Source organism: Amycolatopsis sp. NPDC043887, from assembly GCF_056435665.1.
This window is the reverse complement of sequence record NZ_JBWKEB010000001.1, coordinates 1-56475: the sequence shown is the minus strand read 5'-3', so window position 1 is coordinate 56475 and position 56475 is coordinate 1. Positions and strand designations below refer to the sequence as shown.

Sequence of the window (56475 nt, the reverse complement as noted above, 5' to 3'; positions counted from 1 at the left end):
TCGTCCTCGACGCCCGGAGCGATCTCGCCTCCGCGAAGAGCCTCTGCCGCCTGCTCAAGGGCGCCGGTGAGGACGAAACCTCCACGCCGGTCATCGCCGTCGTCGGCGAAGGCGGGCTGGTCGCGGTCAGCGCTGAATGGCGCACCGACGACATCCTTCTCCCGACGGCAGGTCCCGCCGAGGTCGACGCCCGGCTGCGGCTGGTCACCACCCGCGACGGCGGTGCCGCGCAGGTCGACGCCGAACTCCGGGTCGGCGAGCTGGTCATCGACGAGGCGACGTACACCGCGAAGCTCCGCAAGCGCACCCTCGAACTGACCTACAAGGAGTTCGAGCTCCTCAAGTACCTCGCCCAGCACGCCGGCCGGGTGTTCACCCGTGCTCAGCTGCTGCAGGAGGTCTGGGGTTACGACTTCTTCGGCGGCACGCGCACGGTCGACGTCCACGTCCGGCGCCTGCGCGCGAAGCTGGGGCCGGAGCACGAGCAGATGATCGGGACCGTGCGCAACGTCGGCTACAAGTTCGAGCGGCCTTCGAAGGGGGCCGCCAAGCAGGCCATCGCCCCGGACGCGAGCGTCTACGAGCCGAGCGAGCTTTCCGCGCACTGAGTCCCCTTTCCTGTCTGACAAGACGTCCAGGCGGGTGCCGGGTTCCCGGGTAGGGTCGATTTCATGCTCGATCTGGCTTGGACCGGTGAACCGGACACGGAAGAGATCCACGACTTCCTCCTCGCCGTGCGCGAGGCCGACGGCGATCCGCTGGACTCCGGTTTCCCCGGTGGACAGCACCTGCTGGGGCACGTCGACGGTGAGCTGGTCGTGTACGCGCACCTGGACACCGAAGGCGACTCGCACGGCAACCAGGTCGCCGAACTGTTCGTCCATCCCGCGCACCGCCGGTCCGGTCACGGCCGGGCGGCCACCAGGGCGCTCGTCGACCACGTCGACGGGAAGCCGCTGCGCGTCTGGGCGCACGGCGACCACCCCGCCGCCGTCCACATAGCCGGGACCGAGGGCTTCGAGCGCGCGCGGGAACTGCTGATCCTGCACGCGGACGTCGAGACGGCCGATTGGCCGGAACCCGTGACGCGCGAAGGCGTCACGCTGCGGACGTTCGTCCCCGGTCAGGACGAGGAAGCGATGGTCCGCGTCAACGCGCGCGCCTTCGACTGGCACCCCGAGCAGGGCGCCTTGACCGTCGACGAGGTCCGGGCGACCGAGAAGGAAGCCTGGTTCGACCCCGAGGGCTTCTTCCTCGCGGAAGAGGACGGGAAGGTCATCGGCTTCCACTGGACGAAGGTCCACGACGCCGTCCCCGGCCGGTTCGGCGGCGAGCCCGCGGGCGAGGTCTATGTCGTCGGCATCGATCCGGACGCCCAGGGCGGCGGTCTCGGGAAGGCACTCACGCTCGCCGGGCTGCGGTACCTCCGTGATCGCGGGCTGGGCCAAGTGATCTTGTACGTCGAAGGTGACAACGCGCCGGCGCTCGCGGTCTATTCGAAGCTCGGCTTCACCCGATACGAGGTCGACGTCCAATACGCTCGGTAACCGCCTTCACACGTGCGGCACTTGACCGGTCACGGAGAGCAGACGCGCAGGTCACGGCTGGGACACGGGCCACTTTCGGAGTAGTCGCGCTGCTCACATCGGCCGCCTTGTTCACCTGTCGTTCACCCTTAGACGGCCGCCTGTCCACTGTCGGTGCTTAGTGTCCGGGTCCGGAAGGAACGCTCCCGTTCCACCGATCCGGCGAAAGTCTCCCAGTGGAGGAAATGCAGTGAAGATCATGCGGCCCGCGGGCGCGATCGGCATCGTGGCCACCGCCGCCCTCGTGCTCGGCGCCTGTGGATCCGACCCGGCGGCGACCAAGCCCGACAGCACGGGCGCCGCCGCCGCTCCGAGTGGCGCGGCCAATGTCGAATGCGGCGGCAAGAGCCCGCTTTCGGCCGAGGGCTCGTCCGCGCAGAAGAACGCGATCGACATCTTCGTGCAGGCTTACGCCGCCAAGTGCTCCGGCCAGAAGGTGAACTACAACCCCAGCGGTTCGGGCGCCGGCATCAAGCAGTTCAACGCGAACCAGGTGGACTTCGCCGGTTCGGACTCGCCGCTCAAGGCCGAAGAGGCCGAGAAGGCCAAGGCCCGGTGCGCCTCCGACGCGTGGAACCTTCCGCTCGTCGTCGGCCCGGTCGCGGTCGCCTACAAGCTTTCCGGGGTCGACAAGCTGACCCTGACCCCCGAGGTCACCGCCAAGATCTTCAACGGTGGCATCACCAAGTGGAACGACCCGGCCATCAAGGCGGTCAAGGGCAACGAGAGCCTCAACCTGCCGGACAAGGCCATCCAGGTCATCTCGCGCACCGACGAGTCGGGCACCACCGACAACTTCCAGAAGTACCTGAAGGTCGCGTCCAAGGGCGCCTGGACCCAGGGTGACGGCAAGAAGTTCAACGGCGGTGTCGGCAACGGCGCGGAGAAGTCCAACGGTGTCGCCAACGCCGTGAAGTCCGCCGACGGCGCCATCACCTACGTCGAGTCCGCGTTCGCGAAGGACGGCATCAGCACCGCCCTCATCGACAGCGGCTCCGGCGGTGTCGAGCTCAACGCGGCGAACGTCGCCAAGTCCCTCGACGCGGCGAAGTTCAAGAAGGAGGGCTCGAACGACCTGGCCCTCGACCTGGACGCGATCTACTCCAGCAACGTGCCCGGCGCCTACCCGGTCATCCTCGCGACCTACGAGATCGTCTGCTCCAAGTACGCGGACGCCGAGGTCGCCAAGGCCGTCAAGGCGTTCCTGAACGTCGCCGCCACCGACGGTCAGAAGCCGCTCTCGGAGAAGGGCTACGTGCCGATCCCGCAGAGCCTGCAGGACAAGGTCCTGACCGCCGTCAAGGCCATCGCCTGACCTGTCGACGACCTCTAGGTTGATCAGTAAACGAAGTAGTCGATGAGCGATTCGTCTTCGCCCAGAACGCCCACCGGCGACCCCGGTGGGCGTTCTGGCGTCCGCGAGACCTTCACGGAGGACCCGATTTCGGAGCAATCTGCCGCGTCACCGCCCGAGAAGTCCTCGGTGCGACTCGCGAGCCCCAATTCCAGGACGGTGCGACCCGGTGACCGCATCTTCCAGATCCTGACCACCGGAGCCGGCGTCTTCGTCGTCTCGCTGATCGGCCTGATCGGGTTGTTCCTGCTGGTGCAGGCCATTCCGGCGCTGCAGGCCGACAACGTGAACTTCCTGACCAGCCAGGTCTGGCAGACCACCCCGGACGACATGCGCTTCGGGATCATGGGCCTGCTGCTGGTCACGGTGTACTCGTCCCTGCTGGCGCTGATCATCGCGATGCCGATCTCGCTCGGGATCGCCCTCTTCCTCACCCAGTACGCGCCGAAGCGGCTGGCGCGGCCGTTCGCGTACGTGATCGACCTGCTCGCCGCGGTCCCCTCGATCATCTACGGCCTGTGGGGCCTGATGGTCTTCGCGCCCGCGATCGAGCCCTTCTCCCAGTGGGTCAACGACACCTTCTCGTGGATCCCGCTCTTCGCGGCGGGCAACGTCTCGCCGGACCTGCGCGGCACCATCTTCACCGCGGGCATCGTGCTGGCCGTGATGATCCTGCCGATCATCACCTCGCTGTCCCGTGAGGTGTTCGAGCGGACCCCGACCCCGCATATCGAGGGCGCGCTGGCGCTGGGCGCCACCCGCTGGGAGGTCATCCGCACCACGGTGCTCCCGTTCGGCAAGGCGGGCTACATCGGCGCTTCGATGCTCGGCCTCGGCCGCGCGCTCGGCGAGACGATCGCGCTCGCGATCATCCTGACCGGCGCGGTCGGCCGCGAGTTCACCTGGAGCCTCTTCGACGGCGGCGCCACGTTCGCCTCGAAGATCGCGGCGGACTACGCGGAACTCAACAACGAGATCTCGGCGGGCGCGTACATCGCGGCGGGTCTCGTACTGTTCCTGCTGACGCTCGTCGTCAACTTCATCGCGCGATCCGTCATCGCCAAGAAGGGGGACTGAGCATGTCCACCACGCTCGAGAAGACCCCCGCCACCACCCCCGCCTTCCAGCAGGTCAGCATGGCCAGGAAGGTCAAGAACGGCTTCGCCACGGCGCTGATCTGGCTGTCGTTCCTGATCGCCGTCGTGCCGCTGGTGTGGCTGCTCGCCACCGTGGTCATCAACGGTGTCAAGCGGATCCCCTACAGCAACTGGTGGACCGAGGACTTCGGCTCGGTTTTGTCGGACGAGGTCGGCGGCGGCGTGGCCCACGCCGTCATCGGCTCGGTGCTGCAGGGCCTGGTCTGCGCGATCATCGCGGTGCCGATCGGCATGCTGGTCGCGATCTACCTGGTCGAATACGGCCGCGGCAAACTCGCGAAGATCACCACGTTCATGGTGGACATCCTCTCCGGTGTCCCCTCGATCGTCGCGGCGCTGTTCGTCTACGCCCTGTGGATCACCACCTTCGGCCTCCCGCGCAGCGGTTTCGCCGTGTCGCTGGCCCTGGTGCTGCTGATGATCCCGGTGGTCGTGCGCTCCTCGGAGGAGATGCTGCGGATCGTCCCGGACGACCTGCGCGAAGCCTCCTACGCGCTCGGCGTGCCGAAGTGGAAGACGATCATGAAGATCGTCCTGCCGACCGCGCTGTCCGGCATCATCGGCGGCATCATGATGGCGCTCGCCCGGGTCATGGGCGAGACCGCGCCGCTGCTGGTCCTCGTGGGCTACTCGGCCTACGTGAACTGGGACATCTTCGGTGGCGAGCAGGCCGCTTTGCCGCTTCTGATGAACAACGAACGGGTCAGCAACCCGTTCGACGAAGGTACCGTCGCGTTCGACAGGATCTGGGGTGCGGCGCTCACCCTGGTACTGATCATCGCGATCGTGAATCTCCTCGCCATGCTCTTTGCCCGTCTTGTCGCCCCGAAGAAGAAGTGAGCTGTTTGAGATGGCCAAACGAATCGACGTCAAGGACGTGGACATCTACTACGGCAAATTCCACGCCGTGGACGGCGTCACCCTCTCGGTGCCGCCGCGGAACGTCACCGCGTTCATCGGCCCGTCGGGCTGCGGCAAGTCGACCGTCCTGCGCACGCTGAACCGCATGCACGAGGTCATCCCCGGCGCCCGCGTCGAGGGTGAGGTGCTGCTCGACGGCGAGGACATCTACGGCGCCGGGGTCGACCCGGTGCAGGTCCGCCGCACGATCGGCATGGTGTTCCAGCGGCCCAACCCGTTCCCGACGATGTCCATCCGCGACAACGTCGTGGCCGGGCTGCGCCTGGGCGGCACCAAGGGCAAGAAGGAGCTCGACGAGGTCGCCGAGCGCGCCCTGCGCGGCGCGAACCTGTGGAACGAGGTCAAGGACCGGCTGAACAAGCCGGGCGGCGGCCTCTCCGGTGGTCAGCAGCAGCGGCTCTGCATCGCGCGGGCGATCGCCGTGCGGCCCGACGTGCTGCTGATGGACGAGCCGTGCTCCGCGCTCGACCCGATCTCGACGCTCGCCATCGAGGACCTGATCGGTGAGCTCAAGAAGGAGTACACGATCGTCATCGTGACGCACAACATGCAGCAGGCGGCGCGGGTGTCGGACCAGACCGCGTTCTTCAACCTGGCGGGCGTCGGCCAGCCGGGGCGCCTGGTGGAGCTGAACGACACCGAGAAGATCTTCTCGAACCCGGACGAGAAGGCGACCGAGGACTACATCTCGGGCCGCTTCGGCTGAGTCTCCTTTCACGCGCTTGGGGGTCTGGAGCGGGTAGGCCACCTGGGCCAGCTGACGGCCGGTGCGGGTGGTCGTGAGTGGCGATTCGGGTTAGAACCAAGGGTGTCTTAGGTACCTACCGGATGTGGTGGCGGTTGGTCGCAGGTCCGTGAAGGCCTCCTTGCCTACTCTGAAGGTAGGGAAGGAGGCCTTCACACCTTTCCCAGTACGGGAAGAACCCCTTCATGTACTGCAGGGGCGAGCAAGGGCGGCGGTGGCAGGAAGGGGCACGTCTCGTGAGTGGCGATTCGGGTTAGAACCCGAATCGCCACTCACGACCCACGTGAGGCCCGGCGCTGACGTGACGAAGGGGCCCTTCACCGCGTGAGATGCGGTGAAGGGCCCCTAGGCTCCAGAGCGAAGTGCCTACAGCTCGTCGGGTCCGTAGCCGGGCATCTTGCCGGTCACCACGAAGATCATCCGGCGCGCGACCGAGACGGCGTGGTCGGCGAAGCGCTCGTAGAAGCGGCCCAGCAGGGTGACGTCCACCGCCGCGGCGACGCCGTGGTCCCAGTTCCGGTCCATGATGACCGTGAACAGGTGCTTGTGGATTTCGTCGACCTCGTCGTCGTCCGACTCGATCGTGCGGGCGGCCTCGACGTCCTTGGACTTGATGACCTGCTCGACCTGGCGGGCCAGGTTCACCCCGACCTCGCCCATCTTGGCGAAGTCGGCCTTCACCTCGTCGGGCAGCACGGGATCCGGGTGACGGCGGCGCGCGGCCTTGGCCACGTGCAGGGCCAGATCGCCCATCCGCTCCAGGCTCTCCGCCGCGTGGATCGCGGCGAGGACGGTCCGCAGGTCGGTCGCGACGGGTGCCTGCAGGGCCAGCAGCGCGTACGCCTGCTCCTCGCATTCGGCGCGCGCGTCGTCGACCTTCGCGTCGTCGCTGATCACCTGCTCGGCGAGTCCGAGATCGACCTCGAGCAACGCCCGGGTCGCCCGCTCCATCGCGTCGGCGACCTGGAGTGACATGCTCGCTAGGTTCTCGGCGAGCTGTTCGAGTTCGACATGGTAAGCCTCACGCATGGCCCAACCCTACGCCGGAACTGGGGCCAAAAGCCGCATCCCAGAGTGAACCCGACGTGAACCCGGACTAACGAATGATCCTCAGCCTGAGCTGCTGCTCTTCTTGGCGCCGCCGGACTTGGCGGAGCTGGTCGGAGTGGACGCCGTTTCGCCGGCGGGAGGCGCCGGCGCCTTCTCTTCCAGCGGGGTGTTGTTGATCAGCGCGTCGAAGACGGCCTTCGCCTTGCTCTGGACCAGCACCTCGTTGCCGCGTTTGTTCGCCTCTTCGGTGGTGGGCACGGTCAGGAACTTGACCTTGTCCGATCCCATCCCGCGCATCGACTTCGCCAACGTCATCATCTGCTTGATGCCGAGGTTCTCGCCGAAGGTGGCCTTGGCGAACGCGTCGATGAACCCGCTGAGCTTGCCGGTGTCCAGGATGACTTCCTTCGACATCACGGTCTTCAGCAACGCGCCGAGGAAGGCCTGCTGCCGTTTGATCCGGCCGTAGTCCGACGTCGGGTCGCCCTTGACGTGCCGCGCCCGGACGTAGTTCAGCGCCTGGTCGCCGGAGATCCGCACCTCGCCCGCCTGCGGGATGATCATGCCGAGCGTGGTGTCGTCGACCGGCTTCTCGTTGTACACGGTGACGCCCTGCACGGCGTCGACCATGGATTTGAAGCCGTTGAAGTCGATCCCGACGAAGTGGTTCATCTTCATGCCGGTGATCTGCTGGATGACCTTCGTGACGCACTGCGGGCCGCCGACCGCGTAGGCGGTGTTCAGCTTCGCGATCTTCTGCGCCGGCGCGGACTCTTCCGAGTACGACGACGTCGCCGGGTCCCAGCGCTTGCATTCGGGACGGCTGATCTCGAGGTCGCGCGGGAAGGACACCATGACGACCCGCTGCCGGTCGGCGGGGACGTGCGCGATCATGACCGTGTCCGAACGGGCGCCCGGGGTGCCGTCGGCGTCGCCGACGCCGTCTTCGGCGGCCGCGCCGTCACGACTGTCGGAACCGACCATCAGGAAGTTCTCGTCGCCGGTCTGGCCGGCGGCGTCCTGGATGTCGGCCGAGTCTTCGTCGAGCGAAGCGACGGTGTTGAACTTCGCGTCGAACCAGGTCTGGGCGCCCCACGCCGAACCGATGGAGAGGAACACGAGCGCGGCGACCACGGCGGCGGCGATCCGGCCCGCCTTGGCCGTCTGCCTGGTCTTGCGTTCCTTCTTCTCCTGCAGACGGGTCTGCGGCGCCGATTCCTCGGCGGCTTCCGCGGGTGCGGAATCGGTGGTCGTGACCACCCGCTGCAGTGCCGTGCGGGTCTGCTCCAGCAGCGCGGCGGGGCGGGCGGCGAGCCGTTCGCGGCGCTCGCGTTTCTTGGCCTCTTCGGCCTCGAGTTCGTCATGCGCGGCGGAGAACCGGGCCAGCGTGTGGTCGATCTTGCGCTTGGTGATCGTCGCGTCGTCGATCGCCTCGAGCTCGTCGGTCATCGTGAGCCGGTCCATCTCGGACCTCGGCGGGACCGGCACCTGCTGCACCGGCCGCTGCACCGGGCGGCGGGGACGACGCGGGGACGGCGGTGCCGCGGGCTGCTGCTGCGCGCCCGGGTTCACCAACGGCGGACGGCGCTGAGTCGGCGCTTCGGGGCTGGGCGCGGCCTGTGAAGTGCGGCGCGGCTGGCGCGCACGAGGCGGACGCGGGGTCTCGGCCGGTTGCGGGTTCCGCGGTGGCATCTGTGCCCGCGGCGTGGCGGGTTTGGCCGCGCGAGGCGCGGGCGCCGGGTTTTCGACGGGAGCAGCCGGACGACGCGGCGCGGGCGGCTCCGTCCGGGCGGCGCGAGCACCGGGTCTCGGAGGCTCGGACGCCGGTTCGCTCTGCCGGAGTCGGCGTGGAGCGGGCGCCTCGGCGGTGGGATCGAAGACCGGGCGTTCACCGGTGTGACGTGCGACGACGTCGGAAACGCTGATCCCGCCGTGGGTGTCCATCGAGCGTCGCCGTGCCCTGCGGCCGCGCTCACCGGCGCTTCTGTCGGTGTGACTGTGGCGACCGGTCCCCGGGTTGTGGTGCTCGTCGGGCACTCGGTCTCCTTTCACGACTCGTCGAAGCTCTTTCGTTATCGTACGGACACCTCGGGTTCGTGACGACAACCATCCCGGAATTTTCTTCACTCAAGGTACCGAGAAGCGCCGAACGGTCCATGCGATCGGGTGAGCGGTCGTGGTTAAAGCTGCGTTAAAAGGTGCGAAACCACTACGCAGAGTGCGACGCTTACTGTGTGAGTGGCGGCGAGTGGCCAGTGAGTGGCTAGGCGCCGGCGGACTCGGCCGCGTTCAGCGGCTGCGGAATCGTCCGTGATGATTCTTCGTCCTGATAGGCCACTTTGTTTCGCCCGGCCCGTTTCGCCATATACAACAAAGCGTCGGCGCTGCGCAACTGCCGTTCCGGTTCCGCCGCGATATCCGGTTCCGCGCGGCTTTCGTGCGCGAGTCCCACGCTGATCGTCACGGCGAGGCCGGGACGGATCCGGCGCCACGGATGGCGGGCCACCCGGATACGGGCGGTGTCGGCGATGCGCACGGCGCGGGCGGCGTCGACGTCGGGGATGACGAGCGCGAACTCCTCGCCGCCGTAGCGGGCGCAGAACGCCTCCGGCGGGAGCCCCTGCTGCAGGAGGTCGGCCACCTCGCGGAGCACGCGGTCGCCGACCAGATGCCCGAAAGTGTCGTTGACGTCCTTGAACAGGTCGAGGTCGACCAAGGCGATGGCGACGCCGGGCGGGCCGCGGTGGTCGACGGCTGGGCCGTGGAGCCACTGATCGAGGTAGCGGCGGTTGTAACTGGACGTCAGGGTGTCCCGCAGGCTGCCTGCCCTGGCGAGGTCCAAAGCGGATTTGAGGTGGTGGTACGCGCGGCGCCAATCACCCTGTGTAGCGAGGACTCGCGCGATCGACTCATGCAAAGTGAGCAGATCGGTGGTCGGCGCGCCCGATGGGAACGCGGCCTCGTCGTCGGCTGCCACGCTCACCTCCGCCACGAATTGGTTTTCGTCGTATAGGAGGGATCTCTTGAGGTATGAGTACGGGCCAAAGTGAATATCGCTCAAGAGGACGACGGCTCGGCGTCATTGTCACGCACCGGAGTGCCGTTCTGTAAGGACGAAAACGGCTCCGCGTCTTTGAGCTGCGAAAACTGATCTTTCGCCCAGTAACTCACGTCAGTCACATCGTCATTCAGCAACAGTGCGTAATCATTCCAGCTCAGCCAGCGCCAGTCGCCGACCTCGTCCGGATGCGGTTCCGGATCTTCGTCGACCCAGGCGACGAAGACCGGGCAGAACTCGTTCTCGACCACGCCTTCGAACGGTGGCGTCGAGTAGCGATAGGAAGGGAGGACACACCTGAGCCCGTTCAGCCGGGACAAGCCGAGTTCGAAGGCGGCCCGGCGCCGGACGGCCTCCTCGATCGGTTCACCCGGTGCGGGATGCCCGCAGACACTGTTGGTCCACACCCTCGGCCACACCTTCTTGGTGGCGGCGCGGCTGGTGATCAGCAGGGCCTGGTCGCTGCTGCGCAACAGATAGCAGGAGAAGGCCAGATGCAGCCGGGTGTTCTCGTGGTGGGCGGCCAGTTTGGGCGCTGTTTCGCCGGTCGGCTCACCGTCCTCGGTGACGTAGACGATGCGTTCGGTGTCCACTTCGGTCATGTTGTTCACCGGCCCCACTGAACCAGCAGGCTCGCTGTAACCGGTACCGCGACCAGAGTTACCCCTGTTAGTGGGACGAAAGGTGCTCCACGAGCAACGAAGTGACGGCCTCGGGCGCCTCTTCCACCACCCAATGCGAGACGTCCTCGATCATCTCGAAGCGGTACGGGCCGGTGACCCGGTTCGCGGTGTCGAGCGCGGCCGTCGAGCCGAAGGCGGCGTCCTCGGTGCTCCAGATGTAGAGCGTCGGCACCTCGATCGGGCCGATCTTCCCGCCGGGGCGGCCGGCGCGGTACCAGTTGAGCGCGGCGGTCAGCGCGCCCGGTTCGGACAGACGCCGGACGTACTCGTCGACCTTGCTCGGCGACACCTTCCAGTCGAACATGCGGCGCAGCGCGTCGGCGTTGTTCTCGAGCATCCGCCGTTCGGTGACCCGGGTCTGCCGCCATTCGGTCATGTACGCCGACCGGAGATGCTGGTCCTCGTCGGTCTTCATGGCCTCCGCCAGCGCCGCCGGATGCGGCGTCGAAATCACGGCGAGACTCCGGAGCCTGCCCGGATGCGCGTCGGCCGTCCACCACGCGACAGCGCCGCCCCAGTCGTGTCCGACAAGATCGAATTCTTTCCACCCCAAGCGATCCGCGATCGCGATGACGTCGCCGACGAGGTCGTCGATCCCGTACTCGGACGCCTGTTCCGGCCGGACGTCCGGGGAGTAGCCGCGCTGATCCGGGGCCACCGCGCGATAGCCGAGCACGCCGAGCGTCGCGACCTGGTGCTCCCATTCCACCGCGGCCTCGGGAAACCCGTGCAGCAGCAGGACAGGGCGGCCGTCTTCGGGGCCCGCCGCGATGGCGTCGAAGGAACCGGCCGCGGTGGGGATGCTCAGCTGCTCGATCACGACGCCGACTTTACGGGCCTCCGGTTTCCGGCAGGCGGCAAGGGATTGACGAGGAGGGTTCCTTGATCGTCTAATAACGCGGCGGTCGATGCCCGGCCGCACTGGGGAAACTGGGGTAACACATGTCGAACAATTGGAGGCGCCGGCTCGCCGTCGGCGCCGCTTCAGTCGCGCTCGCGGGCGGAATCGCCGTCACGGCGGCGAATGTCGCGGTGGCCGAAGAGGCACCGGTCTCGGTCGCCGGGGTCTGTGACGGGAATCCTGGCTGTCAGCTCGGGCCGTATTCCAGCCTGAGCAGTTGCCAGATCGAGCAGAGCAACATGGCCCGGTACTACACGATCACCATGCGGTGTTTCGAGGTCGACACCGGCCAGTGGAAGTTCGCCTACAAGACCAGGGGCACCTGAGTCGTGAAAGAAAACGCTCCCGCCGGTCCGACCGGCGGGAGCGTTTTTTCGTTTCAGCCCCCCGAGTGCATGTCCTCGGCCTCGGGGACGCAGTCGTCGTCCGGGTCGTCGAGCCAGCCGTGCGGCAGCGTGACCTTGCCCGGCGAACCCTGCCGCCCGCGCGGCCCGGTGGCCGCGCTGGGGAAGGGCGCGTCGTGGTCGAGCTTGGCGATGAGATCGTCGAGCTGGTCCATGCTGGACAACATCGCGAAGCCGCGGCGAAGCTCGGAGCCGACCGGGAAACCCATGAAGTACCAAGCCATGTGCTTGCGGATGTCGCGCATGGCCTTGTCGTGGCCGTCGTGCTCGACGAGCAGTTCCGTGTGGCGGCGCAGCACCTTCGCGACCTCACCGAGGTTCGGCGGCGTCGGCTGCGGGCGCCCGGCGAAGGCGGCTTCCAGTTCGCCGAACAGCCACGGCCTGCCCAGGCAACCGCGGCCGACCACGACACCGTCGCAGCCGGTCTCGTCGACCATGCGCAACGCGTCCTCGGCGGAGAAGATGTCGCCGTTGCCGAGCACCGGAATGCCGGTGACCGCTTCCTTGAGGGCCGCGATCTTCGTCCAGTCGGCCTGTCCGGAGTAACGCTGCGCGGCGGTGCGCGCGTGCAGGCTGACCGCCGCCGCGCCCTCCGCCTCGGCGATCCGCCCGGCGTCGAGGTAAGTGAGGTGGTCGTCGTCGATGCCCACCCGGAACTTGACCGTGAACGGCACCCCCGCCTCGGCCGCGGCCTTCGCCGACTCACGCACGATGTCCGCGAACAGCTTGCGCTTGAACGGCAACGCCGCGCCGCCGCCCTTGCGCGTCACCTTCGCCACCGGGCAGCCGAAGTTGCTGTCGATGTGGTCGGCGAGCCCCTCGCCGGTGATGATGCGGACGGCCTCGGCCATGGTCTTGGGGTCGACCCCGTAAAGCTGCATGGACCTGGGCTTTTCGTTCTCGCCGAAGGTCATCATGTGCATCGTGCCGGGGTGGCGCTCGACCACCGCGCGGGCGGTGATCATCTCGCAGACGTAGATGCCGGCGCCGTACTCCTGGCACAGCTGCCGGAACGCGACGTTCGTGATGCCCGCCATGGGAGCGAGCACGACCGGCGGATCGACCTCGTAGGGGCCGATCTTCAGGCTGGGCTTGCGCAGGGTGGCTGTCACGTCTCCATTGTCGCCTGTGGTGTCTGTCACTCGCAGGTGGGCTGGTCACCGTGGCCGATCTCCTCGCCGCGAGGGGCGATAACGGTCCACTTCATCTGCCCGTCGGGGTAGGTCCCGTCGATATAGGTCAAGCGGCCGGCGACGACCACGCCCGTGTGTTTCGGCGATCTCAGCTCGATGCGCAGACGGTGGAAACGGTACTTCTCGTTCTCGACTGCCACGTCTTCGTCTCTCCACACGGTCAGCCCGGGAAAGTGGAGGTCGTCGAAGTGCACTGTGCGAACGCCTTCGGAGTAGAGCTCGACAGGCCGTCGGTGAGCCCGTGCCGTGACCGTGTGGATTTTGGGACGTCAGATGTCCCAAAATCCACACGGTGGCCCAGTGTTCACACGATCCGCGCGGTCTTGCGGCAACGCGAATCCGGGCGCCGGACCGTACCTATCGAGCCGGGCGGGAATCCCTAGGCGCGGCGGATGTCCGTGCTGCAGGCCTTCGCCGACGAATCGTTCAGGGAAGACGACGACGGTGGTTTCTACGTACTCGCGGCCGCGGTCCTGCCCGTCGAACGGCATGCCGAACTGCGCAAGGCCATGCTGGACATGAGGGCCGAACGCACGGGGAAGCTGCACTGGAACGCCTTGGCCGATGCTCAGAAGCGAGGGGTCGTCAAACAGGTCGCCGACTTCGAGGAACTGCACCTGGTGGCGGTGGGTACTCCGGTGCCGGTGCGACGCCAGGAACGTGGCCGTTCCCTGTGTATGCAGCGACTGGTGATGGAGTTGCACCTACTCGACGTCGGCCTTTTGGTCGCTGAAGGCCGCACAGCCCAACTTGACGCCCGGGTCGGCACGTTCGTGGCGCGGACGAGCCGCTGTTGTGGATTCCGGACATCGTCGCCGGGGCTGTCCGCGCTCGAAGACAAGGATTCCCCGACTACGCCGACCAACTGGCCACGTGTGCGATCGAGCTGGAGGTCGACACACGTGCCTGATCCCGGATATGCGTAAGGCCAGGGTCCCGGTATTCCCCGGGTGCACCTGGCCCTGCGACTCGTGTGATGCCCACGGCGTCACACTCCGCGTCCAGCGTAGCTCATGAGCGTTCAGCGCGCCGACCCCCGATTTCGGTAGCTTCGCCTCCATGAGCGTCCGGACCAGACTCGACGACCTCTACGCCCGACGGCTCCGCGCCCGCCTCCGCCGAGGCCCGCTGCCGCGGCACGTCGGCGTGATCATCGACGGCAATCGTCGCTGGGCCCGTGCGATGGGGTTCGAGGACGTCCGTGAGGGGCATCGGCACGGCGCCCGTCACATCGCCCGGTTGATGACCTGGTGCGAAGGCCTCGACATCGGGCACGTGACGGTGTACCTCGCTTCGGTCGACAACCTGACGAAGCGCGCGTCGCCGGAGATGGCCTTCTTGATGCAGGTGATCGAGGACGTCGTCCGTGACCGGCTCACCGCGCCGGGTGCGAACTGGCGTGTCGTTCCCGTGGGGCGTCTCGACATGCTGCCGTCGTCCACGGCCGAAGTGCTGAAGCAGGCCGAAGAGGACACTCGCGGTGCGACGGGGCCTGAGCTGACTCTCGCCATCGGGTACGGAAGCCGCGAGGAGATCGTCGACGCCGTACGCGATCTCGTGCTCGAAGGGGCCGCGGACGGCAAGCCCCTTGTGGAGATCGCGGAGTCCGTTTCCGTGGACGCCCTTTCCGCGCATCTGTACACAGTGGGCAGTCCCGATCCGGACCTGATCATCCGGACCAGCGGCGAGGTCCGGCTGTCCGGATTCCTGCTTTGGCAGGCGAAGGATTCCCAGCTGTACTTCTGCGACGCCAACTGGCCGGGCTTCCGGTACATCGACCTTCTGCGAGCGCTCCGGGTGTGGGCCCGATCGCGATGATCTCGCAGGTCGCGACCACATCGTCATCACGATTGAGTAGTGCTACGGATCCCTCGGGGGTCCTCAGGCCGCATGCTGATCGCCATGACCACCGATGGGGATGTGCTCCTCAGGCTCGCCGGGGAGATCGACGACCTTGGGGCCCGCCTCGCGCGGGTCGGCACGGAGCTGCGGACCGTCCAGTCCGCGGCGGGGCCGCAGCACGAAGAGGCGCCTGAGCAGGCGTCCCAAAAGCAGGCCGAAGAGGCGCACCAGCCGCAAGCCGAGCAGCCCGAGGCCCAGCAGAAACCGCAGCCGCAAGCCGAGCAGCCCCAGGCCCAGCAGGCCCCGCAGCAGCCGTACCCTCGCCCTCCGTACCAGCAGCACCCGCAGTACGCCCACTACCAGCAGCAATACCAGCAGGCTCAGTACCAGCAGGCCCAGTACGCGCAATGGCAGCAGCAGTACCGCCAGCAGTATCAGCAGCCCTACCGCCCGTACCAGCCTGCCCCGAAGGTGTCGCTCGCCGAGAAGCTGGGCAAGGAAGGCGCCGGCAGCAGACTGCTGGCCTGGATCGGCGGCGCGGTCACGTTGCTCGGCATCGTGCTGTTCCTCGTGCTCGCGATCCAGCGTGGCTGGTTCGGCCCGTTGCCGCGGGTGATCGGCGGTGCCGTGCTCGGCGCGGCGCTGGTCGGGATCGGGCTTCGCCTGCACCGCACGCCGGCCGGCCGCACGGGCGCGTTCGCGCTCGCCGCGACCGGGATCGGCGCGCTGTACCTCGACGCCATCGCCGCGACGACGATGTACGAGTACCTGCCGTCCTACGCCGGTCTCGCGATCGGGCTCCTGATCGCGGTCGGCGGGTTGCTGCTGGCCGTGCGGTGGAAGTCGTCGCTGCTCGCGACGGCCGTCGTGCTCGGCTGCGTGGTCTGCGCGCCGATCATCACGCAGGGTTTCACCCCGCAGCTGGTCGCGTTCCTGCTCGTGGTCCAGGTCGCTTCGACGCCGGTGCAGCTGCGCCAGTCGTGGCCGTCGGTCGCGGTCGCGGCCGGGATCCCGCCGCTGGTCGCGTCGGTCTTCAGCACGGCGTTCGCCGGTCTCGGCGGCAGCACGGCCAACACCGCCGCCGCGCTGGCCGCGGGAGGCGTGGGACTCGCGCTGGCCCTGATCGTCACCGCCAAGCGGCCGGGGGACGCCGCCGCGCTCGCCCTGCTCGCCGTCGCCCCCGCGCCTTCGCTGCTCGCCGCGTTGTTCCTGCCGAAGACCCCGGCCGTGCTCGTCACGGCTTCGGTCGCGCTGGTGCTGCTCGCGGTGTGGGCGGCCGGACAGTGGCTCGACGGCTGGACGGGTGACCTCGCGGGCGCCGCCGGGCTGGTCGCGGCTCTCCAGACGACGATGACGCTGTTCGACGGCAGTGCCCGTTCGGCGATCCTCATCGGCGAAGGGGTCTTGCTGGCACTGGTCGCGCTGTGGACGAAGAAGCACGTGGCGCTCTTCGGCGGGCTGGGCTTCACTGTCATCGGCGGCATGATCGCGCTGGTCTTCGACGTCCCGCCGACGCTCTTCTTCCTGATCCGGAACCGTCCGGACGCCGACCTCGCCGCCGCCTTCCTGGTGGCCCTCGCCATCCTGGCCGTCTCGATCACGCTTCCGTGGGTCGCGCACCGGCTCGGGCTGTTCAAGGCCGCGGCGGAGAACGTGGTGCCGTGGCTCTTCGCCGGGGTCTGCGGGCTCTACGGCGCGGGCGCGATGGTGCTGTGCGGCGCGATGCTGGCCGTTCCCGGCCGCTCGGGGTTCCTGGTCGGCCACGTGGTGATCACGGTGTCCTGGACGGTCGCCGCGCTCGTGCTGCTCGTCCGCGGCATCTCCGCGGTCAACCTGCGGGTGATCGGCTTCGTACTGGTCGGCGCGGCGGTGCTGAAGCTGGTGCTGTTCGACCTCGCCGCGCTGGACGGCCTGGCCAGAGTCGCCGCCTTCCTCATCGCCGGCCTGGTGCTGCTCGGCGCCGGGACTCGGTACGCGAAACTCGTCGCGTCCCGCTGAGCGGACGAGGAAGAAATGCCGCCGGGTCGTGGTTGGTCGGTTCATGAGCTACCGACCCGACCCACGGCTCGCCGAGCGGGCGAAGGAGAACGTCGCCTGGCTGACCACGATCAGCCCGAAGGGACGCCCTTCGCCCCGCCCGGTGTGGTTCGTGCTCGACGGTGACGACTTCATCGTCTTCAGCCAGCCGGACACGGCGAAGACCCGGCACATCGAGGCCAACCCCGAGGTGAGCCTCCACTTCAACAGCGACGAGCACGGGGGCTCGATCCTGGTGATCGGCGGCAAGGCCGAGATCCTGCCGGACGGTCTCGCGTCGGAGCAGCCGGGCTTCCTCGAAAAGTACGAGAAGCACTATCCGGCGATCGACTACGACGTCCCGAAATTCGACCGGGAGTACCACGTCCGGATCAGGATCCGGCCCGAACGGACCTGGGGGTTCTAGAAGCCGACGGTCACGCAGGCCAGCCGGGCCCCCGCGGTCCCGGCGTGGCCCGGGTGGGTGTGCGTATGCGTTTCGTGGATCACGATGGAGTTCGCGCGCCGGTCGGTGAACGTCCAGTCCACTTTGGACACGGCGGCGCCGCGGCCGGTGGCGTCGGTGGTGAGGTCGAGCCAGATCTCGTTGCGGGGGTTGGCGTAGGCCGGGTCCACCGACGGCTTCACCGGGTCTTCGACGTTCTGGTAGTGCGGTCCGGCGAGGTCGCCGGTGGCGCCGCACGGCTTCGTGTGGGCGTGGGCACCGTATTCACGGTTCGGCAGCAGGCCGGTCACGAGGATCGCGGTCGAGGTGCCGAGATGCTTGGACGTCAACCCGAAGACGTGCGCGCGGGCGCCGGGCGGCACCAGTTCGGGTTTGTAGCTCGTGAGACCGCTCTTGGCGGTGATCACGTGGACGCGGGAGCCGGGGACGGCGGTGGCCGGTCCGGCGCCGGCGGTCAGGGCCAGTGCGGCCGCGGACAGGACAAGCGAGAGTGCGGGGACGGGGCGCATGCCCCTTGCCTAGTCCGCATGAATCGGACACGCCAGAGTGGTCACTCGGTCGGGCGATCATTCTCGAACTATGGGCAGGGTAAGTGAGTACAAATCCTCCGGATCGCACCTGGCTGGTCGCGGTCGCCGCCGCTCTTTGGGGTACCGACGGGCTTTTGCGCCTCCCGCTCGCCGAGGCGCTTCCGGCGGCCACGGTCGTCTTCTGGGAGCACTTGCTGGTGGTGCTCGTGCTGAGCCCCTTCATTCCCGGCGCCGTCCGGGCGCTGCGCCGGACCGGCCCGCGGGAATGGCTGGCCGTGCTCGCCATCGGCGGCGGGTCTTCCGCGCTCGCGACGGCGATGTTCACCGCGGCCTTCAAACTGGGCGACCCCGTGACGCCGTTGGTGCTGCAGAAGCTCCAGCCGGTGTTCGCCGTGCTGGCGGCGTATTTCGTGCTCCGTGAGCGGGTCCGTCCGGGGTACGCCTTGTTCGCGATCCCGGCGCTGCTCGGTGCCTGGCTGCTGGCCTTCAAGGATCCGCTGAACATCCAGGTCGCCGCGGCGAAGGCGGCGCTGCTGGCGATCGGCGCGGCCGCGTTGTGGGCGGCGGGCACGGTGCTCGGACGGCTGCTCTCCACCGAACTGGCGCCGAAGGAGGTCACCACGCTGCGCTTCACGGTCGGGCTCCCGGTCGCGGCGGGGATCGTGGCGTACCAGGGCGGTCAGTTCGCGGTCGGCTGGGACAACGCGCTCGGACTCGCTCTGCTCGCGCTGGTCCCCGGCCTGCTGGCGCTGAGCCTGTATTACGTGGGCCTGCGGTCGACGCCCGCGGCCAGGGCGACGCTGGCCGAGCTGGCGTTCCCCGTCACGGCCGCGGTCATCGGCGTATTGTGCTTGAACGCCGATTTGTCGGGTACTCAGTGGCTGGGCCTCGCCATTGTGGTCGTGTCAGTGACGTCGCTCGGCTGGCACGAAAAGGTCAGGCGTCAACCGATGGTCCTGGAGCCGCTGAATGGTCGAGCACACCGGCGAGACGAAGAACGAACGCCTGACCCGCAACGTCAGTGAGCTCCTGCAGGAGCTGCGGGTCGCGCAGGCCGGTGTCCAGATCCTCTTCGGTTTCCTGCTCACGGTGGTGTTCACCGACGAGTTCCACGGTGCGAGCGGGTTCGAGAAATCCGTCCACCTGACGGCGGTCCTGCTCACGGTCTGTTCGACGGTGCTGCTGACGGCGCCCGCCGCGTGGCACCGGCTGCTGTTCCGCACCGGGAACCGTGAGCGGATCCTCACCGTCGGCAACCGGTCCGTCCTGGTCGGGCTCGGCTGCCTCGCGGCCGCCATCACCACGACCGTCGCGCTCATCGCCAAGGTCGTCTTCGGCCCGATCGCGATGACGGTCTTCGGCGTGGTGTCGGCGGTGCTGTTCGTCGTCATGTGGTTCGTGGTGCCGAGGAGGATCGACCGCAACGGCGACTGATCACCGGCCCGTGCGCACCTGGGTGCTTTCGGGCAGGCCGAACGCGGCGGCGGACACTGACTTCGGGTCGTCCGGGCTCGCGCCGCCGAGCACCCGGCGGGCGCCGACCCACGAGAACATCTCCTTGACCGAACGTGAGTAGCCGGCGCCGTCCTCCGCGAACTTCCGGTCGAGCACGCGGTACCCGCCGGGGGTCCGTTCCACGCGGTAGACCATCGGCTGCCGCCGGAATCCGCCGCGCGTGACGAGTCCGTCGCCCTCTTTCGCGACCTCGTCGCAGCTCGCGACCAGGCCGATCTTGACGAGGTCGCCGTCCGGCCGGGTCTCGATCACCTTCTGCGTGCACACCCAGCGGACGCCCGGGTCGCCGGAGCCGGCGAGCGCGCGCAGATGCTCGTCGATTCCGGGCAGCGCCTCCCTCGCGACGGCGTCGTCCACCGACGGCATCTCGTCCACGATCCACCAGCCTGCCGCGGCCACCACCACACCGACCCCGGCGAGCACGGGCCAGCGTTTGACGTTCCCCATGGGACGAAGCTACCGAGCGGGGCAAGTGTTCATCCGCGGTTGGCGGACGCGTTGCCTCCGCGACCGTAGGTTGCGGCCGTGAACGACTCATCCAGACGGACCTTCCTGCGCGGCGCGGGCCTGCTCGGCGCCGGTGCGGCGGTCTCCGCGTTACCCGCGCTAGGTGCTCCCGCGGCTTCGGCGACCTTCGGCCATCACGGCCCGGACTTCGAAGACGGCCGCTTCACCCTCGCGGTGCTGCCCGACACCCAGTACCTCTTCGACACCGACCGCGGTGACCCCGCGCCGTTGGACGCCACCCTGCGGTACGTCACCGGCGGCGACGAGAACATCGTCTTCCTGGCGCATCTCGGCGACCTCACCGAGAACGGGCAGCCCGGCGAGTTCGAGCAGATCAGCCGCTCGTTCCAGCACCTGGACCGGCGCCGCTTCCCGTACAGCACGCTGGCGGGCAACCACGACATCAAGTCCTCCACCGACGACCAGCGCGGCCGCACGCCGTACCTGGACGCGTTCGGGCCGCACCGGCAGCGGGGTTCGCGGACCTTCCGCGGCGCGAGCCCGGACGGCTACAACAGCCACCACGTCTTCCGTGCGGGCGGACGTGAGTGGCTGCTGCTCGCGCTCGACTGGCGGCCGTCGGCGGGCGGGCTGGACTGGGCACGCTCGGTGCTCGCGCGGAATCCGCGGCTTCCGGCGATCCTGACCATCCATGAATTGGTATGGGCCGACGAGGCCGGACAGGCGCGGTTCTCGGAGTTCGGGCAGAAGGTGTGGGACGAGCTGATCGCCGGGAACGACCAGATCTTCCTGACACTCAACGGGCACTTCTGGCCGCCGGGACGCGCGGTCAGGCGGAACCACGCGGGCCACGACGTCCATCTGCACATCACGAACTACCAGGACCGCTACTACGGCGGCAGCGCGATGATCCGGCTCTATCGGTTCGACCTGGCGCGGAACGTGATCGACGTCCGCACCGTCTCGCCGTGGCTGGCGGACCAGGCGCCGCGGCTGAACGAGCTGCAACGGCGGGAGATCGAACGCACCGGTCCGGCGGACTACTTCAGCCTGGAGATCGACTTCGAGACGAGGTTCGCCGGGTTCGCGCCGGTTCCGGTGCCGCCCGCGCGGCCGGCCGAACGGCAACTGATCCGCGGGACCGTGGCCTATTGGCGGTTCGAAGGCCGGGACGGCGCGCCCGTAGACGGTATTCGTGACCTTTCGGGCCGGGGCAACGACCTGGTCCGGGTGACCCTGCCCGGCAGCGCGCCCGAGGCGTTGCGATTCTCCGGCGAGTTCTCCGGACGGCAGCCGTCGAGGTCGAGCCTGCGGTTCGAGGGCGGCAAGAAACCGGCTCGCGGCGGGTATCTGCGCACGGCGGACTCCGCGCCGATGAACGCGGAGACGTTCGCGCGCGGCTACACCGTCGAGGCGTTCGTCAAGCTGCCCGCGGATTTCAAGGACGGGAAGCACGCCTGGGCCGCGATCTTCGGCAGGCAGGGCGCCGGCGGTAAGGCAGGCAAGACCGGCGACGATCCCGGCGAGCCTTCGGCCACACTGTCCCTTTCGGACGGTGCGGCGTTCCAGTGGGCGGTGTTCCCGTTGAACCAGAACGGGATCTCGACCTGCTGGGGGCACGAACTGACGCTGGAGGAGTGGATCCACGTCGCGGCGGTCAACGACGGCAGGCGGACGACGCTCTACGTCGACGGCTGCCCGGTGCTGCGGAACCCGAAGACGCCGGCCGCGGGGATCGCGAACCCCGGTGGCTCGTGGCTGATCGGCGCCTACGCCTACGACTCGATCGTCGAGCAGGCGTTCCACGGCTGGCTCGGCGACGTCCGGGTGGTCGGGCGGGCGCTGGACCCCCGCGAGTTCATGCTCGGCTGAGCGGATCGTGCGCGGTAATGGCGGATGTTCGTCCCCATTATCGCGCACGATCGTTTCCCGGGGAATACCGGGTCCCTCTTGACAAGCGGTGGACAATAAAAAATCGGCGCCCGAATCAGAATTACTGATCGACGCGCCGAATGTGTTGTCAGTCTAACCGCTGTGAGGGGAACTTGTCAAATCAGGGGTACGACGAGGAATTGCGATCCGAACAGCAGTACGTCGCGTCGCTCTACCGGCGGCTGGACGCCGAACGCGCGCGGGTGAAGGAGGCGTATGCCGGTGCGCTGCGGGGAGAAGGCTTCGCGCTTTCCGACCGTGAGGTCTCGGCCGGCGCCAAGGCGCGCGAGATGGCCAGGCTGAAGATCGCCGACGAGGGTCTTTGTTTCGGCCGGTTGGACGCCCTTTCGGGAGAACGTTCGTACGTCGGCCGGATCGGTCTTTTCGACGAAGAGAACGACTACGAACCCTTGGTGCTCGATTGGCGGGCGCCGGCGTCCCGCGCGTTTTACTGCGCGACGGGGGCGTCCCCGGAAGGAATGGCTCGGCGCCGTCAATTCCGCACCCTCGGCCGTGACGTCCTCGACTTCACCGACGAGGTCTTCGGCCGTCCGGAATCGACGGGGGAACGCGGCGACGCCGCGCTGCTGGCCGCGGTCAACGCGCCGCGCGGCGAAGGGATGCGGGACATCGTCGCGACGATCCAGGCCGAGCAGGACGAGATCATCCGGCTGGAGCACGCGGGTGTCGTCGTCGTGGAAGGCGGTCCGGGCACGGGGAAGACGGCGGTGGCGCTGCATCGGGTGGCGTACCTGCTGTACACGAAACGGGAGCGCATGGAACGGCGCGGCGTGCTCGTGGTCGGGCCCAGCAGCGGTTTCCTCGACCACATCGGCCATGTCCTGCCGTCGCTCGGCGAGACCAGCGCCGTCTTCGCGACGCCCGGTGACCTCGTCGCCGGCCTGCGCACCGAACGCGAGGATCCGCCGCCGGTGCAGCGGCTCAAGGGCTCACTGGCGATCCTGGACGTGCTCGCGGCGGCGGTGGCGGACCGGCAGGAACTCCCCGTCGAGGCGGAGTCCATCGAACTCGACGACGTCACCGTGCCGCTGGACGCCGAGGTCGCGGCCGCCGCGCGCGAGGTCGCCAGGGAAAGCGGCCTGCTGCACAACGAGGCGAAGGCCGTCTTCGAACGGGAGGTGATCGCCGCGCTCGCCACGCGCGCGGTCGACCGGCTCGGCGCGGGCTGGTTGCCGTCCGACGACGAGCACACGCGTCCGGAGCTGCTGCGTAACGCCCGGCGCGACCTGGAGGCCAGCGAGGGGCTCCGCGCGGTGCTCGATCGACTCTGGCCGTCACTGACGCCGCAGCGGCTGCTCGCCGACCTCTACGCCTCACCGGAGCGGTTGCGGGCGGCCGGGGCCGGCCTGGCGCTGTTCCGCGAGGACGCGGACGCGTGGACGGTGTCCGACGTGCCGTTGCTGGACGAAGCCGTCGAACTCCTCGGCGTCGACCGCACCGCCGAACGCCGGGCGGCGGAACGGCAGCGTCTGGCGCGGAAGGAATACGCCGAGCGGGTGCTGGAAATCGTCGAGGTGGAAGAGGACCACGACGACTACGAGTTCGCGCTCCGGCCGGCGGACGTGCTGATGGCGGAGGAGCTGGCGGACCGGTTCGCCGAACGAGACGAGCGGGAGCTGGCCGAACGCGCCGCCGCCGACCGGGAATGGACCTACGGCCACGTCGTGGTCGACGAAGCACAGGAACTGTCCGAAATGGACTGGCGGGTGCTGATGCGGCGTTGTCCCAGCCGTTCGTTCACCGTCGTCGGCGATCTCGCGCAACGGCGGTCGCCGTCGGGCGCGCGGTCGTGGGACTCGATGCTCTCCCGGTACGTCGCCGATCGCTGGGTGTACCGGAAGCTGACCGTCAACTACCGGACGCCCTCGGAGATCATGGCGGTGGCGGCTTCACTGCTGGCGAGTTTCGCGGGAGGCGCCGTTCCCCCGGACTCGGTGCGTTCGTGCGGTGTTCGGCCGTGGGCGCGTCGGCTGTCCGGAATGGACATCGAAGACGCCGTCGCCGAGTTCACCCGCGTGGAATCGGGTCGCGAGGGGACGTCGGTCGTCATCGGGCCGCCGGGAGTGCCCGGTGCGATCGCGCCCTCCGCGACCAAAGGGCTGGAGTACGACGCCGTCCTGGTGGTCGAGCCGGAGCGGATCCTCGCCGAAGGCCCGAGCGGTGAGGCGGAACTGTACGTCGCGCTGACGCGGGCGACGCAGCGGCTCGGGGTCCTGTACAGCGGGACGCTGCCGAAAGTCCTCCGCGGTCTTGATTCCAGGCGGCGGACTCCCGACGCGTTCCTGCACTGCGTCTAGCGGGTTTCGAAGTGTCGTGAGTGTTTTGGGGCGTTCCGGCGACCCAAAACACTCACGACCGGACAAGGTCTACCGCGTGAGGTTGCCCCAGGCGTAGGTCTGTTTCGCGAGTTTCAGGTAGACCAGTGTCTCCGTGCTGACGACACCCGGGATGGGCCGGATGTCGTCGTTCAGCACACTCAAGAGGTGTTCGTCGTCCCGGCAGGCGACCTCGGCGAGCAGGTCGTAACCTCCCGCGGTGAGGACGACGTAGTGGATGTCCGGCATTCCGGAGAGCTGGTCGGAGACCGCCCGCGGATCGCCTTGGACCTTGATCCCGACCATCGCCTGACGGCCGAGCCCGACGTTCGCCGGATCCGTGACCGCGACGATCTGCATCGTCTCGTCCCGCAGCAGCCGCTGTACCCGCTGCCGCACGGCGCCCTCCGACAGCCCGACGGCCTTGGCCAAGGCCGTGAACGAGGCCCGCCCGTCGACTTGCAGCAGTGCGATCAGAGTGCGATCGGTATTGTCCAGACCTCTTGGCGTGCGCTGCTCCATCTGCGCGCGTGGTTCGTCACCCATGCCGTCCCTCCCTTTGTTTCGGCATGCGATTCTTGTCGCGCAGCGTATCGATAAGTGTCCAGAATGCTACCGCCGTTAAGTTGTTTGTCGTGATTCTCTTTCGCCGCCCCTTCGGGCAAAGGATTCTGTCGCGTGACAGGCTGGGCGGTGAGGATTTCGGACGGCACGTCAGCCAAGGTCGCGTTTGAGCAGGTCTTCCTCGGTTTCACGGCGGACGAGCAGCGTCGCCGTACCGCGGGAGACCCCGACCACCGGCGGCCTGCCGACGAGGTTGTAATTCGACGCGAGCGAGTGGTGGTACGCCCCGGTGCACGGGACGGCGAGCAGATCGCCGGGGTGGACGTCGTCGGGGAGCGAGAGCCCGTCCGCGAGGACGTCACCCGATTCGCAGTGCCGTCCGACCACCGTCATCGGCCGCCTGGCCGCGCGGCTGCGCCTGCCGATCAGGCGAGCGGTGTACGCCGCCCCGTAGAGCGCGGGCCGCGCGTTGTCGCTCATCCCGCCGTCGACGGCGACGAAAGTGCGCGAGCCGCGTTTCACCGCGCAGACCCGGTACACCGTGATACCCGCCGGTCCGACGATGGCGCGACCGGGTTCGATCGTCAGTTTCGGCAGGGGGAAGCCGTGCGACGCGCATTCGTAGGCGAGCGCGACACGCAGACGGCGCACATAGCCGTCGATGTCGAAACCCGTGTCCCCGGGCAGATAGCGCACGGCGTGCCCGCCGCCGAGATCCAGTTCGCGCAGGGTGACACCGTGCGTCTCGCGGAGCGCGACGAGCACCCCGATCATCTTGCGGGCGGCCAGTTCGTAGAAGTCCACCCGCGACACCTGCGAGCCGATGTGGCAGTGCAGCCCGGCCAGGCGCAGCCCGGGTTGCGCGAGCACCGCGGAGACGGCCTGGCCGAGGTTGTCGCGGACGCCCTCACGCAACGAGAAGCCGAACTTCTGTCCTTCGGTGCCGGTGGTGATCGCCGCGTGCGTGCCCGCCGCGACGTCGGGTGTCACGCGGATCAGCACCTGCTGCGCGCCGGTGGCCAGCGCGCCGAGCTGCTCGATCTCGTCGAGCGAATCCACCACGATCCGGCGGACGCCGTAGGACAGCGCCGCCTTGAGGTCTTCGGGGGTTTTCGCGTTGCCGTGCAGCAGGATCCGCTCGGCGGGGAAGCCGACCGACCGGGCCACCGCGATCTCGCCCGCCGAGCAGGTGTCGAGGGAAAGCCCTTCTTCGGCGACCCAGCGCAGGACCGCGCGGGTGCACAGCGCCTTGCTCGCGTACGCCACCTCTGCGTCCGGCAGCGCCTTCCGGTACGCGCGGGCGTTCTGGCGGACTTCGTCCTCGTCGAGCAGGTACGCCGGTGTCCCGAACCTCGCGGCGAGGTGGGACACCGGCGCGCCGGCGAACAGCAGTTCGCCGCCGGGGCCGAGCCGGGTGCTCCGCGGCCAGACCCCGGGTTCGAGGTGGTCGGCGGCCTCGCAACCGAGGCTGGGCAGGAGCTCGCTGAGCGTCACGGTTACCTCCGCGTCGATCGGTCAGTGCCTTGTCAGCACAACTCCGATCGACCCGGCCCGGCCGTTCCGGCAACGTCTCCCTGACGCTTCGCGAGGCCTCGCTGACGCCTTGTTAACGCGTGAGTAACCCCGGCCACACCTAGGCGGTGCCCTGCAAGTCCTGTTCGCGGTCTCCGCGCTCAGGCGGTCCCTGACGGCACGGGCGGACGCGGCCGAGTACGACCCGGTACGAGGCCGATCCGTCCGCACCGCCAGAAACCACCTGGGTCACGAAGCCCATCGAACAGACTTACAGGACACCGTCTAGCGCACGGGCTCCGGCACGGTGTCGAGCGCCCGCACCATGTGCACGGCCAGCGCGAACGCCGCCTTGTTGTCGAGGTCGGTGTGTTCGTTGACGATCTTCTTCACGGTGTCGACCCGGATTTCGTACCGGGAGACGGGGACGGTGTCGGCGTTCATGGCGATCCTCTATTCGGTTGTTTCGGGCTTCGTGGCGCAGGTGCAGCCGCGGCTGAAGCCGCCGGCCGCGGTCGCGGTGCAGAACCGGCGGGCGATCGCGTCGTGCGCGGACAACGGATGCGGGCAGCTCGGGCACCGGTCGTCGGCGGCGGGCTCGGCGACGTCGCCGAGGGAGCAAGCGGAGGTCATCGCGCACCCGCCGGTTGAGCACGGAGGGGTGCCCCGACTTCGTGCAGATGCCGGAGCACGTAGCCGTACGACGCCGCCCAGCCGCACTGCGCGTAGTCGATGCCGTGCTTCGCGCAGAACTCGCGCACGATCACCTGCGCGTGCTTCAGGTTCGGCCGCGCCATGCTCGGGAAGAGGTGGTGCTCGATCTGGTAGTTGAGGCCGCCGAGCGCGAAGTCCGCGACCGGGCCGCCGCGCACGTTGCGCGAGGTGAGCACCTGCTTGCGCAGGAAGTCGAGTTTGTGTCCGGCCGACAGTGTCGGCATGCCCTTGTGGTTCGGGGCGAACGAGCAGCCCATGTACACGCCCCAGAGGCACTGGTGCACGGCGATGAAGACGAAGCCGACACCGGGCGAGAGGACCACGAACACCGCGGTCAGGTACGCGGCGACGTGGGCCAGCATCAGCGCCGACTCGAGCTTCCGCCGTTTGAAGCCGCGCTGGAAGATCGCCGTCACACTCGACGCGTGCAGGTTCAGGCCTTCCAGCAACAGCAGCGGGAAGAACAGGAACGCCTGGTATTTCGCCATCCAGCGCAGGAAACCACGCCGTTCGGTGCCCTGCGCCTTGGTGAAGATGAGTGCGGCGAGGTTGACGTCCGGATCCTCGTCTTCGTGGTTGGGGTTGGCGTGGTGGCGGGTGTGCGTGCCGATCCACCAGCCGTAGCTCAGCCCGGTCAGTCCACCGTGGACGAAACCGGTTACGTCGTTCGCCTTGCGGCCGCGGAAGATCTGCTTGTGTCCCGCGTCGTGGCCGATGAAGGACAGCTGTGTGAACATCATCGCGAAGAACGCGGCGAGGAACAGCTGCCACCAAGAGTCCCCGAGGTGCGCGAAGGCGACCCAGCCGCCCGCGAAAGCGAGCAGGTTCAAGGAGATCTTCACCGCGTAGTATTTCCGCCGCCGGTCGAGGAGGCCGGCGTCTTTGACCAATTTGGACAGTTCGGCGAAGTCGCTGCCCTGCCTCGTCTGTGTGGAGGTCATGGGGGATCACATCGTTCTGGTTCGTGAAAGTGGACAATCCAGCAACGGGTTCACAAACACCGAAAGGGGTCTGGTTCGGCCGAGAAAAGGCACTGGTACCACAACACGCCACGGTCGCTCCGTGGCCTGCTTCCAGTGTTCCACGGCGACGGAGCGGAAGCAATTCACCAAAGCGGCACGATCTGGCGTACAGTCGAAGACATCGAGGGAAATTTCCCCCGGTTCCGTCCGGTCGCGAGCTTCGACCGGAGACAGGAGCACCGGCCAGACATCGTTCTTCGCGCTCATGGTCCCGCCGGCTTCGCCGGTGAGCAGCCGCCCGCCGCGCCGTACGCGCGCCCCGAGGCGCCCATCAGGGCCACGCCGCGATCGTCGATGGCCACGACCTCTGACCTGTCACCGTGTCCGCGCCCGCCCCAGTGGGTGCGGACACGGTCAGAAAAGGCCCCAGCCGGCCAGTGCCGCGGAGACCTGCTCCCGTTCCGCGCCGGTCAGCGCGCGGCTCGGCGGCCGGACGTCGGCGCGGCACAAACCCAGCTGTGCCAACGCTTCCTTCACCACGCTCACGTTGTTGGCGTTGCCGTCCGCGGCCCGTAGCTCCTCGAACGGCCGGACGCGTTCCCAGCAGGCCATCGCGCCGCGGAAGTCGCCGTCGCGCAGCGCGCGGAACATCTCCAGCGAGAGCGACGGCGCGACGTTCACCAAACCCGACGTGAACCCGGTCGCGCCGACGGCGAAGTAACCCGGTGCCGACAGCTCCGCCAGCCCGGCGATCCACGTGAAGCGATCGATCCCCGCGTCCCGTGCCACCGCCGCGAATCGCACCGGATCCGGCACCGCGTACTTCACCCCGATGACGTTCTCCGCGGCGTCGGCGAGCCTGGCCAGCCGCTCGCCTTCGATCCGCGCGTCGCGCACGTACGGCACGACACCCAGCTCCGGGACCGCCGCCGCGATGGCGCGGTGGTACTCGACCCAGCCCTCCGCCGAGACATACGGGTGCACCGGCTGATGGATCATGATCAGATCCGCGCCCGCTTCACGGGCGTGCCGCGCCGCGCCGATCGCCGTCCGGACGTCGTGCCCGACCCCGGCGACCACGCTCGCCCGGCCCGCCGCGGCCTTGACCGTCAGTTCGAGGCAGTGCCGGGTCTCGGCCGCGTCCAGCGCGTAGAACTCGCCGGTGTTCCCGTTCGGTGTCACGACGCCGACCCCGCCGTCGATCACCCTGTCCACCAGTTTCGCGTAGGCGTCCGGATCCACGGCGCCGTCGGCGTCGAACGGCGTCACCGGGATGGCCACGACCCCGGACAGCCGCCGCTTCCGCTCGCCGAAGCGGGAAGAGGAGGTCACTGGCATGCCCTATCTGATATATGATGTGACGCCTTACGGTAGCACGGCGGAGAAATGGACCGGTTGTCCTGAAACTTGGGACGAGTGGTCGGAGCGGGCAGGGGTGGGTGGATATAGAGACACTCGACGTCCCTATATCCACCCACCCTGTACTGCGCGTAGCAGTGCTGACCGACCGTGTGGATTTGGCGCGTTCGATGACCCGAAAACCACACGGTCGCCTCGGCTGTGCTGCGCGCGGAGAGCAAGGGACCTTTGCTACCGCGCTCCCCAGCGGGAGGTGGTAGCAAAGGTCCCTTGCTCTCTTTCGGCAGGTCAGAGGCGGGTCGGAGTCCGCTCAGGACCGCGTGGCGAGGAAGAGTTCCAGCTGCTCGACGACGAACGCGTGATCGTCGGCCTGCGGCAATCCCGAGACGCCGACGGTGCCGACCGGGCCCACGCCCTCGACGATCACCGGGAACACGCCGCCGTGCGCGGCGTAGAGATCCGGGTCGAGCCGGGAATCGGCTTCGAACGTCGTGCCCTTCGCGCGGAACTGCTCACCGACGAGGAACGAACTGTGCCCGTAACGGTCGACGACGCGGCTCTTGCGGTCGATCCACGCGTCGTTGTCGGCCGAGGTGCCCGGCAACGCCGCGTGGAACAGCCGCTGCCCGCCGCGGCGCACGGAGACCGTAACCGGGAGGGCGCGGTCCCGTGCCGCCGCGAGCAGGTGGGCGCCCAGCTTCAGCGCGGTCTCGTTGTCGAACCGGCGGAAGACCAGGCGCTCCTCCTGTGCGGCCAGGACGGCCGGGGTGTCATCGCTCATGGCACCCATTAAATCAACGCTGTTGTGTAATGGCTACCGAAGGGCGTCCAGCGCGAAAGCGGCGTACATCGCGACGCCGTTGGCCATCGCGTCCTCGTCGAAGACCACCCGGTTCGAGTGGTTCGCCTCGACCGTGGCCAGGTCGGCGCCGGGCGGGCAGGCGCCGAGGAAGGCGAACGCGCCCGGAATCCGCTGCAGGACGTAGGAGAAGTCCTCCGCGCCCATCACCGGGTTCTCCATGACCTCGGAGTTGCGGGCGCCGAGGACCTCGGCCGCCAGATCCAGCACCCGCGCCGCGACCTGGGGGTCGTTCACCGTGACCGGGTAGCCGGGGAGGACTTCGGCGCTCACGCGGACGCCGTGCGCCGCGCCGACCGCCTCGCACACCTTCGGTAGCTCATCACGGACGAACGCCTGCGTCCGCTCGGACAGCGTGCGGATCGTGCCCTCCAGGAACGCCGTCTCGGGGATGATGTTCGTCGTCGTCCCGGCCTCGATCCGGGTGACCGAGACCACCGCGGGCTCGAACACGCTGACCTTGCGGGTCACCATCGTCTGCAGCGCGCTCACCATCGCGGCCGCCGCCGGCACCGGGTCGATCGCCTGGTGCGGCGCCGAGCCGTGCCCGCCCCTGCCGGTGACGGTGACGTGGAAGCTGTTGGCCGACGCCATGATCGGCCCCGGCCGCGTCTGCACGACGCCGGACGCGGCCGAGGTGAAGATGTGCAGGCCGAACGCCTTCTCGACGCGCTCGCCCGAGGCGTCGAGCACACCCTCGTGGATCATGTGGCGCGCGCCGTGCTCGCCCTCCTCGCCGGGCTGGAACATGAACACCACCGACCCGGCCAGCTCGTCGACGTGCTCGCTGAGCAGCCGTGCCGCCGACGCCAGCATCGCGACGTGGGTGTCGTGCCCGCAGGCGTGCATCGCGCCGTCGTCCTCGGAGGCGAAGTCGAGGCCGGTGTCCTCGTGCAGCGGCAGCGCGTCCATGTCGCCGCGGAGCAGGATCGCCGGGCCCGGCTTCGCGCCGCGGAGGACGGCGGTCAGCGAGGTGGTCGATTTGCCCTCGATGATCTCGAGCGGCAGGCCTTCGAGGGCCGCTTTGATCGAGGACTGGGTCTTCGGCAGGTGGAGCCCGATCTCCGGATTCCGGTGGATCTCCCGGCGGAGCTCTACGGTTTTCGTCTGGAGCGCGCGGGCTTCCTCCAGCAATCCGGCGAAGCGCGCGTCGGGGAGGGTGGGCAGGTCGGTGGGTCCGGTCATGTCTCGATAGTGGCGCATGCGGCGCTTCGGGCGCACCGTGCGTGCGTTCCGAATGCGGGCGGAATACGGTGTGCGCATGGCGGTGCAAGAGCCGATCACGGGGTTCGCGGTGGCCGTGGTGCGGGAGGACGGTCGGTGGCGGTGCAGCTCTCTTGATCCGGGGGCGCTCGCCGAACTCGACGCTGCGATCACCGAGCTCGGGAAACTGCGTTCCACAGGTGCCGCGTTCGGGCTGCTGGCGGTCGACGACGAGTTCTTCGTGATCGTCCGGCCGAGCCCCAGAGGTCCCTCGTTGCTGTTGTCCGACGCCGCCGCGGCGCTCGACTACGACATCGCCGCGGACGTCCTCGACGTGCTGAGAGTCGATCCCCCGGACGAGGACGATGACGCGGTCTGGCCGGAAGGCGACCTGGAGATCCTGTCCGACCTCGGACTCCCCGGGGCCGAACTGCAGGTGATCGTCGGCGAGGTCGACCTCTATCCGGACGAACAGCTCCAGATGGTCGCGCAGCGGTGCGGGTTCGCCGCCGAGTTCTCCAAGATCCTGGACGAGATCTGAGCCCCGCCGCCTCCGCCGCCGACATCGCCGCCGTCCGGGCGGCGATCGCGGCGGCGCGAGGTGCGGGCGACGACGTGCCGATCGGCGCCGTCGTCCTGTCGCCGGACGGGACCCCGCTCGCTTCCGCGCGCAACGCCCGTGAAGAACTCGGCGACCCGACGGCGCACGCGGAGATCCTCGCGCTGCGGGCCGCGTCCGAGAGCTACGGCGACGGCTGGCGGCTCGAAGGCTGCACGCTCGCGGTGACGCTGGAGCCGTGCACGATGTGCGCCGGCGCGCTCGTGATGGCCCGGGTCGCGAGGGTCGTCTTCGGCGCTTGGGAACCCAAGACCGGGGCCGTGGGGTCGCTGTGGGACGTCGTCCGCGATCGGCGGCTCAGTCACCGCGCGGAGGTCGTCGGCGGCGTGCTGGAGGCCGAATGCGCGGCCCTGCTCGAAGAGTTCTTCCACGGGCAACGGGGTAACCGCACCGGGTGACAGATGTGTCGGATCCCGTGGCCCGGGTAATCCGGAGGCAGGCGGCCGCAAACGGCGGCCGCGGTCGAAGGAGGAACATCCGCCATGAGCGTTTTCGACAAGGCGAAGGACAAGGCCGAACAGGCCATCGGCGCCGCCAAGGAGAAGCTCGGCGAGAAGACCGGCAACCAGGACCTCGCGAACTCCGGCCGGGCCGACCAGACCGAAGGCCAGGTCAAGGAGGCCGGGCACGACCTGCGCGACCGTGCGGAAGGCGGCGTGCAGGACCTCAAGGACAAGTTCAACAAGTAGTCCCGGACGCAGAAGAGCCGGTCTCCGTGGAGACCGGCTCTTCGCTGCGGTGGCGGTGGGATTTGAACCCACGGACGGGTATTAACCGTCACACGATTTCGAGTCGTGCTCCTTCGGCCGCTCGGACACGCCACCGCCGAGAACAATACCGGAGGGCCTTCCGGAGTCTTCAGGGGGTCAGGGAAGCTGCGCGGTGATCTCGTCGATCGCCGCCGTCTGGTTCTCCACGATCTCCCGCGCGAGCGCCTTGGTCTCGGCGTGCTCGCCCGACGACAACACGGTCTTGGCCATCGCGACACCGTTGCGCAGATGCTCGGCCATCAGCGGGAGCCACGCCTTGTCGAACTCGGCGCCGGACAGGTTCTGCAGCGAGGCGACCTGTCCCTCGGTGATCATCCCCGGCATCGCGTGCCCGGCGTGACCCGCCGCGGGGAGAACGGCCGCGTTCCACGATTGCAGCCAGCCGGTCATCGTCTGGACCTCTGCCGACTCGGCCTTGACGATCTTGGCGGCGGTGGCCTTCACGTACTCCGAGGCCGACCGTTCCGAGGCCAGGTTCGCGACCTGGATCGACTGCTGGTGGTGCGGCACCATCTGCTGGGAGAAGGTGATGTCGGCCTGGTTGGCGCCCGGTGTCGCCGGTGCGGCGCCCGTGGCCGTCGAGCAGCCCGCGAGCACCCAGACGACCAGCCCGAACAGGGCCATCGGCAGTCGCCGTCGCATCGATACCTCCGTAGTCAGGGGAAAGCGGCCCCTCTCCTCCTGTGATACGGCTGTGACCTTCCGGCGGTTCAAAATCGGATCAGCCTTGGCGGGCATGACGGATCCGAAGACAGTGGTGACCGGTTTCCTTCAGGCCCTCGAAGAGTTCGACATCGATCGGGCGCTCGGCTTCGTGGCGATCGACATCGTCTATCAGAACGTCCCGCTGCCCCCGGCCTTTCGGCGGTGGAGAAGCAGTTGCGCACCATGGCCCGCTACGGCAGCGGGTTCGAGGCGCGCACCCACCACACCGCCGGTGTACGGGCCGATCGTGCTGACCGAGCGCACCGACGTCCTGCGACGTGGATCGTGGGAGGCCGAGTTCTGGGTGTGCGGCACGTTCGAAGTGCGCGACGGCCGGATCGTGCTGTGGCGCGACTACTTCGACTGGATGACGTTCCTGGCCGCGAGCGCGAAGGGCGCGGGCAAGGCGGCGGTCGCCGGCGCGAAAAGACTCGTGAGTGGCAAGGACGGTTAGGGCCAAGAGCGTCTTGGGTGCCTACTGGATTTGGCTGGGGCTGATCGTGTGTCCGTGAAGGCCTCCTTCCCTACCCTGAGGGTAGTGAAGGAGGCCTTCACTTCCTTCAGGGTCGCCGAGGGAACTCGACCTTCATGTACTTCAGGCGGGCACGGGCGCCGGAACGGGCCCACCGAACGCCTCGTGAGTGGAAAGGACGGTTAGAACCGTCCTTTCCACTCACGAGGCGAAACGACACACCGCCGGTGTACGGGCTCCGTCCTCCCCCGACGGGTCCCGTGCACCGGCGGTGCGCCCCCAGTTCCCCCTGCTCGCCCTCCCCGGCGAGCGTCAGAAGGTCGTGTGCCGGTCGGCCATGTCGGCCTCGCGCAGTACGGCGTCGAGCCGCGCTCCGCCGAAATGGGCCACCTGCCGCCCGCCGCGTTTCCGGTCGCGCAGATCGACGGCGAGCGCGATGGTCAGCAGCAGAACCAGTGTCGTACCGACGATGAGCCAGTTCATCGGACACCTCCTCCGGCGACGCGAGCCGAGGATTTGTGTCCTCGCTCACGTCGCCAAAGGTAGCTCCGGGAATGCCGGGTCGTACCCGGACTTGAGGTTCATTTAAGGCAGCGGAACACCAATGGGCTATTTGCGCGGGACTCCCGCGACATAAATGTCACCGTCGGCCACGGAGACGTCACGGGCACTGGACGCGCCGGTCGCCAGAATGCGGGCCGGGTCCCGGAAACCGGTGATCACTTCGACGCGCTGGACCGGTTTCGGTGTGGTGATCACCGTTTCCGGCCGCCAGACGCGGCCGTTCTCGAGCAGGAACGTTTCAATGCCCGGTTTTCCGTCGCGGGTTCCGTAAACGCGCCAAGTGCCGCCATTGAGCTGTTCGATCTCGCGTAATCGGAGCCCGTTCGCGACCTCGCGCACCTCCCAGTTCCGGCCGTTCCACGCGGCCGCGAAATCGCGCGGCGAGCCCGCGGCGTCGAACTGGAACCACGTGACGAACGGTTTGCCGTCGCGCTGGGTGCCGACCTGCAGGATGTAGTCCGGCGACTTGAGCCCGCCGGGGAGTTCGAGCGGCGTTTCGGCGACCTTGAGATACCGCTCCTGTTCGGCGTCGTCGACCTGCGTGCCGAGGTCGTGGCCCGCGGCGGAGAAGAAGCGCAGGGTGCGGACGTCGAACGACAGGTGGTAGACGTTCCGGTGGTAGACGTCGTGCTTGTGCTGCGACGGCCCGCCGCCCGCGAGCGTGTAGACGAACTGGATCCGCCCGCTCGACGGCAGGTATCGCAGCTGCCCGACATAGATCTCGTCCATGTGGTCGGCCCGGCCCAGCGAGCCGAACGCCCACCGCTTCCCGGTCAACCGCACGGAGTTCTTCCACGTCTTCCCGTGGTCGCGGGAAACGAGGTACTTCATCGGGCGGAAGTCGGAGTCCGCCGTCGGATCCAGTTCCTTCGTGGTCTCGCGGTAGAACAGGAACAGCGTGCCGTCGACGGTCTTCACCGGCATCGGATAGCTCGCCGCGTCCCCCTCCGGGACCTCGACGCCGGTCCAGGTGCCGTCGAGGGAATGGGCGAGCGGCGCGCGGCTGATCACGGTCCGCGTGTTGTGCATGCCGCGGAAGATCAGCAGATGCCCGTCGCCTGCCAGCAGCATCGTGGGGTAGTTGTGCGGATCGGACTCGCCGTCGGCGATCTTCTTCGGCGCCGTCCAGACGCCGGTCCGGTGGTCGTAGGCCTGGACGTAGGTGTCCGCGGCCTTGCCGGACCACGAGATGAAGGTCTTGCGCGCGACCGGGTCGAAGATCCCGCCCGCGTTCGGCCGCCGGTCGGTGCGCGACGCGACCGTGCTCGCCGGGGTCATCACCTCGAACGCGGCCTTCTCCGGTGGTTTGGCGGCCGCCAGGGGAACCGGGATCACGAGACCGGCCGCGATGAGCGCGCAAAGCAGTCTGCGCATGAAGACGCCTCCTGGTGTGTAACAGGCGGCGGAGCTTGATCTTCGCACGCGGTGACTCGGCGCGACCAGGGTCCGAACGGGCTAGCGGTGACGAATCGTTGTCTTGTCGTCTTCCTCATTTCACTTGTTCGGGGGAGTATGCCTCGACCGATCTTGTGAAAAGGGGACTCAGCGTGACCACATCCCGACGTGCCGCCCGGAGACGGGCCCTGACCGTGGCCGTCGCCTCCGGCCTGGTCGTGAGCGGCGTCTCCGCTCCGACCGCGCTCGCCGCGCCCAGCGCCGACGCCGTGATCGCCGAGGTCTACGGCGGTGGCGGCAATTCGGGCGCCACGCTGACCAACGACTTCGTCGAACTCGCCAACCGCGGCACGGCCGCCGTGAGCCTCGACGGCTTCAGCGTCCAGTACGCGCCCGCGTCGGGGAACAGCTGGCAGGTAACGCCGCTGGCCGGCAGTGTCGCTCCGGGTGCGCGGTACCTCATCGCGCAGGCGAAGGGCTCGGGCGGCACGGTCGCGTTGCCGTCACCGGACGTCACCGGTTCGCTGGCCCTGTCCGCGACCGCGGGCACCATCGCGCTCGTCCAGGGCACCACGGCGCTGACCTGCAAGACGGCCGCCGACTGCGCGGCCGACACCCGGATCAAGGATCTGGTCGGCTTCGGCGCCGCCGCCGTCATCCGCGAGGGTTCGACGGCGCCGGCGCCGTCCAACACCGCCTCCGTCGCCAGGGGGACGACGCTCGCGGACACCGACGACAACGCCGCGGACTTCACCTCAGGCTCGCCCACCCCGACCAACGGCAAGGGTGAGACGCCGGGCGAGACCGGCCCACCGCCGGTCGACGCCAAGATCCACGACATCCAGGGCACCACCCGGATCTCGCCGTTCAAGGACCGGAAGGTCGCCGGGGTCACCGGCGTCGTCACCGCGATCCGGAGTTTTGGTTCGGCGCGCGGGTTCTGGATCACCGACACCGCGCCCGACGCCGACCCGCGCACCAGCGAGGGCCTGTTCGTCTTCACCGGCTCGACCACGCCCGCCGTGGCCGTCGGCGACGCGGTGACCGCCGCGGGCACCGTCCGCGAGTTCTACCCGGACGCTCCCGCGACCTCGCCGTACCAGTCGCTCACCGAGCTGACCAGTGCACAATGGACGGTCCAGTCGAGCGGGAACGCCCTGCCCGCCCCGGCCGTCGTCTCGCCGGACACAGTCCCGGACACTGTCGCCCCCGCTCCGGGCGGCAGCATCGAACCGTTGCCGCTGGAGCCCGCGAAGTACTCACTGGACTTCTGGGAGACGCACGAGAGCGAGATCGTCAGCGTCTCCGACGCGCGCGTCGTCGGCCCGACGTCGAGGTTCAACGAGCTTTACGTGACCACCAAGCCGAAGCAGAACCCGAGCGTCCGCGGCGGCGCGGTGTACCTGGACTACGACCGGCTCAACACCGGCGTGCTCAAGGTCGCGTCGCTGATCCCGTTCGCCCAGCAGCCGTTCCCGAAGGTCAACACCGGCGACGTGCTCACCGGCGAGACCTCCGGCCCGGTGGAGTACAGCAACTTCGGCGGCTACACGCTGTTCGCGACGAAGCTGGGCGCCGCCAAGGACAACGGGTTGCAGCGCGAGAGCACCCGTGCGCAGCGCAGTGGTGAGCTTTCCGTGGCGACCTACAACGTCGAGAACCTGTCCGCTTTGGACAGTGCGGAGAAGTTCGGCGAGCTGGCCAAGGCCGTCGTCGGGAACCTGGCGAAGCCGGACATCCTGAACCTGGAAGAGATCCAGGACAACAACGGGCCGGCGAACGACGGCACCGTCGCCGCGGACCAGACGTTGCAGAAGTTCGCCGACGCGATCGTCGCCGCTGGCGGCCCGCGTTACGAGTGGCGTCAGATCGACCCGGAGAACGGCAAGGACGGCGGCCAGCCGGGCGGCAACATCCGCGTCGGCTTCCTGTTCAACCCGGCGCGGGTATCCTTTGTGGACCGTAAGGGCGGCGACGCGACCACTCCGGCCGGCGTGGTCAAGGAGCGCGGCAAGACCCACCTCACCGTCTCGCCCGGCCGCGTCGAGCCCGGGAACGAGGCGTGGGAATCCAGCCGCAAGCCGCTGGTCGGCGAGTTCGTCTTCAAGGGCCGCACCGTGTTCGTCATCGCGAACCACTTCAACTCCAAGGGTGGCGACCAGCCGGCCCACGGCCGCAACCAGCCGCCGGTCCGGAGTTCCGAGGTGCAGCGGGCCAAGCAGGCGACCGTGCTACGCGGCTTCGTCGACAAGCTGCTCGCGTCGGACAAGAACGCGAACATCGTGGTCGCCGGTGACATCAACGACTACCCGTTCTCGCCCGCCGTGCAGACGCTGACCGCCGGTGGCGCGCTGAAGGACCTCATCGCGTCGCTGCCCGAGAACGAGCGGTACAGCTACGTTTTCGAGGGGCAGTCGCAGGTGCTGGACCACATCCTGACGTCGAAGGCGCCGCGCGGGCTCGACTACGACGTCGTCCACCTGAACGCGGAGTTCGCGAAGCAGGCTAGCGACCACGACCCGCAGGTGCTGCGGTTCCGGCCGAGCGCGGGCAACCCCGTCCAGGACTCGTTTTACGACTTGGCGGACTACCTGGAGAAGGTGCTCGGCCAGCTGTGATCCGCAATTAGTCCTCTGGATGCGGTAGTTGCACACGCAAGTACCGCATCCAGAGGACGAAACGCGGGTGAAGTCAGGAGCGTTTCGCGCGCCAGCCCAGGGAAAGTACCGCCTGCACGAGTTCCTGGTAGCTCGGCTTGACCTCTTCCAGGTACTTCTCCAGGTACCCGGGCCGCGCGGTCGGCACCGGTTTCGGGTCCTCGTCTTCTGGCAGCCACGAGAGCCCTTCGACGTTGTGCTGCGCCATCTTCCACCAGCGCGTGCACCGGTCGACGGCGCGTTGCTCGCGTTCGGCGGCGTCCGCGACGGCCTGCTGCGCCTCGGCGAGCCGGGCCTCCAGTTCGTCCGCGCGGCCGATCTCCCAGTTGCGGAGGTTCTCCGCCGAAGCGCGCGCCAGGCCGACGATCTCCTTGTACCGCATGGCCGCGGTGATGCCGTCATCCATCGAGAAGCCCTTCCGGACGCTGGAACGGGATGATCACCTCGGGGGCGCCGTGGGTGGTGCGGTCGAAGAACAGCGCCCGGCCCGGTCGCGGTGACCAGTGCACGACCTGGCCGGCGGCGAACGGCGACAGTTCGTTGCCCTGGACGTCCAACGCCGCCCAGGTCCCGATGTCGTCCGTGCCCGCGAAACCGAGCGTGTCCTTCAGGCGGGCGATGCTGCGCCACCAGCCGATGGTGTGAACGCCGTGTGTCGGGCCCTGCTTCAGCAGCACCCGCAGCTGATCCAGACCGCTCTTGAGCTGTCCGGGTGCCTTCGCCTCCAGCGCGGGGATCGACGCGTCGACGCCGTACAGGAGCAGAACCTGTGCTTTGTCCAAAGAGGACAGATTTTCCGCGATATCGATTACCCGGGCGGGTAAATCGTCGACAAGGGTGGCCTGGTGTCCCTCCGCGCGCAGCCGCTCGGCGAGTTCGGCCACCGCGGGGACGGACGCTTCGATGGGGCACGAGAGCACGAACTCCACCGACCCGCAGTGATACTGGCGAGCCAGCGATCGAGCGGCGGAGTCCATGATGGACAATGCTTCCGCGGTGGCCGCGCCGAGGACGGCGACGTTGCGTCCCGGTGCCTTCGGCAGCTCGACCCCGCAGGCGGCCTCGTCGACGTCGATGGACTGGCCGAGCAGCGCCCGCGGCCGATCCGTCGGCTTCAGGTCGGCGAACGCCGGGAACTGTTCCAGCACAGGGGAATGCGCCCCGTCGAACAGCCGGGGCCGCTTGAACGACTCCGCGTACTGCTCCCAGAGCCGGTGCTGCAGTTTGTTGAAGACGTCCTTGGTGCTCGCGTCCGGTACGTGGGCGAGCTGGTTCCCGTGCGCCACCCCGGAATCGTGGTTGATCACCGCGTGCCACTTCGGCGCGGAGACGGCCGCGTTGTTGGTCTCGGCCAGCACGCGCCGCGCCTTCGGCATCGCGATCCGCAGCGTGCACTGCTCGAACACCGCCGGTTTGCCCCAGAAGGCCTCGATCCCGGCGACGTCCTGGCTCGCCAGCACCAGGTGGATGCCCTGAGACCGGCCTCGCCGCGCGATGTCCTCCAGCAGCTGGGTCGCGGTCGCCGTCACGCCGTCGCGGCCGGCGAACAGGTACTGGAATTCGTCGATCACCGCGACGATCCGCGGCCAGTGCCCGCCGGGGTCCTGTTCGCGCAGGTCCGCGAGGTTGGTGACCTCGTGCAGTTTCGCCGCGGCGGACCGGCGGCGCAGCTCGTCGGCGAGGAACCGCAGCAGCGCCAGGCCGAACTCGCGGTCGGTGTTGACGTTGACCCCGATGAGCTTGGCGTGCGGCAGCCAGCTGGCGTCCCGCCGCCCCGGCGCGAGCCCGGCGAACGACACGCCCTCCTTGAAGTCCAGCAGGTACAGCGCGAGCTCGTCCGGCGAGTACCTGGCCGCGAGGCTGCCGAGCAGCGAGTACAGGAAGTTCGTCTTACCCGAACCGCTCGGACCGCCGATGAGCACGTGCGGGCTGGCGTCACCGATGACGACCTCCACCGGCTCGCCCTCGAAGAACCCGACCGGTGCCCGCAGCTCGCGCGCCGAGCTCTCCTTGCCCAGCTCGGTCGGCAGGAGGTCGGTGAACGCGCGGGGCCCGCCCTGTTTGGCGATCAGCGCCTCGGCGATCCGCCCGGCGGCGCGGATGACCTGCCCGGACGGCATCGGCGGGTCCAGGTCGACGACCAGGTCGGGGCCGGTCATGCTGCTCTTCGCGCGCCGCTCGTCGTGCAGGCTCAGCGATTCGACCGACGTCGACAGCATGGTCGGCACGTCGATCAGGATCAGGCAGATCCCGGCCGCGAGCGCCCCGGTGGCGACTCGTTTCAGTTCGCGGGCGCGCTCCGGTTCGAGGGTTTCGCCGTTGCCGTACAGCACCGCGACGCGGAACGGTTCGACGCGCTGGCCGCTCGCCCGCCGGATCTCCCTCAGCGACGTGTGCCCCGCCTGCATCCCGGTCGCGTGGATGCGGCGGATGTGGCCCGCCAGCTCGTCGAGGAGGTCTTCGAGCCGTCCCGGGTCGTACAGCGTGAGCGCGCTCGTGCGGCTCAGCGGGTACAGGTCGGGAAGGATCGCGGTCAGCTGCCCGACATCCCACAGGTGGACGCGCACCGCGCCGGGTTCGAACGTGCTCAGGATCCGCATCAGCAGGTTCTGCACGATGCCGTCCACCGCGGCCCTGGTCTTGGGCGCCGACGTGATGGACAGGTGCGACTCGTCGAGCAGGGGCACCGCGACGTCGAACGTGCGCGGGACGTCCTTGCCCGAAACGGTCGCCGAGCCGACGCGCCACAGTCCCGGCGCGGTGATGCCGGGATTTCCGCCGACGCGGCCGAGCCAGCTGCCCGGCGGCTGGCTCGCGGGCCCCGGCGCGTTGTGCGCGACGAGTTCGCGCAACGCGTTCGGGCCGGCTTCCCAGTCCGCGTAGAACTGGCCGCGCACGCTGCCGAGCTGGCCGAACACCTCGTTCGCGGCGGGATGCCGCGACCATTCGGTGTACTGCTCCGAGGTGGAGTTGTCCATCCCCACCCGGACTATGTGCTGTTCCAGCTCCAGTTTGGCCAGTTCCGCCTCGGCGTACTGGCGGGCGCCGGCGGCGGCGCCGAGAACGAGCCCGATCTGGTGCCGGACCCGTTCCAGCGCCGTAACGACGCGATTGCGCTGTTCACTCGCTTTGCTGCCCATACCGGCTCGCCGATCTCAGAGGCGGGATTGGTAGCCGCTGACCAGGTCGTCAGCGGCGGAAAGGCGCGTCAGGAGATTTTCCATTCCTTCGTCGGCCTGCGCCAGCTGCGGCGGCACCCAGGGCGCGGCTTGGGCCTGGGGTTCCACGATGGCGCGCCTGGACTCCTCGAGCAGGCTTCTCGCCCGCTCGGCATGGGCGCGTCCGTCGGCGAGGCCGGTTTGGACCGCCGTCAGCAGCTGGTGCAGCTCCTCGAGGTACATGTCAGAGACGGGTCGAGTACGACTCGGCCGACGAGATGCCCGCCTGGATGGTGCTCTGCATCCCGGTGATGCCCTGCAGGGCCTCGGCGAGGAGCCCGTGTGCCTGGCTCACCTCGTGCTGGGTGCTGCCCTGGGTGGCCTGGGAAAGCGAAAGCTGGGCTTCTTCGAGAGACTGCGCTGCCTGCTGAAGTGCGGCGATGCTCGCGGATGCCTTCTCGTTCGCGAGCGCGATACCAGCGCGGATCTCTTCGACTCCGGCCATTTTGGCGGACTCCCTTGGGACGTCGGGGGGGCTGGAACGACCACTATTAAACTTAGCGTGATCAACTGACTCTGTTAAGTGAAGGTCCTGCTAGGTAATCAACAAGGCCCCGGACGTCGGAACGTCCGGGGCCTTGCTGACGGCGGAGGATACAGGATTCGAACCTGCGAGGGCGTGAACCCAACACGCTTTCCAAGCGTGCGCCTTAGGCCGCTCGGCCAATCCTCCGTGGGGAACTTTACCGGATGCCCTTTCGCCCCCGCGAAGGCGGGTCTGACCTGCGTTTGCGGCTCAAGTGGGCGCGGGGACGGTGGTGTCGACAACGTCGGCCACGACGCAGGTGATGTTGTCCGGCCCGCCGCCTTCGTTGGCCAGGTCGATCAGCCTCGGGACGGTCTCGGCGGGATCTTGGAAGGCCCCCAGGACGTCCTTGATAACGGTTTCGACAACCGTTGCCGTTAACCCGTCCGAGCACAGCAGGAGACGGTCTCCGGGCGCGGCGTCGAAGGTCCAGATGTCCGCTTCGCCGCTGCCGGTGCTCAAGAGCGCCTTCATCAACAGCGAGCCGCGAGGGTGTCCCTCGACCTCCGACGGGTCGATGCGCCCGTCGTCCGCGAGGGCCTGCGCGAGCGTGTGATCGCGGGTGAAGCGCTGAAGCGTGCCGCCGCGGAGGAGGTAGCCCTTCGAGTCGCCGATGTGGGCGGCGGTGAAGTGGGAGCCGTCGAACAGCACTGTCGTCAGGGTGGTGCCCATGCCCCGCGTCTCGGGCTCCTGCTCGGCCGTCGCGGCGAGCCGGTCGTCGATGGCGCGAAGGCCGCCGGAGAGCACCTCGACCAGGTCGACGTCCGCGAGGTCGAAGCCGCGGAGGTCCTTGTCGAGCCGGGACAGGACACCCACCGCCTCGGCGCTGGCCACCTCGCCGTGCGGCTGGCCGCCGATGCCGTCGGCGACGGCCAGCATCCTGGTGCTGGCGTAGACCGAGTCCTGGTTGACCTGGCGCCGCCGCCCGACGTCCGAGCCGGCGGCGTACCGAAGGGTGTACCTCATGGATCCCAGTAAAGCAGTTGTGTACTGAGTTCACAAACAAAGGGTTGGAATAGTCGGCTGTCGGTTACGATGCGGCGATGGAGGAGCAAGCCACCGTCACCGCGGCGGACATCGCGCGGATCGCCGGCGTCGGCCGCGCCGCCGTCAGCAACTGGCGTCGACGTTACGGCGATTTTCCGCCGCCTGTCGGCGGGACGGCGTCGAGCCCCTTCTTTTCCCTGGTCGCCGTCGAAAAGTGGCTGCGTGAGCGGGGGAAGCCGGTCGAGATCTCGCTCGGGGACCGGATCTGGCAGCGGCTGCGGAACCTCGGCGACGACCTGGCGCTCGGCGACCGGGTCGGCAGGGTGGGGTCGTACCTTTCGCGGCGGCATGTGTGGACCTTTTCGCCGCGTTACGACGACGCCGAGCTGCTCGAACTGCTGGACCGGTTCGCCGCCGAGCGAGGCGCGCGCGAGGCCTACGAGTTCCTGTGCGATCGCTACGTCGAGGCGCACTCCCGGCAGCTGTCCGTCACCGCGGGGCCGGTGGCCGCGTTGATGTCCCGGCTCATCGGTCCCGCACCCGGCGTGGTGCTCGACCCCGCGTGCGGCCTCGGGACGCTGCTGCTCGCCTCCGGCGGAACCCGGCTGCTCGGCCAGGTCGGCGATCCGGCGACCTCGTGCATCGCGGCGCACCGGCTGCTGCTCGCGGGCGCGGACATGGAGATGTACGGGGCGGACGCCCTGTCGATGGACTCCTACGAGGGGGTTCTCGCGGACACCGTCGTCTGCGATCCGCCGTTCAACGAACGGGAATGGGGCTACGACGAACTCGTCGGCGATCCACGCTGGGTGTACGGCCAGCCGCCGCGCGGCGAGCCGGAACTGGCCTGGGTGCAGCACTGTCTCGCGCATGTGAAACCCGGCGGGCTGGTCGCGATCCGCATGCCGCCCGCCGCCGCCGGACGCCGCACCGGACGGCGGATCCGCGGGAATTTGTTGCGGGCCGGGGCTTTGCGTGCCGTGGTCACGGTCGGCGGGGCGGATCTCTGGCTGCTGCGGCGGCCGGAGCCCGGGGAGCGGCCGCCGTCCAGGGTGCTCCTGCTGGCCGATCCGTCCACTGTGGAGGAACAGTGGCGGGTTCACCTGCGCGGCGCCGAGGTGCCGGGCGCGGTCCGGATCATCGATCTGCTCGACGAGGAGATCGACCTTTCCCCCGCGCGGTACCAGGATCGGGACGAACACGCGGGCGAGGCCTTCCTCGAAGTCCGAAGGTGTTTCGAGGGAATCCGGCCGGAGCTGCCGTCGCTGGCGGTCTCCGACGAGAAGCCCTCGTTCGTCACGATCGGCGAGCTGCTGAAGTCCGGCGTGCTCACCGTGCCGGAATCGGTGGAAGAAGGCGACGTCGTCGCGTCGCCCTCCGCGCCCGCTCATGTCCACAGTGGAGAGACGGTCGCGGCCGAGCCGACGATGTCGAAGTACCGCACCGATCCCGAACGGCTGGACGCCGCGTTCCTCGCCGGATGCCTGCGCGCGGCGGGGCAGATCGCCCCGACCTCCTCGACCAGGATCGACCTCAAGCGCACCCGGATCCCGCGCCTGCCGATCGATGCGCAGCGCGCCCACGGGGAGGCGTTCACCCGGCTCGCCGCCTTCGAGGCCGCCCTGCGCGAGGCGGCGGAATCGGGCCTGGAGCTGGTGAGGCTAGGCTTGACGGGACTGACTGAGGGCCAGCTCAAGCCGGAGAACTAGGTGCTGATCGCGGACCGTTACGAACTCGACGAGCTGCCGCTCGGCAGGGGTGGGATGGGCGCGGTCTACGCCGGCCACGACCGGCATCTCGGCCGCCGCGTGGCGGTGAAGTTCCTCGGCCTTCCCGGTGGTCCCGACGCCGAACTCGAACAGCGGTTCATCCGCGAGGCGCGGATCCTCGCGACCCTGGAACACGCGGGCGCGCCGACGCTGTACGACTTCGGCACCTACGACGAGCGGTTGTACCAGGTCATGCAGTTCATCGAAGGCGTGACCGTCGCCGATCTCGCCGCCGAACACGGCCCGCTGCCGGTGCCGTGGGCGGCCGCGATCGCCGCGCAGGCCTGCGCCGTGCTGTCCGCCGCGCACGCGTTGTCCATCTGCCACCGCGATCTCAAACCCACCAACCTGATGCTGTGCCCCGACGGCAGCGTGAAGGTGCTCGACTTCGGCCTCGCGATGCTGCGCGAGACCGACGTCGCCCAGTTCACCCGCGCCGGGCAGATCCTGGGCACCCCCGCGTACATGGCGCCCGAGCAGATCCAGCGGGGAATCGCCGGACCGCGCAGCGACCTGTACGCGCTGGGCTGCGTACTGCACGAAATGCTGACCGGCAGGCAGCTGTTCACCGGGCCCACGGCGTACGCGGTGTTCGAGAAACAGGTCAAGGAGAGTCCGGCCGAAGTGGACGGTGTCCCGCGTGGACTGAACGACCTGCTCGCGGACCTCCTGGAGAAGGACCCGGAACGGCGTCCCGTGGACGCGAACGAACTGTTCGGCAGGCTGGCCGGGTTCGCGCGGGAGCTGCCGCCGCTGCCCGGATATCTGGACGAAGGCGCCAATCCGGGCCGGATGTACGCGCGGGTCGTCGGCCGCGTGCCCTGAGACGCGATCGTGACCTTCCGATCAACAACCCCGGACGGGTGAGCTCCGTCTTTACCCATGTCGGACGGACCACGGGCAAACGGGGGTACGGGTCGTGAAGAAGTTCCTGGTTGGCGTGACCGCACTGGCCACCGCGCTGGCGTTGACCGCGTGTTCCGGCGGCGCGGGCGGCGGCGCGCCCGGCGGCGGGGCCGTCGCTCAGGGCGACCCGGCGGGCGGGACCACGACCGCGCCTGCCACGTCTTCGCCGACGCCGACGCCGACGCCGAGCAGCTCCAGTTCCACGCCGAAGCCGACGTCTTCGAAGCCCAAGCCGACGCCGAAACCCACGCCGAAGCCGGCGCCCAAGCCCGCCCCGAACGCCGCCGACATTCCCTGCAAGGCCGCGCTGGCCTCGCCGGGTGTGAGTGCCTGCGTGGACCTCTCCGCGCTGAAGACGTGGCTGCTGCAGGACGGCAAGGTCATCTACGGCCCGGTCAAGCAGCTGCCCGGCAAGAAGGGGTACGCGACGCCGACGGGTGTCTTCCACGTTTCGGCGAAGGTCAAGAACTACCACTCGAAGGCCTTCGACGCGCCGATGCCGAACTCCGTGTTCTTCCTGCCGGGTATCGCGTTCCACACCGGCAGCCTCTCGGTGTACTCGCACGGCTGCATCCACCTGTCCGCCGCGGCTTCGCAGAAGTACTTCACGATGCTGCAGAAGGGTGGCGTCGTACAGGTCGTGGCCTGACCGCTCCACCGCGTGACGATCATTTCGGTTCGATTGCTTTGACATAAACGAAAGCCCCTGAGGGCAATGACTTACCCGCCTCCGGCGACGTGTCATGACACGCCGGAAATGGGGAAGCGCCGATGAAGCCGAGCAGGGCACTCACTCGCGTACTTGTCGCACTGTCGGTTTCAATCCTTCTTCTCCCGGGCTGGGTGGGCGCGCCGGAAGCGACCGCGGCGCCCTCCCTGCCTTCCGGCTTCGTCCTGCGTGACCAGCCGAGCGGTCAAGCCGCGTTCGACCTGACCGATTTCGCTTATCTGCCGGACGGTTCGGTACTCAGCACCGGCAAGAGCGGCAAGCTCGCCTGGGTGCCCGCCGCCGGTCCGGCGCGGACGATCGCGAACCTTCCCGTCCACGACGACGGGGACCTCGGTCTCGTCGGACTGGCCGTCGCGCCGGATTTCGCCACCTCGCGCCAGATCTACCTCACGTGGTCGTTCGACACGGGCGGCGGCGCGTTCACCATGCGGGTGGCGCGCTGGACGGTGACCGGCACGGACGTCCCCACGGGGCTCGCGAACGAACGAGTGCTCGTCGACCTTCCCGGGTTCCACGACGTCCACGGCATCAGCGGGCTCGTCGCGGCACCCGACGGGACTTTGTGGATCTCCATCGGCGACGCCGCCGACTTCACCCGGGTGGATCCCGGTGCGCTGCGCTCGCTCGACCTCGATCAGCTCTACGGCAAGATCCTGCACGTCACCCCGGACGGCGCCGGCGTCCCCGGCAACCCGTACTACTCAGCCTCCGCGCCGAACGCCACTCGTTCCAAGGTCTTCTCCAGCGGCTACCGCAGTCCGTTCCGGTTCTCCCTCGATCCGCGGCTCGGCCTGCCGGTCGTCGGTGACGTCGGCTGGAACACCTGGGAAGAGGTGGACGTCGTGCGGCCGGGGGCGAACCACGCCTGGCCCTGCTGGGAAGGAAACGCCCCGACACCGGGGTATTCCGGCCTCGCGGGTTGCGCGGGAGTGGTCAACACGCCGCCGGTCACCGCGTACCACCACGGTTCCGGTGCCGACGAAGGGAACAGCGTCACCGCGGGGATCGTCTACAGTGGATCGTCCTATCCGGACGAATACCGGGGCGCGTTCTTCTTCGGGGACTACGTCACGCAGAAGATCTGGACGATGACGTACGACAGCCAGGGCAGGCTCGTCCGCGCGCCCGAGCGGCCGCCGAAGTTCACCGGCGTCGGCGGGCCGGTCAAGTTCGCGGCCGCGGCCAACGGCGACATCGTCTTCGCCGACATCCACACCGGGAACCTGCGTCGGCTCAGCTATCCGGGGACGAACGCGGATCCGGTCGCGGTGGCGGTGTCGAGCGCCGAGCCGTCGACGAGGACGGTGACCTTCGACGGCGCCGGTTCCTACGATTTCGACGGCGATCCGCTGACGTACCACTGGGATTTCGGCGACGGCACGAGCCAGCCCGGTGTCCGCGTGACCCATTCCTACGGCGCCGAGGTCGAACGGGCGACAGCGCGCCTCACCGTCACCGATCGGCTCGGCGCGTCCGCGAGCGCCGACGTCGTCGTGGTGCCGGGCAACCATTCGCCGGAACTCGCGATGACGGATCCCGGTTCGCGGACGTTCGCCGTCGGGGAACCGGTCGTCGCCGAGGTGACGGCCACCGACGCCGAGGACGGTGCGCTGCCGGTCGCGTGGACCACGCTGATCCGCCATTGCCCGGAGGAGGCGACCTGCCACGCGCATCCCGGTTCGCCGGGCGGCGGGCCGGTTTTCACCGTGCCTTTCACCGATCACCAGGACTCCCGCGTCGAGATCACCGCGACGGTGACCGACAGCGCCGGGGTGACGGCGAGCAGGACCTACGTCGCGATGCCACGCGAGCACCGGTTGACCCTGACCTCCACCGTCCCCGCGGCGCTGAGCATCCCGGCGGAGGGCGGGGTCAACACCGCGATGGTGACCGAGGGCGCGACGTTCGAGGTCGTGGCGGAGGAGGTCGCCGCGGACGGCGTTTCGACATTCGCGAACTGGTCCGACGGGCGGACCACGCGCACGGTGACCGTCACCGCCCCAGCGGGCGACCTGACCCTGACCGCGAACTACCTCACCCCGATCGACCGGCGCTACCAGGCGGAACCCGCGCTTCGGCAACGGCTCGGCGTGCCCATCGGGCCGGAGGTCACCGACGGGCCCGTGCGCTACCGGCCGTACACGAACGGCAGGCTCTACTGGAGCGCCGAGACCGGTGTGAAGCAGATGGAGGGCCAGATCCTGGCGAGGTACCTCGCGCTGGGCGGGCACCGGATGTTCGGGCCGCCCGCGACCGACGAGACCGCCACGCCGGACGGCGTCGGCCGGTACAACCACTTCCCGCACCGGCCTGGCCCGATGCAGTCGTCGATCTACTGGACCCCGTCGACCGGCGCGCACGCGGTGTACGGGCGGATCCGGGTCAAGTGGGCGGCGCTGGACTGGGAGCGCGGACCGATGGGATACCCGGCCACCGACGAGATGGGCACCCCGGACGGCGTCGCCCGCTACAACCACTTCAGCAAGAAGGCGTCGATCTACTACACCCCGCAGACGGACGCGCGCGCGATCTGGGGCCGCATCCGCGTCCGGTGGGAGGCGCTGGACTGGGAGCGCGGACCGATGGGGTACCCGGCCACCGACGAGACGAGCACCCCTGACGGCGTCGGCCGGTACAACCACTTCACGAAGGCCGGCTCGATCTACTGGACGATGGCCACCGACTCGCACGCCGTCTATGGGGCGATCCGGCAGCGCTGGGCCGCGCTCGGCTGGGAGCGGTCGTACCTGCGTTACCCGACGACGGACGAGTTCGGCATCCACATCGGACGGCAGAACAGCTTCCAGGGCGGCTACGTCACCTGGAACCGGACCACGGGCCAGGTGATCGACCGACGGTGGTGATCACAGTTCGGTCAAGCCACTCGAAAGTGTGAAATGCCCACGTGGGGCTCCGTCGATGAGACGTTCGACTGGGGAAAGGGGCCCTTGCATGCCTTCGAGATTCCGTGCGCTCTGTCACGCCGTCGTGACGGTGCTGCTGGCGACCTTGCTGGTGCCGTTGACGACCACTTCGGCGTCCGCGGCGCCGCTGTTGCCGCCCGGCTTCGTCCTGCGCGACCAGCAGAGCGGGCAGGCTCCGTACGACCTGACCGACTTCGCCTACCTGCCCGACGGCTCGATCCTGACCACGGGGAAGGCGGGCAAGGTCGCCTGGGTGTCCACCACCGGGCAGATCCGGGAGATCGCGAACCTGACCGACGTCCGGACCTCCGGCGACCTGGGCCTGACCGGTATCGCGATCGCGCCCGACTTCGCCACCTCGCGCAAGATCTACACAGCGCGCGCGGTGAGCCAGGCCGGTGGCGGCTTCCTCCTGCGGGCGTCGAGCTGGACGGTGTCCGGCACCACGGAGCCGACCGGTTTGACCGGCGAGAAGATCCTGATCGAAGGCCCCGGCAACACCGACGTCCACGGCATCACCGGTGTCGTGGCCGCCCCCGACGGCACGGTGTGGGTCTCGACCGGCGACAGCGCCCGCTTCCAGGGCGCGGCGGACCCGTTCGCGTTCAACGTGTACGACGTCGACAAGATCTTCGGCAAGATCTTCCACATCACCACCGACGGCGCCGGTGTGCCGGACAACCCGTACTACCTCGCCGCGAGCCCGACCTCGATGCGCTCCAAGGTGTTCGCCAGCGGTTTCCGCAGCCCGTTCCGGTTCAGCCTCGACGCGACCACCGGTCTGCCGGTGGTCGGCGACGTCGGCTGGGGCACCTGGGAAGAAGTCAACTTCGTCCAGAAGGGCGCGAACCACGGTTGGCCGTGCTTCGAGGGAAACCAGCCGACCGACGGTTTCTCCGCGATGCCGCAGTGCGCTTCGGCCGTGAACACCCCGCCGATGCTGGTGGTCCCGCACGGCCAGGGCCCCGACAACGGCAACAGCGTCACCGGCGGCATCGTCTACAACGGAGAGTCGTACCCGGAGGAATACCGGGGCGCGTACTTCTTCGGCGACTACGCCACCCAGAAGCTGTGGACGGCCAAGTACGACACGCAGGGCCGGGTCGTCCGCCCGCAGGAAACGCCGCCGAAGTTCACCGGTATCGGCGGGCCCGTCAAGTTCCAGGCCGCGGCCAACGGCGACATCGTCTACGCGGACATCTACACCGGCCTGCTGCGACGGCTCAGCTACACCACCGGGAACAAGGCGCCGGTCGCGGTCGCCACTTCCGAGACGAACCCCGAAACCCGCACGGTCTCCTTCGACGGCAGCGGTTCGTACGACTTCGACGGTGACCAGCTGACCTACGCGTGGGACTTCGGCGACGGCACCACCGGTACCGGGGCGAAGGTCAGCCACACCTACGCGGCCGGGACCGAGAAATTCACCGCCAAACTGACCGTGAAGGACGGACTGCAGGCGTCCGGGAGCACGGACGTCGCCGTGGCACCCGGGAACCACTCGCCGAAGCTGACCATGACCGACCCAGGCGGCAGCCTGTTCGCGGTCGGCGAGGAGGTCAAGATCGGCGCGACCGTCACCGACACCGAGGACGGAGACCTCCCGGTCACCTGGACCACGCTGGTCCGGCACTGCCCGGAGAACGCGGTCTGCCACGCGCATCCGGCCGAGAGCGGCACCGGCCCCCAGTTCGCCATGCCGTTCACCGACCACACGGACTCCAACCTGGAGTTCACCGCGTCGGCGACCGACAGCTCCGGAGTCACGGTCTCGAAGACCTACGTCGCGAAGCCTCGGGAACACCGGCTGACCCTGATCGGCAACGTCGCCGCGGCGCTGGGCATCACGCCGGAAGGCGGGGCCGCTTCGGCGATGGTGGTCGAAGGCGCGACCGTGGAGATCCAGGCGGCCGAAGTCGCTTCGGACGGCGCGTCGACCTTCACCGGCTGGTCCACCGGGGCCACCGAGCGGCTGACCAGCATCACCATGGGCGCCGCCGACCAGACGATCACGGCGAACTACATCACCCCGATCGACAAGCGCTACCGCGACGAACCCGCGCTGGCGCAACGACTCGGCGCGCCGACCGCGCCGGAGGCCGTCGACGGCACGGTCCGCTTCCGCACCTACGAGCGCGGACGGCTGTACTGGTCGAAGGACACGGGCGTGCAGCAAATCGAGGGCGAGATCCTGAAGAAGTACCTTGCCGCGGGCGGGCACGCGAAGTTCGGCCCGCCCGCGACCGACGAACGGTCCACTCCGGACGGTGTCGGCCGGTACAACCACTTCCCGGCTTGGCCCGGCATCATCCAGGCGTCGATCTACTACACCGGCGAAACCGGGGCGAACGCGATCTACGGCAGGATCCGGCAGAAGTGGGCCGCGCTCGACTGGGAGCGCGGACCGATGGGCTACCCGGCCACCGACGAGATGGGCACTCCGGACGGCGTCGGCCGCTACAACCACTTCAGCAAGGCCGCGTCCATCTACTGGACGGCGCAGACGGACGTGAAGGCGATCCAGGGACGGATCCGCGCCCGATGGGCCGCGCTCGACTGGGAACGCGGACCGATGGGCTACCCGACCACCGACGAGACAAGCACGCCGGACGGCGTCGGCCGCTACAACCACTTCACCAAGGGTGGTTCCATCTACTGGACGTCGGCGACCGACGCGCACGGTGTGTGGGGTGAGATCCGCAAGCGCTGGGCCTCGCTCGGCTGGGAGCGTTCGTACCTGCGCTACCCGACCACCGACGAGATGGCGGCCACCGGTGGACGGCAGAACAACTTCCAGGGCGGCTACGTGTTCTGGAACTCCTCCACCGGCGCGGTGACCGACCGCCCCTGGTAAGCGGTGATCGCGCGTGAAGGCCCCCTTCCCTCGGCTCAGTCGAGGGGAAGGGGGCCTTCACGCGCGTAGAGGTCTCAGGGGAGGAGGTCGGCCGGTGAGGTTCCGGTCGAGGTGAGGGGCAGGCCGAGCGCGACGCGTTCGGTGAGCCAGGCGCTCGGCCGGTAGCGCTGGTCGCCGGTGCTCGCGACGAGTCCGCGCAGGACCCGCAGCACGAGATCCGCGCCCGCCTCGTCGCCCCAGGCCAGCGGTCCGCGCGGGTAGCCGAGGCCGAGCCGGACGGCGATGTCGATGTCCTCCGGTGTCGCGAGCCGCTGCCCGGCGATGAAGCAGGCGGTGTTGACGATCGACGCCAGCAACCGCTGCGCGATCGGCGCGGGACCGTCGCGGACCACGGTCACCGGCAGGCCGGTCGCCGCGAGCGCGCCCCATGCGGTGCGGCCGGCGGCCGGGTCGAGCGCGGGGTGGACCGAAAGCGTCAGGCGTTTCCCGTAGCCGCCGAGCGGGTCGACGCCGACGACCCGTTCCGCCGGGAGGCCCGCCGCGCGTGCGGCGTCCACAGTGGACGTACCGATCGGGCTGACGATCAGGACCGTGTCCGGGTAGGCGGAGTGCACGACCTGGATGCCCACCGACGAGAGCAGCGTGCCGAGCCGTTCGTCGTCGACCCACACCGGAGTGGCCGGGGCTACCGGCGCGGCCGGTTCCGGCTCGACCTGCTGCTGTCCGTCGACATAGGAGTAGAAGCCTTCGCCGTTCTTGCGGCCGAACAGCCCGGCGGCGACGCGCGGACGCGTCAGCCACGACGGCCGCAGCCGCGGTTCGCCGTGGAAACCGCTCCAGATGCTTTCGAGCACGGCGTGCGAGACGTCGAGACCGGTGAGGTCGAGCAGTTCGAACGGGCCGAGTTTCAGGCCGAGCACGTCACGGGCGACGCGGTCCACCTCGGCCGGGCTCGCGATCCCTTCGGCGAGGATCTGCAGCGCTTCGGTGCCCAGCCCGCGACCGGCGTGGTTGACCAGGAAGCCCGGCGCGTCGCGGGCGAGGACGGGTTCGTGTCCCCAGCCGCGGACGAGTTCGGTCACGGCGGGGGGCAGCCAGGCGGCGGTCCGCGCGCCGGGCACGACCTCGACCAGCCGCATCAGCGGGACCGGGTTGAAGAAGTGGAGGCCGAGCAACCGGCCGGGATCGGTCAGCGCGGCCCCGATCTCGGTCACCGAAAGCGAGCTGGTGTTGGTGGCGAACACGGTGTCCGGCCCGCACACGCGTTCCAGCTCGGCGAACAGCGTGCGTTTGATCTCCAGGTCTTCGCGCACCGCCTCGATGACGAGGTCGACGCCCTCGGCGGGGGCCAGTGGGCCCTCGGCCGCGATCAGCCTGCCCCTCGCCGACTCGGCGGCTTCCTCGGTGATCTTGCCCTTCGACGCGAGCTTGCCGAGCATCGCGCCGACGTGCTCGATGGCCTCGCCGACCGCGTCGGGCCGGGCGTCGGCGAGCTCGACCTCGAGCCCCGCCGTCACGGCGAGCTGGACGATGCCCCGGCCCATCACCCCGGTTCCGATGACCCGGATCCTGCCGACCTGCTCCGCCCACTTCTCCACCGCGAGCCGCCTTTCCCTCGAAGTCGTTCCCGGCGTGACGCTAGCCGCCACGCCGATACCTCGCCCGGAAGGGTGATCCGTGCCCTGCTCGGCGTAAGGCCACCGACCGGGCGCGGTCCCCTCCGCGAAAACCGAGTGTTCCGCGCCCCACCCCGAAGGGAAAGCTCCCATGGCCACCGTCCCCGCCGCCACAGCCGTCCGGACCACGCCGTTGCTCCTCGTCGCCGTTCTCTTCGGCGCCGTCGCCGCGTTCCTGGCGAGCCAGGCGTTGTGGTCGCTCACCGCACTGGCCGTCGTGGCCGCCGCCGCCGTCCTCGCGGGCGGGGTGTGGCTGACCGGCCGGAAGGCGGACACCGAACTCTAAGATCGCCATGTGACGGCGAAACGCTTGACGCGGGAAGAAAGCCGCGAGCAGACCAGACAGCGCCTGCTCGCGGCGGCCGCCGAGCTGTTCTCCGAACGAGGGGTCAACGGCACGTCCGTCGAGCAGATCGCCGAACGGGCCGGATTCACCCGAGGCGCCTTCTACGGCAACTTCGACGGCAAGCACGAGCTGGTCGTCGAACTGCTGCGCCGCCGGACCCAGCGCGAGGCCGAGGAGGTCGCGGTGCTGCGGGAGGGCGTCGGCTCCTTCGCCGAGATGATGGACCGGCTGCGCGCGTGGAACGTCGAGCGCGCCGAGCACCTCGCCGGCTGGCTGACCCTGCGCACCGAGCTGGCCCTTTACGCGCTGCGGAATCCCGACGCGCGCCCGCTGGTCGGCGAAGGCGAGAAGTCGACAAGGGCGCTGCTGGAGACCTCGGTCCGGACCGAACTCGCGGCGCGGGGCGTGGAACCGCCCGCAGACCCGGCCTTTCTCGCGCTGATCCTGCACGCGCTCGAGGACGGCCTCCTGTTGCAGCGCTTCCTCAGCCCCGAAGGGACCGGGGACGAGGACGTGGTGGACGCCGTCCAGCTGCTGATGCGGTCGTGGACCGCGCTCAGCCGGTCATCTTGATCCCGGTGAACTCGGCCATCTGACGGATCCCGTGCGCGAAGAAGTCGTCCGCGGGGTCCACCGAGCCGACGTACTGGCCGAACAGCTCGAAGTTGATCATCCCGAACAGCTGGGTCCAGGCCATGATCAGCCGGGAAGCCGTCTCCGGGGCCAGGTTGATCTTGAGGATCCCGGTGAGGGCGCCGAGCTGGTGCAGGAGCGCGACGGGCATCTCGCCGACCTCGGTCTCGACGCGGAGGTTCGCGTCACGCAGGACGGCGACCAGTGCGAACGCCACTCGGCCGGCGGGAGCGACGGTGTCCTGCGGGGCTTGGTAGCCGGGGATCGGCGAGCCGTAGATCAGCGCGTACTCGTGCGGGTGCGCCTTCGCCCAGGCGCGGACCGCGTGCCAGATCGACTCCCATCGCTCCAGTGAGGTCTTCCTCGGGTCATCGGCTGCCTCCGCGGCTTCGCCGACGGCGTTGTAGGCGTCGACGATCAGGGCGGTCAGCAGCTCCTCGCGGCTGGAGAAGTACCGGTAGAGCGCCGACGAGACCATGCCCAGCTCCCGCGCCACCGCGCGGAGCGAGAGACCGAGCGCGCCCACTTCGGCGAGCTGGCGGCGGGCTTCGTCCTTGATCTCGCGGGTGAGCTCGGCGCGGGCGCGTTCCCGCGCGGTCTGAGTGGCGGCCATGCTCTCACCATAGAGCATCGCACCTAAACGAGAGCACCGCTCTTGACATGATGCACTGCTCTGGTGTTCACTGCTCTTAACAGAGAGCACTGCTCTCGCCGACTTCGAGGAGACGAGATGGCCACCGCCAGCACGCCCCGCTACCTCAAGCCCGCCAAGGCGACCAGCGCGTTCAACGAATTCGTGCTGAAGCTGACGAGGCTGGGCGTCAGCGTCCTGGGCAGCCGGGTGCTTTCGGTCCGCGGCCGCAAGAGCGGCGAACTGCGCTCGGTGCCGGTCAACCTGCTGAAGCTGGACGGGGAGCGCTACCTGGTCGCGCCGCGCGGTGTCACGCAGTGGGTGCGGAACCTGCGCGTCGCCGGGGAAGGACAGCTCACCGTCGGGCGCCGCACCGAGACGTTCACCTACACCGAACTCGCCGACGCCGAGAAGCCCGAAATCCTGCGCGCGTACCTCAAGCGCTGGAAGTTCGAGGTCGGTGTGTTCTTCGACGGTGTCGACGCGAAGGCGTCCGACGAGAAGCTGCTGGAGATCGCGCCCGGCTACCCGATCTTCAAGCTCACCTGATGCCGCGAGTCACGCCTTCGATCACGCGTGTTCGCCGCCCAAGCACGTGAGTCACGTCTCCAAGCACGTGAGTCACGTTTTCAAACACGCGTGTCACGCCGGTGAACGCGCGGGCTAGTTGTACTGCCCCGGGAGGTTGTGAACAGCGGGACACCTAGGCAGATGATCTTGAAGTGAGGGAGGACCTCCGGGTTTGGTGTGGATCACCACAATC

Annotated in this window: 55 protein-coding genes and 2 tRNA genes (1 of these 57 only partly in view); 28 read left to right on the top strand and 29 right to left on the bottom strand. The window is 68.7% G+C overall.

Annotated features, from left to right (window positions below):
* The 6 genes from AC069H_RS00285 to pstB form a co-directional block, all read left to right on the top strand.
* Positions 1-608 carry the 3' portion of a winged helix-turn-helix transcriptional regulator gene (locus tag AC069H_RS00285; protein ID WP_340686284.1) on the top strand. The gene continues 139 nt to the left of window position 1, outside the view, so 608 of the gene's 747 nt are visible here — the last part of the coding sequence; its start codon lies off the left edge, out of view; its stop codon occupies positions 606-608.
* A 63-nt stretch (positions 609-671) separates the two neighbouring features.
* On the top strand, positions 672-1547 hold the full coding sequence (gene mshD, locus AC069H_RS00280) for a mycothiol synthase (RefSeq protein WP_478224256.1): 876 nt from the start codon (positions 672-674) through the stop codon (positions 1545-1547).
* Positions 1548-1776: 229 nt separating this feature from the next.
* Positions 1777-2901 (top strand): phosphate ABC transporter substrate-binding protein PstS, encoded by a 1125-nt coding sequence (gene pstS, locus AC069H_RS00275; protein WP_478230894.1) that lies wholly within the window; start codon positions 1777-1779, stop codon positions 2899-2901.
* 198 nt (positions 2902-3099) lie between these two features.
* Positions 3100-4017 carry a phosphate ABC transporter permease subunit PstC gene (gene pstC / locus AC069H_RS00270; RefSeq protein WP_016338002.1) on the top strand — a complete coding sequence of 306 codons (918 nt, stop codon included), beginning with the start codon at positions 3100-3102 and terminating at the stop codon, positions 4015-4017.
* A 2-nt stretch (positions 4018-4019) separates the two neighbouring features.
* Entirely contained in the window at positions 4020-4937 is a 918-nt protein-coding gene (pstA, locus tag AC069H_RS00265; protein WP_478224258.1) for a phosphate ABC transporter permease PstA, read from the top strand.
* 10 nt (positions 4938-4947) lie between these two features.
* Positions 4948-5724, top strand: coding sequence for a phosphate ABC transporter ATP-binding protein PstB (pstB, locus tag AC069H_RS00260; RefSeq protein ID WP_005152681.1), 777 nt, complete (start codon positions 4948-4950; stop codon positions 5722-5724).
* Between the two features lie 405 nt (positions 5725-6129).
* Here the strand turns inward: pstB and phoU are convergent, their stop codons facing one another.
* From phoU to AC069H_RS00235, 5 genes are all read right to left on the bottom strand, one after another.
* Positions 6130-6792 carry a phosphate signaling complex protein PhoU gene (phoU, locus tag AC069H_RS00255; protein WP_034312635.1) on the bottom strand — a complete coding sequence of 221 codons (663 nt, stop codon included), beginning with the start codon at positions 6790-6792 and terminating at the stop codon, positions 6130-6132.
* Between the two features lie 81 nt (positions 6793-6873).
* Positions 6874-8277, bottom strand: coding sequence for an LCP family protein (locus AC069H_RS00250; protein WP_478224463.1), 1404 nt, complete (start codon positions 8275-8277; stop codon positions 6874-6876).
* 799 nt (positions 8278-9076) lie between these two features.
* Complete coding sequence (locus AC069H_RS00245; protein WP_478230893.1) at positions 9077-9805, bottom strand: GGDEF domain-containing protein; 729 nt, start codon at positions 9803-9805, stop codon at positions 9077-9079.
* A gap of 65 nt (positions 9806-9870) precedes the next feature.
* Complete coding sequence (gene idi, locus AC069H_RS00240; protein WP_478224260.1) at positions 9871-10473, bottom strand: isopentenyl-diphosphate Delta-isomerase; 603 nt, start codon at positions 10471-10473, stop codon at positions 9871-9873.
* Positions 10474-10540: 67 nt separating this feature from the next.
* Positions 10541-11374, bottom strand: a complete 834-nt coding sequence (locus tag AC069H_RS00235) for an alpha/beta fold hydrolase (protein ID WP_478224261.1) — start codon at positions 11372-11374, stop codon at positions 10541-10543.
* Between the two features lie 122 nt (positions 11375-11496).
* On the opposite strand from AC069H_RS00235, the gene AC069H_RS00230 reads away from it, so the two are divergent.
* Entirely contained in the window at positions 11497-11781 is a 285-nt protein-coding gene (locus AC069H_RS00230) for a hypothetical protein (protein ID WP_478230892.1), read from the top strand.
* A 53-nt stretch (positions 11782-11834) separates the two neighbouring features.
* Here AC069H_RS00230 and dusB read toward each other — a convergent pair whose 3' ends face one another.
* Together dusB and AC069H_RS00220 are read right to left on the bottom strand one after the other, a co-directional pair.
* Positions 11835-12971, bottom strand: a complete 1137-nt coding sequence (gene dusB, locus AC069H_RS00225) for a tRNA dihydrouridine synthase DusB (RefSeq protein WP_478230891.1) — start codon at positions 12969-12971, stop codon at positions 11835-11837.
* Positions 12972-12997: 26 nt separating this feature from the next.
* Entirely contained in the window at positions 12998-13246 is a 249-nt protein-coding gene (locus AC069H_RS00220; RefSeq protein WP_478224264.1) for a hypothetical protein, read from the bottom strand.
* A 198-nt stretch (positions 13247-13444) separates the two neighbouring features.
* Between AC069H_RS00220 and AC069H_RS00215 the strand changes: the two genes are divergently transcribed.
* The 4 genes from AC069H_RS00215 to AC069H_RS00200 all read left to right on the top strand — a co-directional run bounded on the left by AC069H_RS00215 (position 13445) and on the right by AC069H_RS00200 (position 17337).
* Positions 13445-13978 (top strand): hypothetical protein, encoded by a 534-nt coding sequence (locus tag AC069H_RS00215; protein WP_478230890.1) that lies wholly within the window; start codon positions 13445-13447, stop codon positions 13976-13978.
* Positions 13979-14111: 133 nt separating this feature from the next.
* Entirely contained in the window at positions 14112-14870 is a 759-nt protein-coding gene (gene uppS / locus AC069H_RS00210) for a polyprenyl diphosphate synthase (RefSeq protein ID WP_478230889.1), read from the top strand.
* A 72-nt stretch (positions 14871-14942) separates the two neighbouring features.
* The gene (locus AC069H_RS00205) at positions 14943-16892 is read left to right on the top strand and encodes a DUF2339 domain-containing protein (protein ID WP_478230888.1); all 1950 of its coding nucleotides are present in this window, start codon (positions 14943-14945) and stop codon (positions 16890-16892) included.
* Between the two features lie 43 nt (positions 16893-16935).
* On the top strand, positions 16936-17337 hold the full coding sequence (locus tag AC069H_RS00200) for a TIGR03667 family PPOX class F420-dependent oxidoreductase (protein WP_478224268.1): 402 nt from the start codon (positions 16936-16938) through the stop codon (positions 17335-17337).
* Here the strand turns inward: AC069H_RS00200 and AC069H_RS00195 are convergent.
* Positions 17334-17885 carry a superoxide dismutase gene (locus AC069H_RS00195; protein WP_478224269.1) on the bottom strand — a complete coding sequence of 184 codons (552 nt, stop codon included), beginning with the start codon at positions 17883-17885 and terminating at the stop codon, positions 17334-17336. The two genes, AC069H_RS00200 and AC069H_RS00195, sit on opposite strands and share 4 nt — an antisense overlap.
* Positions 17886-17968: 83 nt before the next feature.
* On the opposite strand from AC069H_RS00195, the gene AC069H_RS00190 reads away from it, so the two are divergent.
* Positions 17969-18931 carry a DMT family transporter gene (locus AC069H_RS00190; RefSeq protein ID WP_478230887.1) on the top strand — a complete coding sequence of 321 codons (963 nt, stop codon included), beginning with the start codon at positions 17969-17971 and terminating at the stop codon, positions 18929-18931.
* Positions 18876-19340: a DUF6328 family protein gene (locus tag AC069H_RS00185; RefSeq protein ID WP_478230886.1), complete on the top strand. Its 465-nt coding sequence runs from the start codon at positions 18876-18878 to the stop codon at positions 19338-19340. The genes AC069H_RS00190 and AC069H_RS00185 overlap by 56 nt, the downstream gene beginning before the upstream one ends.
* Here AC069H_RS00185 and AC069H_RS00180 read toward each other — a convergent pair whose 3' ends face one another.
* Positions 19341-19868: a hypothetical protein gene (locus AC069H_RS00180; RefSeq protein WP_478230885.1), complete on the bottom strand. Its 528-nt coding sequence runs from the start codon at positions 19866-19868 to the stop codon at positions 19341-19343.
* 78 nt (positions 19869-19946) lie between these two features.
* Between AC069H_RS00180 and AC069H_RS00175 the strand changes: the two genes are divergently transcribed.
* Both AC069H_RS00175 and helR read left to right on the top strand, forming a co-directional pair.
* Positions 19947-21761: a LamG-like jellyroll fold domain-containing protein gene (locus tag AC069H_RS00175; RefSeq protein ID WP_478230884.1), complete on the top strand. Its 1815-nt coding sequence runs from the start codon at positions 19947-19949 to the stop codon at positions 21759-21761.
* Positions 21762-21934: 173 nt separating this feature from the next.
* Positions 21935-24139, top strand: a complete 2205-nt coding sequence (gene helR / locus AC069H_RS00170; protein WP_478230883.1) for an RNA polymerase recycling motor ATPase HelR — start codon at positions 21935-21937, stop codon at positions 24137-24139.
* A 69-nt stretch (positions 24140-24208) separates the two neighbouring features.
* On the opposite strand, the gene AC069H_RS00165 is transcribed toward helR, so the two are convergent.
* From AC069H_RS00165 to AC069H_RS00130, 8 genes are all read right to left on the bottom strand, one after another.
* Positions 24209-24703, bottom strand: coding sequence for an Lrp/AsnC family transcriptional regulator (locus tag AC069H_RS00165; protein ID WP_016337981.1), 495 nt, complete (start codon positions 24701-24703; stop codon positions 24209-24211).
* A gap of 168 nt (positions 24704-24871) precedes the next feature.
* Positions 24872-26215 (bottom strand): diaminopimelate decarboxylase, encoded by a 1344-nt coding sequence (gene lysA / locus AC069H_RS00160; protein WP_478230882.1) that lies wholly within the window; start codon positions 26213-26215, stop codon positions 24872-24874.
* 303 nt (positions 26216-26518) lie between these two features.
* Positions 26519-26677: a DUF6307 family protein gene (locus AC069H_RS00155; RefSeq protein WP_478230881.1), complete on the bottom strand. Its 159-nt coding sequence runs from the start codon at positions 26675-26677 to the stop codon at positions 26519-26521.
* Positions 26678-26686: 9 nt separating this feature from the next.
* Positions 26687-26866 carry an RGCVC family protein gene (locus tag AC069H_RS00150; protein WP_478230880.1) on the bottom strand — a complete coding sequence of 60 codons (180 nt, stop codon included), beginning with the start codon at positions 26864-26866 and terminating at the stop codon, positions 26687-26689.
* The gene (locus tag AC069H_RS00145) at positions 26863-27888 is read right to left on the bottom strand and encodes a fatty acid desaturase family protein (RefSeq protein WP_478230879.1); all 1026 of its coding nucleotides are present in this window, start codon (positions 27886-27888) and stop codon (positions 26863-26865) included. The genes AC069H_RS00150 and AC069H_RS00145 overlap by 4 nt, the downstream gene beginning before the upstream one ends.
* A gap of 435 nt (positions 27889-28323) precedes the next feature.
* On the bottom strand, positions 28324-29247 hold the full coding sequence (locus tag AC069H_RS00140; RefSeq protein WP_478230878.1) for a dihydrodipicolinate synthase family protein: 924 nt from the start codon (positions 29245-29247) through the stop codon (positions 28324-28326).
* Positions 29248-29578: 331 nt separating this feature from the next.
* Positions 29579-30049 carry a heme-degrading domain-containing protein gene (locus AC069H_RS00135; RefSeq protein WP_478230877.1) on the bottom strand — a complete coding sequence of 157 codons (471 nt, stop codon included), beginning with the start codon at positions 30047-30049 and terminating at the stop codon, positions 29579-29581.
* 33 nt (positions 30050-30082) lie between these two features.
* On the bottom strand, positions 30083-31312 hold the full coding sequence (locus AC069H_RS00130) for a M20 metallopeptidase family protein (protein WP_478230876.1): 1230 nt from the start codon (positions 31310-31312) through the stop codon (positions 30083-30085).
* Between the two features lie 76 nt (positions 31313-31388).
* Between AC069H_RS00130 and AC069H_RS00125 the strand changes: the two genes are divergently transcribed.
* From AC069H_RS00125 to AC069H_RS00115, 3 genes are all read left to right on the top strand, one after another.
* A complete protein-coding gene (locus AC069H_RS00125; RefSeq protein ID WP_199745611.1) occupies positions 31389-31871 on the top strand; it encodes a tRNA adenosine deaminase-associated protein in 483 nt (160 codons plus the stop codon).
* Between the two features lie 23 nt (positions 31872-31894).
* The gene (locus tag AC069H_RS00120) at positions 31895-32347 is read left to right on the top strand and encodes a nucleoside deaminase (protein WP_478231390.1); all 453 of its coding nucleotides are present in this window, start codon (positions 31895-31897) and stop codon (positions 32345-32347) included.
* A gap of 84 nt (positions 32348-32431) precedes the next feature.
* Entirely contained in the window at positions 32432-32638 is a 207-nt protein-coding gene (locus AC069H_RS00115; protein WP_037320359.1) for a CsbD family protein, read from the top strand.
* A gap of 47 nt (positions 32639-32685) precedes the next feature.
* Here AC069H_RS00115 and AC069H_RS00110 read toward each other — a convergent pair.
* Together AC069H_RS00110 and AC069H_RS00105 are read right to left on the bottom strand one after the other, a co-directional pair.
* Positions 32686-32773 (bottom strand) — tRNA-Ser (locus tag AC069H_RS00110).
* Between the two features lie 42 nt (positions 32774-32815).
* Complete coding sequence (locus AC069H_RS00105) at positions 32816-33361, bottom strand: DUF305 domain-containing protein (RefSeq protein ID WP_478230875.1); 546 nt, start codon at positions 33359-33361, stop codon at positions 32816-32818.
* Positions 33362-33455: 94 nt separating this feature from the next.
* On the opposite strand from AC069H_RS00105, the gene AC069H_RS00100 reads away from it, so the two are divergent.
* Positions 33456-33878: a limonene-1,2-epoxide hydrolase family protein gene (locus AC069H_RS00100; protein WP_478230874.1), complete on the top strand. Its 423-nt coding sequence runs from the start codon at positions 33456-33458 to the stop codon at positions 33876-33878.
* A gap of 330 nt (positions 33879-34208) precedes the next feature.
* On the opposite strand, the gene AC069H_RS00095 is transcribed toward AC069H_RS00100, so the two are convergent.
* Positions 34209-34379: a hypothetical protein gene (locus AC069H_RS00095; protein WP_478224283.1), complete on the bottom strand. Its 171-nt coding sequence runs from the start codon at positions 34377-34379 to the stop codon at positions 34209-34211.
* Positions 34380-34505: 126 nt separating this feature from the next.
* Positions 34506-35834 (bottom strand): BNR-4 repeat-containing protein, encoded by a 1329-nt coding sequence (locus AC069H_RS00090; RefSeq protein WP_478230873.1) that lies wholly within the window; start codon positions 35832-35834, stop codon positions 34506-34508.
* A gap of 173 nt (positions 35835-36007) precedes the next feature.
* Here AC069H_RS00090 and AC069H_RS00085 point away from each other — a divergent pair, with 173 nt between their 5' ends.
* Positions 36008-38473: an endonuclease/exonuclease/phosphatase family protein gene (locus AC069H_RS00085; RefSeq protein ID WP_478230872.1), complete on the top strand. Its 2466-nt coding sequence runs from the start codon at positions 36008-36010 to the stop codon at positions 38471-38473.
* A gap of 73 nt (positions 38474-38546) precedes the next feature.
* Here AC069H_RS00085 and AC069H_RS00080 read toward each other — a convergent pair whose 3' ends face one another.
* From AC069H_RS00080 to AC069H_RS00055, 6 genes are all read right to left on the bottom strand, one after another.
* The gene (locus AC069H_RS00080) at positions 38547-38918 is read right to left on the bottom strand and encodes a hypothetical protein (protein ID WP_478230871.1); all 372 of its coding nucleotides are present in this window, start codon (positions 38916-38918) and stop codon (positions 38547-38549) included.
* Positions 38911-41652 carry an FtsK/SpoIIIE domain-containing protein gene (locus AC069H_RS00075; protein ID WP_478230870.1) on the bottom strand — a complete coding sequence of 914 codons (2742 nt, stop codon included), beginning with the start codon at positions 41650-41652 and terminating at the stop codon, positions 38911-38913. Before AC069H_RS00075 ends, AC069H_RS00080 begins: the two co-directional genes overlap by 8 nt.
* A 15-nt stretch (positions 41653-41667) precedes the next feature.
* Positions 41668-41913 (bottom strand): hypothetical protein, encoded by a 246-nt coding sequence (locus AC069H_RS00070; RefSeq protein WP_478230869.1) that lies wholly within the window; start codon positions 41911-41913, stop codon positions 41668-41670.
* 1 nt (position 41914) lies between these two features.
* Complete coding sequence (locus tag AC069H_RS00065; protein WP_005167132.1) at positions 41915-42175, bottom strand: hypothetical protein; 261 nt, start codon at positions 42173-42175, stop codon at positions 41915-41917.
* Between the two features lie 143 nt (positions 42176-42318).
* Positions 42319-42403, bottom strand: a tRNA-Ser gene (locus tag AC069H_RS00060).
* Positions 42404-42466: 63 nt separating this feature from the next.
* Positions 42467-43222, bottom strand: coding sequence for a PP2C family protein-serine/threonine phosphatase (locus AC069H_RS00055; RefSeq protein ID WP_340686315.1), 756 nt, complete (start codon positions 43220-43222; stop codon positions 42467-42469).
* Positions 43223-43299: 77 nt separating this feature from the next.
* Between AC069H_RS00055 and AC069H_RS00050 the strand changes: the two genes are divergently transcribed.
* From AC069H_RS00050 to AC069H_RS00030, 5 genes are all read left to right on the top strand, one after another.
* On the top strand, positions 43300-44952 hold the full coding sequence (locus tag AC069H_RS00050) for an N-6 DNA methylase (protein ID WP_478230868.1): 1653 nt from the start codon (positions 43300-43302) through the stop codon (positions 44950-44952).
* Positions 44953-45837 carry a serine/threonine-protein kinase gene (locus tag AC069H_RS00045; protein WP_478230867.1) on the top strand — a complete coding sequence of 295 codons (885 nt, stop codon included), beginning with the start codon at positions 44953-44955 and terminating at the stop codon, positions 45835-45837. It begins immediately after the preceding gene.
* A 94-nt stretch (positions 45838-45931) separates the two neighbouring features.
* Positions 45932-46567, top strand: coding sequence for a L,D-transpeptidase (locus tag AC069H_RS00040; RefSeq protein ID WP_478230866.1), 636 nt, complete (start codon positions 45932-45934; stop codon positions 46565-46567).
* Positions 46568-46689: 122 nt separating this feature from the next.
* Positions 46690-49512 carry a PQQ-dependent sugar dehydrogenase gene (locus AC069H_RS00035; protein WP_478230865.1) on the top strand — a complete coding sequence of 941 codons (2823 nt, stop codon included), beginning with the start codon at positions 46690-46692 and terminating at the stop codon, positions 49510-49512.
* 88 nt (positions 49513-49600) lie between these two features.
* Positions 49601-52426 carry a PQQ-dependent sugar dehydrogenase gene (locus AC069H_RS00030; protein WP_478230864.1) on the top strand — a complete coding sequence of 942 codons (2826 nt, stop codon included), beginning with the start codon at positions 49601-49603 and terminating at the stop codon, positions 52424-52426.
* A 74-nt stretch (positions 52427-52500) separates the two neighbouring features.
* Here the strand turns inward: AC069H_RS00030 and AC069H_RS00025 are convergent, their stop codons facing one another.
* Positions 52501-54024 carry a 3-hydroxyacyl-CoA dehydrogenase gene (locus AC069H_RS00025; protein WP_478231389.1) on the bottom strand — a complete coding sequence of 508 codons (1524 nt, stop codon included), beginning with the start codon at positions 54022-54024 and terminating at the stop codon, positions 52501-52503.
* Positions 54025-54193: 169 nt separating this feature from the next.
* On the opposite strand from AC069H_RS00025, the gene AC069H_RS00020 reads away from it, so the two are divergent.
* Together AC069H_RS00020 and AC069H_RS00015 are read left to right on the top strand one after the other, a co-directional pair.
* Entirely contained in the window at positions 54194-54388 is a 195-nt protein-coding gene (locus tag AC069H_RS00020; protein WP_478224293.1) for a hypothetical protein, read from the top strand.
* A 9-nt stretch (positions 54389-54397) separates the two neighbouring features.
* Positions 54398-55021, top strand: coding sequence for a TetR/AcrR family transcriptional regulator (locus tag AC069H_RS00015; protein ID WP_478230863.1), 624 nt, complete (start codon positions 54398-54400; stop codon positions 55019-55021).
* Here the strand turns inward: AC069H_RS00015 and AC069H_RS00010 are convergent.
* Positions 55005-55694: a TetR/AcrR family transcriptional regulator gene (locus AC069H_RS00010; protein ID WP_478230862.1), complete on the bottom strand. Its 690-nt coding sequence runs from the start codon at positions 55692-55694 to the stop codon at positions 55005-55007. The two genes, AC069H_RS00015 and AC069H_RS00010, sit on opposite strands and share 17 nt — an antisense overlap.
* 117 nt (positions 55695-55811) lie before the next feature.
* Here AC069H_RS00010 and AC069H_RS00005 point away from each other — a divergent pair, with 117 nt between their 5' ends.
* On the top strand, positions 55812-56261 hold the full coding sequence (locus AC069H_RS00005; RefSeq protein ID WP_478224295.1) for a nitroreductase family deazaflavin-dependent oxidoreductase: 450 nt from the start codon (positions 55812-55814) through the stop codon (positions 56259-56261).
* Positions 56262-56475 lie beyond the last annotated feature (214 nt).

Excerpts from the sequence above, each read along its gene's own strand:
- mshD (WP_478224256.1), top strand. The coding sequence starts at position 672 with ATGCTCGATCTGGCTTGGACCGGTGAACCGGACACGGAAGAGATCCAC.
- pstA (WP_478224258.1), top strand. The coding sequence starts at position 4,020 with ATGTCCACCACGCTCGAGAAGACCCCCGCCACCACCCCCGCCTTCCAG.
- pstB (WP_005152681.1), top strand. The coding sequence starts at position 4,948 with ATGGCCAAACGAATCGACGTCAAGGACGTGGACATCTACTACGGCAAA.
- phoU (WP_034312635.1), bottom strand. The coding sequence starts at position 6,792 with ATGCGTGAGGCTTACCATGTCGAACTCGAACAGCTCGCCGAGAACCTA.
- AC069H_RS00250 (WP_478224463.1), bottom strand. The coding sequence starts at position 8,277 with ATGGACCGGCTCACGATGACCGACGAGCTCGAGGCGATCGACGACGCG.
- idi (WP_478224260.1), bottom strand. The coding sequence starts at position 10,473 with ATGACCGAAGTGGACACCGAACGCATCGTCTACGTCACCGAGGACGGT.
- AC069H_RS00230 (WP_478230892.1), top strand. The coding sequence starts at position 11,497 with ATGTCGAACAATTGGAGGCGCCGGCTCGCCGTCGGCGCCGCTTCAGTC.
- AC069H_RS00215 (WP_478230890.1), top strand. The coding sequence starts at position 13,445 with ATGTCCGTGCTGCAGGCCTTCGCCGACGAATCGTTCAGGGAAGACGAC.
- uppS (WP_478230889.1), top strand. The coding sequence starts at position 14,112 with ATGAGCGTCCGGACCAGACTCGACGACCTCTACGCCCGACGGCTCCGC.
- AC069H_RS00205 (WP_478230888.1), top strand. The coding sequence starts at position 14,943 with ATGCTGATCGCCATGACCACCGATGGGGATGTGCTCCTCAGGCTCGCC.
- AC069H_RS00200 (WP_478224268.1), top strand. The coding sequence starts at position 16,936 with ATGAGCTACCGACCCGACCCACGGCTCGCCGAGCGGGCGAAGGAGAAC.
- AC069H_RS00195 (WP_478224269.1), bottom strand. The coding sequence starts at position 17,885 with ATGCGCCCCGTCCCCGCACTCTCGCTTGTCCTGTCCGCGGCCGCACTG.
- AC069H_RS00185 (WP_478230886.1), top strand. The coding sequence starts at position 18,876 with ATGGTCGAGCACACCGGCGAGACGAAGAACGAACGCCTGACCCGCAAC.
- AC069H_RS00180 (WP_478230885.1), bottom strand. The coding sequence starts at position 19,868 with ATGGGGAACGTCAAACGCTGGCCCGTGCTCGCCGGGGTCGGTGTGGTG.
- AC069H_RS00165 (WP_016337981.1), bottom strand. The coding sequence starts at position 24,703 with ATGGGTGACGAACCACGCGCGCAGATGGAGCAGCGCACGCCAAGAGGT.
- AC069H_RS00155 (WP_478230881.1), bottom strand. The coding sequence starts at position 26,677 with ATGAACGCCGACACCGTCCCCGTCTCCCGGTACGAAATCCGGGTCGAC.
- AC069H_RS00150 (WP_478230880.1), bottom strand. The coding sequence starts at position 26,866 with ATGACCTCCGCTTGCTCCCTCGGCGACGTCGCCGAGCCCGCCGCCGAC.
- AC069H_RS00145 (WP_478230879.1), bottom strand. The coding sequence starts at position 27,888 with ATGACCTCCACACAGACGAGGCAGGGCAGCGACTTCGCCGAACTGTCC.
- AC069H_RS00140 (WP_478230878.1), bottom strand. The coding sequence starts at position 29,247 with ATGCCAGTGACCTCCTCTTCCCGCTTCGGCGAGCGGAAGCGGCGGCTG.
- AC069H_RS00135 (WP_478230877.1), bottom strand. The coding sequence starts at position 30,049 with ATGAGCGATGACACCCCGGCCGTCCTGGCCGCACAGGAGGAGCGCCTG.
- AC069H_RS00130 (WP_478230876.1), bottom strand. The coding sequence starts at position 31,312 with ATGACCGGACCCACCGACCTGCCCACCCTCCCCGACGCGCGCTTCGCC.
- AC069H_RS00125 (WP_199745611.1), top strand. The coding sequence starts at position 31,389 with ATGGCGGTGCAAGAGCCGATCACGGGGTTCGCGGTGGCCGTGGTGCGG.
- AC069H_RS00115 (WP_037320359.1), top strand. The coding sequence starts at position 32,432 with ATGAGCGTTTTCGACAAGGCGAAGGACAAGGCCGAACAGGCCATCGGC.
- AC069H_RS00105 (WP_478230875.1), bottom strand. The coding sequence starts at position 33,361 with ATGCGACGGCGACTGCCGATGGCCCTGTTCGGGCTGGTCGTCTGGGTG.
- AC069H_RS00100 (WP_478230874.1), top strand. The coding sequence starts at position 33,456 with ATGACGGATCCGAAGACAGTGGTGACCGGTTTCCTTCAGGCCCTCGAA.
- AC069H_RS00095 (WP_478224283.1), bottom strand. The coding sequence starts at position 34,379 with ATGAACTGGCTCATCGTCGGTACGACACTGGTTCTGCTGCTGACCATC.
- AC069H_RS00090 (WP_478230873.1), bottom strand. The coding sequence starts at position 35,834 with ATGCGCAGACTGCTTTGCGCGCTCATCGCGGCCGGTCTCGTGATCCCG.
- AC069H_RS00080 (WP_478230871.1), bottom strand. The coding sequence starts at position 38,918 with ATGGATGACGGCATCACCGCGGCCATGCGGTACAAGGAGATCGTCGGC.
- AC069H_RS00075 (WP_478230870.1), bottom strand. The coding sequence starts at position 41,652 with ATGGGCAGCAAAGCGAGTGAACAGCGCAATCGCGTCGTTACGGCGCTG.
- AC069H_RS00070 (WP_478230869.1), bottom strand. The coding sequence starts at position 41,913 with ATGTACCTCGAGGAGCTGCACCAGCTGCTGACGGCGGTCCAAACCGGC.
- AC069H_RS00065 (WP_005167132.1), bottom strand. The coding sequence starts at position 42,175 with ATGGCCGGAGTCGAAGAGATCCGCGCTGGTATCGCGCTCGCGAACGAG.
- AC069H_RS00055 (WP_340686315.1), bottom strand. The coding sequence starts at position 43,222 with ATGAGGTACACCCTTCGGTACGCCGCCGGCTCGGACGTCGGGCGGCGG.
- AC069H_RS00050 (WP_478230868.1), top strand. The coding sequence starts at position 43,300 with ATGGAGGAGCAAGCCACCGTCACCGCGGCGGACATCGCGCGGATCGCC.
- AC069H_RS00035 (WP_478230865.1), top strand. The coding sequence starts at position 46,690 with ATGAAGCCGAGCAGGGCACTCACTCGCGTACTTGTCGCACTGTCGGTT.
- AC069H_RS00030 (WP_478230864.1), top strand. The coding sequence starts at position 49,601 with ATGCCTTCGAGATTCCGTGCGCTCTGTCACGCCGTCGTGACGGTGCTG.
- AC069H_RS00020 (WP_478224293.1), top strand. The coding sequence starts at position 54,194 with ATGGCCACCGTCCCCGCCGCCACAGCCGTCCGGACCACGCCGTTGCTC.
- AC069H_RS00010 (WP_478230862.1), bottom strand. The coding sequence starts at position 55,694 with ATGGCCGCCACTCAGACCGCGCGGGAACGCGCCCGCGCCGAGCTCACC.
- AC069H_RS00005 (WP_478224295.1), top strand. The coding sequence starts at position 55,812 with ATGGCCACCGCCAGCACGCCCCGCTACCTCAAGCCCGCCAAGGCGACC.